This window comes from Pantoea sp. SO10, from assembly GCF_005281435.1.
Classification (GTDB): Bacteria; Pseudomonadota; Gammaproteobacteria; order Enterobacterales; family Enterobacteriaceae; genus Pantoea; species Pantoea leporis.
Genome location: NZ_CP040095.1, coordinates 2,354,870 through 2,412,540, shown reverse-complemented (window position 1 = coordinate 2,412,540; position 57,671 = coordinate 2,354,870). Strand labels below are relative to the sequence as shown.

Genomic DNA, 57,671 nt, shown 5'->3' with positions numbered 1-57,671 from the left:
CATCGCGCTGCGGCTTGCTGAGCGTGCCGTAAAAACTCATAAACCCTTTCAGCAGGTCGGTTTTGGTCACCATCACATACACCGGGAAGTGAATGCCGGTGTGCTGATGCAGCTCCGCCATGCGTTCACGTAGCGCGCTGGCCTGCGCATGGCGCGCTTCGGCTGAATCGGTCAGCAGATCGGAGACGCTGATGGTCATGATCACGCCGTTGATCGGCTGACGGGTGCGATAGCGCTTTAGCAGATTGATAAAACTGTGCCACTCCGCGCCATCGCGCGCGCGTTGGCTCTCCTGCAACGCGTAACGTCCGGCGGTATCGATCAGCACTGCGCTGTCAGTGAACCACCAATCGCAGTGGCGCGTGCCGCCCACGCCGCGAATTGCCGCTTTGCCGAGGCTGTCAGTGAGCGGGAATTGCAGGCCAGCGTTGAGTAGTGCGGTAGTTTTACCGGCGCCCGGCGCGCCAATCATCACGTACCACGGCAGCTGATAAAGGTAGTGACTTTGAAAACGTGCCAGCCAGCTCTGCTGATGACGACGACCAAACTGGGTGCGCTTTAAACGCAGCGCTGCTTCACTGAAGCGCTGCGCCAGCAGGGTTTCGGTGGCCTGGCGATCGGATAACTCTTCCTGGCTCATCTGCTGCAGACGGTTGAGCAACTTGCTATTAAACCAGCCGCGCCACAGTGCAGGAATAAACTGGAACAGCAGCCAGAGCAGATACAGCAGACCCACCGCTAACTGGCGCGGCAATACCGGCTCGAGCGGGCGCGTATCGCCCCAGCTCCACAGCGGTCCGAGCATCCACAGCACGCAGCTCAATGCCGTGACGCCAATCAGGCTCCACAGCAGGCGATGGGTTAACAGATGTTGCAGTGATGCGCGCATCATTGGCCTCCCTGATGATTGCCGAGGGTTTCCGGTGTCACAAACAGGGTGATTTCCACCCGACGATTGCGGGCGCGGTTTTCATTACTGTCGTTCGGCAGCAGCGGATTGCTGTCGCCGCGACCTTCCGCTTTCACGCTGTGACCTTCCGCGAGCTGCGGATTAAGCAGCTGCATGATGGCGCGTGCGCGCGCAGAGGAGAATTCGTAGCTGGAGGCGAAACGGCCATCGACCGGGCTGTTATCGGTATACACCGACACCAAAACCGTGCCTTTAACGGTTTTCATTGCACTGGCGACATGCGCCAGCAGCGCCCGTCCCACCTGATTCACCACCGTGCCGTCGCTGGAGAACAGTTTGTCAGCGGGGATGATCACTTTGCTGCCGAACGCGCCGTCGCTCACTTCCAGCTGTCCGGCGGCAATCACATCATTCAGACGTTGATGCAGATCGAGCAGCGCTTGAGGGGAAGTCGGGCGACGTCCTGGCGTGATTTGTGGCAGCGGGGTTTGATAGATGGTGCGCAGCAGCGGTTCGGCGGCGTTGCCGAGTCGCCAGTTCAGCCCGCTGTAAATCAGGCTCGCCACCAGAGTGGCCAGGGTAACGCAGGCCCAAAGCGGCACCATCGGACGCGTCAGGGTGCTGACCAGCGGATGCACTTCCACCAGCGGCACCGCCGGATTGGCGCTTGCCGGGCGATGTTCCGTAATGAGTTGTGCCAGGCGTTTGCGGATGGCTTCACACTGCGCGCGGCCGCTGTCACTGCCGCGATAACGGCCTTCATAACCAAGCAGCAGGCAATAGTGGATCAGTTCCAGCAGCCACAGATGCTGCTGCGGGCTTTGCGATACGCGCGACAACAGCTGGAAAACTTTCTCTCCGCCCCAGCTTTCATTGTGAAAGGTGACCAGCATGCCGTTGCCGGACCACACGCCGCGCGTGCCCCACGGCGTTTGCGCTGCGGCTTCATCCAGTACGCTGCACAGGCAGTAGCGCGCGCCGATAATCATCTCAAAAGGTAAGCCCGCTTGTTTACAGCGTTGTTCGAATTGGCGGATCTCTTCGATCAGTAACTGGCGCAATCCGGCAGGATCGTCATGTGTCGCGGCCTGCCGTATACGTACCACGGCATTCAGGATGGGTGCTGCGGCATTAAGCAAAAGGTTATCATTGCCCGCGACAATGCCATCGCGAGCAAGGGAATCCTGAGTCATTAAATCTTGGTTATCCAGGCAAGGGCGAAAATCACAGCCCGCAGAGCAAACGCTTCTGCGGGCATTGTGCGCCGGATTGCATTATCAGTCTAAAATCCAGGTCGCGGTATCGTTAGTGCGACAAGCCTTGCTGGCGCCGCCAACGGCCACACAAACCTGTTTGCTGTTGCGGCGGGGGCGCGGACGATCGCTTCGAATGGTCGCGTCGTAACGGCTGCTCTCCACGCCCGCTTTCGGCGGAATATAGCCAATTAACTGGCCGTTAGGCTCATCAGCCACTGCCAGCCAGCTGTGTTCAACACGGCCGAGCACTTCAAACGGTTTGGCGTTATCAAGATAGCGCACTACTTTGCCACCATAATCAGGCGTGGTCATTACCGAGGCAGCATACAGCGCGCGATAACTCTCATTGACCGGCGTGAATTCGCCAGGTGCTGCCACCGCATGACGATGGACCAGTTGGACGCCATTCACTTCACTGGTTACCAGCGTGTCATCTGTAACGGGTGGCGGTGGCGCTTTGCAAGCAGCCAGACTTAATACCGCCAGCAACACAAGCACGAGACTCTTATTCACCATGATCCTCAAATTCCATCAGATTAGCTGCAGAGTAATCTGCGGCACGGGCCGTTAAGGCAGGCAGATTAAGCAGCGAGAAAGCCATCAAAAAAACAGACAGATTACAGAAAGATAGTGCTGAACTAAGTCTACCTAAGACTTTTGAGAATTCAAACCATTGCACCATGAGAAATCCCGTGCTAGCGGGCGAAAAAGCAGCGCAGGCCGATGATATAAAACACATAGTCACGGTGATAGATAAGCTTAGTTAATTTATTCGCTGCAGTTAACGATGCGAGGCAGCGCAACGGCATTTGGTCGCTGTTAGTACCAAACGAAAATGGTAAATAAGATTAATCTATTTGTATGAAGCAAAAAAGATTGCCTTGCGAAACAATTTTCTCAATTTCGGAATTTCCGGGCCCAATTCTGCCACGTTTAAACGCAGCACGGCATGGCTTTTGCTTGACCCTCTGTTTACACCGCTAAACCGCTGGAGAAAGCAATGAATCGGGCTTTGAACTATCTACGTGCTAGCCGCGCCAGCGAGATTGCGAGCCTGCAACGGTTGCTGCGGACCGGCGAACAGATTACCGCCATCAGTGAATTGATCCATGTGCTGCAGCGTGAACGTGGAGCCAGCAATATCTGGCTGTGCTCGGCTGGTCGACTGTTTGGTGAAGAGCTAGCACAGCGCGCTGCGGAGGTAGAACTGCGCGAACAGCGTGCAATGGCGGTGCTGCCGGAAGCAGAGGCGCAGCCCGGCTATAGCCGATTTTGCATGCTGATCGCGACTGCGCTTCAGGCGCTGGACAGTCTGCCGGCGCTGCGTCAGCAAGTACACAGCCGCACCGTGACGCAGGCGCAGGCGATGGATGCGTTTAATCACATCATCTGCACCTTACTCAATCTGGTATTTGAAGCGGCGGATACCGCCAGTGAGCCGGACATCTCGCGTGCGTTAATCGCGCTATTTAGCTTTATGCAAGGCAAAGAGCTGGCCGGACAGGAGCGCGCCACCGGTTCGGCGGGATTCGCTGCCGGTGAATTTACCGAGACGCAACGGCAGCGCATTCAGGTGTTGATCGCTGCGCAGGAGCAAAGCTTTGCGACTTTCAGCCAATTTTCTGATGCGGAAAATCTACAACGCTGGCAGGCGATAGCCGATGCCTGCAGCCAAATTGAGCGGCTAAGACGCATCGCCTGCACCGGCGCACAGTGCGGTGAAAATGGCGTGTTGCAGTGGTTTAGTCTGCTCAGTTCGCGTCTCGATCAGATGAAACAGATTGAAGATACGCTGTGCGCCACGCTGATGAATCGCTGTCAGTGTGCGATTGCGGCTGCCCAGCACAGTGAATCTCCGCCGATAGCCATCGGAGAAGAGGCCAGTTTCTCGCTTTATATCGCGGGTGCCAGCTGGCTGTCAGGCGTTGAAACCACGCTGGACAGCAATGGCCTCGCGCCCCAGCTCGGGCGTTCGGTGCTGGCGTTGATCCGTGAGCAGTCGCAGCGTCTGCAGACGCAGGCCGATGAACTCGCCTCGATGCGCGCGTCACTGGATGAACGCAAAATTATCGATCAGGCGAAAAGCTGGTTGATGCAGCAGCACGGTTTCAGCGAGCAGGATGCGTGGCAGGCGCTGCGTAAGAGCGCCATGAACCAGAACAAACGGGTGCTGGAAATAGCCCTGGCGGTGCTGGCGGTTGCCGCCACGCTCAAGGCATAACTCGAAGGAGGTAGCTGCACAAACCCTGTGCGTAGAGTGCGTCAGCGCAGTGCAAAAACGACGCATCATCAGCGCATTTATAGCGCCAGCCTTGATAAAACGGCCTGATATTTTTGGCACAGGTTTTGCAATACCTTACAGACATTGCGCATTTGTTTCGCCAACGGCGGTGAAGCGAGTGCTTTGGATAAAGGCGTCCGGCCCCATGTTTTTGCGACATGCGGGAGGACGCCTTTTTTTATTTTTTTTTTCAGGATGCGCATGATGAGCAAAACGCGGTTCACATTGTCACGACGTCAATTTCTCCTGGGTAGCGCGGCGGTCGGTGGCAGCTATCTACTGCCGGGATTACGCAATGCGGTATGGGCTGCCGGTTCCGATGCGCCCGAAAAGAGCAACATTCGCGTCGGCTTTATTCCGCTCACCGACTGCGCGCCGGTGGTGATGGCGTCAGTAAAAGGCTTCGATAAAAAATACGGTCTGACGCTGCAACCGAGTAAAGAAGCCAGCTGGGCGGCGGTGCGCGACAAGCTCACCGCTGGCGAATTGGATGCCGCGCACGCGTTGTACGGCATGATTTATGGTCTGCAGTTGGGCATTGCCGGGCCTCAGCATGAGATGGCTAACCTGATGACGCTCAACAACAACGGGCAGGCCATCACCCTGGCGAATCAGCTTAAAGATCAGAAAGTTACTGATGCGGCCAGCCTGCAAAAATTTATCGCCAGCCAAGCCAAAGGCAGCTTTACCTTCGCGCATACCTTCCCAACCAGTACACACGCCATGTGGCTCTATTACTGGCTGGCCAACGCCGGTATCGACCCGTTTGAGGATGTGCGCACCGTGGTGGTCCCGCCACCGCAAATGGTGATGAACATGAAGATGGGCAACATGAGTGGCTTCTGCGTTGGCGAGCCGTGGAACCAGCGTGCTATCAGCGACAACATCGGTTTTACCGCCACCACCACACAGCAAATTTGGCCGGATCATCCGGAAAAAATTCTCGCCACGCGCGCCGCCTGGGTGCAAGAGAACCCCAATACCGCCCGTGCGCTGACCGCCGCAGTGCTGGAAGCCGCGCGCTGGATCGATGCCTCCGACGCTAACCGCAAAGAGACCGCGCAGGTGCTGGCCGGACGCGCGTGGATCAACACCAAAGTGGAAACGCTGGAAGGGCGCATGCTCGGTCAGTACGAAAATGGCCTCGGTCAGCGCTGGCAGGACGCGCACGGTATGCGCTTCTTCCGCGACGGTGAAGTGAGCTTCCCGTGGATTTCCGACGGCATGTGGTTCCTGACGCAGATGAAGCGCTGGGGCATGGTGCAAACCGCGCCTGATTATGCAGCAGTGGCGCGTCAGATCAACCGTATTGATATCTACAAACAGGCCGCCAGCGCGGTGGGCGGCATTAGCGTCCCAGCCGGCGAGATGCGCAGCAGCACACTGTTCGACGGCAAAGTATGGGACGGCAGCAATCCCGCCGCTTATGCCGACAGTTTTGCCCTTAAACGCCGTTAAGTGAGGTCATGATGAAATCTGAAGCACGCTCGCTCAATACCGCGCCGATCGCCGCGCCACCGGCGCAGGTGATTGCACTCAAGGTAACGCCCGCACCGCGTCGGGGTCAACGCTGGCTCCGTCCCCTGCTGCAGCGGCTAATCCCCGCCAGTTGCGGCCTGATTCTGCTGCTGTTTGTCTGGCAACTGGCTTCAATGTCCAGTAAAGGCTTCCCCACGCCATATGCCACCTGGCAAGCCGCCGTCACGCTGTTTGCCGATCCGTTTTACAACAACGGGCCTAACGATCAGGGCATCGGCTGGAACGTGGTCGCCTCGCTGCAGCGGGTGGCAATCGGCTTTGGTCTGGCGGCGCTGGTGGGCGTTCCCGCCGGATTCCTGATTGGCCGTTTTACCTTTATCGCGCACATGCTCAACCCGATCATCGCGTTGCTGCGTCCGGTCAGTCCACTTGCCTGGTTGCCGATTGGCCTGCTGCTGTTCCAGCGCGCTGAACCGGCATCAAGCTGGACCATTTTCATCTGCTCCATCTGGCCGATGGTGATCAACACCGCCGAAGGCGTACAGCGAATTCCGCAGGATTATCTCAATGTGGCGCGCGTGCTGCGGCTCAATGAGTGGACAGTGATGCGCCGCATTCTGTTCCCGGCGGTGCTGCCTGCAGTGTTAACCGGTATGCGTTTATCGATGGGCATCGCATGGCTGGTGATTGTCGCTGCGGAAATGCTAACCGGTGGGCTCGGTATCGGTTTCTGGATTTGGAACGAGTGGAACAACCTCAATGTGGAAAACATCCTGATTGCCATCGTGGTGATTGGCGTGGTCGGGTTACTGCTCGAACAGGCGCTGATGTTACTGGCACGCCGCTTTAGCTGGGAAAAATAAGGAGCCGATGATGAATCCAATTATTCGCGTACAGCAGGTCAGCCAGCGCTTCAATACCGCAGGCGGCGAGTTCCTCGCCCTCGATAACGTCAGTTTTGATATCCACCAAGGTGAAACCCTCAGCCTGATTGGTCACTCCGGCTGCGGAAAGTCCACGCTTCTCAATTTGATAGCCGGGCTGACGCAGCCGAGTAGCGGCGTGTTGCTGTGTGACAACTGCGAAATCAGCGGTCCCGGTCCGGAGCGTGCGGTGGTGTTCCAGAACCATTCGTTGCTGCCGTGGCTGACCGCCTACCAAAACGTGGAGCTGGCGGTGCAGCAAGTGTTCAAAGGAAAAATGAGCAAAAGAGAGATGAGCGAGTGGATCGAACACAACCTCAATCGCGTGCAGATGAGTCACGCGCTGCATAAGCGTCCGTCGGAGATCTCCGGCGGCATGAAGCAGCGTGTCGGGATTGCGCGTGCGCTGGCCATGCAGCCACGTGTGCTGCTGCTGGATGAACCGTTCGGTGCGCTGGATGCGCTAACGCGCGCTCATCTGCAAGACAGCGTGATGCGCATCCAGCAGGAGCTCAATACCACCATTGTGCTGATTACGCACGATGTCGATGAGGCGGTGTTGCTGTCAGATCGCGTGTTGATGATGACCAACGGCCCCGCCGCGCAGGTCGGTGACATTCTCAACATCGACCTGCCGCGTCCACGTTCACGGGTAGCGTTAGCCGACGAGCCGCGCTATCACCAGCTGCGTCAGCGGATTCTGCATTTCCTGTATGAAAAGCAAACGGCTGTGGCGTAAGGGGACAACCATGGTGCAGCGACTGGTAGTGATCGGAAACGGCATGGCGGCGATGCGCATGGTGGAAACCTTGCTGCAACGTGCGCCGGGTCGCTACGCCATCACGGTGATTGGCCGTGAGCCGCACGGCAATTACAACCGGGTGCTGCTGTCGCCGGTGCTGGCGGGCGAAAAAGCCTTCGCTGACACGGTGATCCACGAACCCGCATGGTATGCGGCACATCAGGTGCAGTTGCTGATGGGGGAAGAGGCGCTGCAGGTAGATATCCCTACGCGCACAGTACAAACCGACCAGCGCACACTGCACTGGGACAAGCTGGTGTTCGCCTGCGGTTCGAGGCCGCGCATGCCGGATCTGCCCGGCATCCATCGCCCACAGGTGCAGGGTTTCCGCACGGTACGAGACGTGGAGGCCATGCTCGCGCAGCAAGGTCCGGTGGTGCTGCTGGGCGGCGGATTGATTGGCGTGGAAGCCGCAGCGGCGCTGCGTCAGCGTGGACGTGACGTCACGCTGCTGCATCATCGTCCGTGGCTGCTTGATCGCCAGCTGGATGCCAAAGCGGGTGCGCTGTTGCAGCAGCATCTGGCACAGCGCGGTATTCGCTGTCGGCTCGGCGTCACTTTGCAGGCCATTGACGCCGAAAGCGTCACGCTCGGCGATGGGGCGGTTATCGCAGCGGAACAGGTGGTGATCGCCATCGGCGTGCTGCCGGAGATCGCGCTGGCGCAGGCGGCGGGCGTGCCTTGCCAGCGCGGCATTCTGGTTAACCGTCAACTGCAAACCGCGCTTCCGCATGTGTATGCGCTGGGTGAGTGCTGCGAAATCAGCGGCGAAACCTTTGGCTTGATTGCGCCTTGTCTGGCGCAGGCCGCCGTGCTGGCAGCACAACTGGCGGGTGAACCCGTGGCCGACTTTCACTATCAGGAAAACGGTACGCGGCTGAAAGTCAGCGGCATTGAGATGTTCAGTGCGGGCGATATCAGCGAAGGCGACGCCATCAGCAGCTTTGACCCGCTGCACCAGCACTATCGCCGACTGTTTTTGCGCAATGGCGCACTGCGCGGCGTGCTGCTGTTTGGCGACAGCCAGGCGGCAGGCACGCTGCTACCACAACTTCAACAGGCCGCGCAGGTGGGCATTAACGCGCTGTTCGGTCTTGACGACAACACAACGCAGCCAAGCGCTGCAGGAAGCCAGATGATGAGCAAACCTCTTCTCGCCGTGGTTGGACATGGCATGGTCAGCCACCATTTTCTCGAACAGCTGGTGAGTCGTGAACTGCATCAGCACTATCACATCGTGGTATACGGCGACGAGCCGCAGATGGCCTACGATCGCGTGCACCTTACCGAATACTTCAACGGCAAAAGCGCGGACGATTTGTCACTGGTCAGCGATAACTTCTTTCAGCAACACGGCGTCGAACTGCGCAGCGGTTGTGAAGTGGTGGCGATTGACAGTGCAAAACGCAGCCTGCGTGATGCCAGCGGCGCGGAATTGACCTGGGATAAACTGGTGCTGGCGACCGGCTCGGTGCCGTTTGTACCGCCGGTTCCCGGCCACGATCACGCGCGTTGTTTTGTATACCGCACACTGGCCGATCTGGATGCGATTGCTGACTGTGCCCGTAATGCGACGCGCGGGGTGGTGATTGGAGGCGGGCTGCTCGGACTGGAAGCCGCCAACGCATTGAAACAGCTCGGTCTGGAAACCCATGTGGTGGAGTTCGCGCCGCGTCTGATGGCGGTGCAATTGGATGACGGCGGCGCGCAGATGCTGCGCGGCAAAATCAGCGCGCTGGGCGTTCAAGTTCATACCAGCAAGCAAACTGAAGCGATTGAGAGTCTGCCGGATGGCAGCCTGCAGCTGCGTTTTGCCGATGGCAGCCTGCTGGCAACGGACCTGCTGGTATTTTCAGCGGGTATTCGTCCGCGTGATGCACTGGCGCGCGCCGCCGGTCTGCAACTGGGTGAACGCGGCGGCATTCTGATCAACGACGCTTGCGCCACCAGCGCCGCAGATGTCTATGCGATTGGTGAATGCGCGCTGTGGCAAGGGCAAATTTTCGGTTTGGTTGCGCCGGGATATCAAATGGCGCGCGTACTGGCGGCGCAGCTGGCGCAGGAAGAACTGGCGTTCAGCGGTGCCGACATGAGCACGAAACTGAAACTGCTCGGCGTGGAAGTGGCGTCATTTGGCGATGCGCACGGGCGCACCGCTGACAGCCAAAGTTATCAGTGGATCGATAATCCAAAGGGCATCTACAAAAAACTGGTGGTGTGCAAAGATCGCAAAACGCTGCTTGGCGGCGTGCTGGTGGGCGACAGCGCAGATTACGCCAGCCTGCTGCAGATGATGCTGAATCAGTTACCGTTACCAGAAGAGCCGGAAAGCCTGATTTTGCCCCAGTTAGCGGGTGCGCCGGCTAAAGCGCTGGGTGTCGCGGCGTTGCCAGACAGCGCGCAAATCTGCTCGTGCCATAACGTCAGCAAGGCGGACATTTGCGGGGCAGTGCAGGGCGGCTGCGGTGACATGGCGGCGATCAAAAGCTGCACCAAAGCGGCAACCGGCTGCGGTGGGTGTAGCGCATTAGTCAAACAGGTGATGGAGTTCCAGCTCGCCAGTCAGGGCGTGGAAGTGAAGAAGGATATCTGTGAACACTTTGCCTACTCGCGTCAAGAGCTGTATCACCTGATCCGCGTCGGCAACATCACCACCTTTGAGCAGCTATTGCAGCTCAACGGACGCGGACAGGGCTGTGAAGTGTGCAAGCCGCTGGTGGGATCATTGCTGGCATCATGCTGGAATGACTACTTACTGAAGCCCGAACATCTGCCGCTGCAGGATACCAACGATCGCTACTTCGCCAATATCCAGAAAGATGGCACCTATTCGGTGGTACCGCGTGTGCCAGCCGGTGAAATTACGCCGCAAGGGCTAATTGCGATTGGTGAAGTAGCCGCTCGTTACGATCTCTACACCAAAATCACCGGCGGTCAGCGCATCGATCTGTTCGGTGCGCGGCTCGATCAGTTACCGGATATCTGGGAACACTTAATCGCGGCGGGTTTTGAAACCGGTCACGCTTATGGCAAATCGCTGCGCACGGTAAAATCCTGCGTGGGGTCAACCTGGTGCCGTTACGGCGTGCAGGATTCTACCGCCTTCGCCATCGCATTAGAGAATCGCTACAAAGGGCTGCGCGCCCCGCACAAAATTAAAATGGCGGTTTCCGGCTGCACGCGTGAATGCGCTGAAGCGCAGAGCAAGGACATTGGCGTAATCGCCACGGAAAAAGGCTGGAACCTGTATGTCTGCGGCAACGGCGGGATGAAACCGCGTCATGCCGATTTGTTCGCCAGCGATCTCGATGATGAAACGCTGCTGCGCTACGTTGACCGCATCTTGATGTTCTATGTGCGCACCGCCGATCGTCTGCAGCGCACCAGCGTGTGGATGGATAACATGGAAGGCGGACTCGACTACCTGCGTCAGGTGGTGATCGAAGATTCACTCGGTATAGCCGTGCAACTGGAGCAGGAGATGCAGCGCGTGGTGGAGCGCTATCAGTGCGAATGGCACAGCACGCTGCAGGATCCTTCGCGTCGCGCCTTGTTTACCGCCACCGTCAACAGCGAGCAGCCTGACGAGACGCTCAACTATGTGCAGGTGCGCGGTCAGCGTCAGCCCGCGACGGCGGACAGCATTCCCGTTACCACGTTGCCGGCAGAACCCTGGAGTGCCATTTGCCTTGTCGACGCTATCCCGCCGTCTGCGGGCATGGGTGCGCGGTTAGGCGGTCAGCGTGTGGCCTTGTTCCGCTTGGGCGAGGCGATTTATGCGCTGGAAGATATTGAGCCCGGCACGCAAGCCAGCGTGCTGTCGCGTGGCATTCTCGGCGACGTAGCGGGCGAGCCGGTGGTGATATCACCGCTCTACAAGCAGCGCGTGCGGCTGCGCGACGGACAAAGTCTCGATAACGCCGAGCATCAGCTGCGCTGCTGGCCGGTGCGCGTGGAGGGCGGCAAAGTGTGGCTCGGGCATCAGCCGATTATTGCGCTGGCGGCGGCCTCATGAAAACCACCTGTCCGTACTGCGGCGTGGGCTGTGGCGTGGAGGTGAAAGCCCTCGATGCGCCGGTGAGCGGCGACCGCCAGCATCCGGCTAATTTCGGTCGGCTGTGCGTCAAAGGTTCAGCGCTGGGCGAGACCCTGATGCATGACGGTCGTTTGCTCTGGCCGCAGATTGATGGTCAGCGCGTCAGTATCGATGCCGCACTGGACCATGTGGCGGCGGGTTTCCGGCGCATCATCGATCAACATGGCCCGCAGGCGGTGGCCTTTTACGGCTCCGGTCAACTGCTAACGGAGGATTATTACACCGCCAATAAGCTGATGAAGGGCTTTATTGGCTCTGCCAACATCGATACCAATTCACGGCTGTGTATGGCTTCGGCGGTGGTGGGTTACAAACGCGCTTTCGGTGCCGATGCGGTGCCGTGCTGCTATAACGATCTTGAACAAGCCGATGTTGTGGTGTTAGTCGGCTCCAACGCGGCATGGGCGCATCCAGTGGCGTGGCAGCGGCTGGTGCAGGCCAAAGCCGAACGCCCTGAGATGCAGCTGGTGGTGATCGATCCGCGTCGTACTGCCAGCTGTGACCTTGCTGATGTTCATCTGGCGCTGCAACCGGGATCTGATAGCGCGCTGTTTGCCGGGCTGCTGAACTGGCTGGCGCACCATGCGGGTATCGATGCCAGTATGTTGCCGCATCTGGCCAATGTGGAAGCGACCTTAGCCGCCTGTGAGGCGTGGGATGTGGCGACGGTCGCCGCTGCCTGCCAGCTGAGTGAGCATGACATTGTGGCATTTTGGCAGCTGTTCGCAGCGCAGCCGCGCGTGCTGACGCTGTGGTGCATGGGCATCAATCAGTCACAAACCGGCAGCGATAACAACAACGCCATCCTCAATGCGCATCTGCTCAGCGGCAAAATCGGCCGTGCGGGCTGCGGACCGTTTTCGCTGACCGGACAGCCCAACGCCATGGGCGGCCGTGAAGTGGGCGGCTTAGCCAATCAGCTGGCGGCGCACATGGGCTTTAGCGCAGCAGAGGTTGATCGTGTTGCGCGCTTTTGGGGGAGCGATCGTGTTGCGGAGCAGCCGGGACTGACGGCAGTTTATCTGTTCAATGCCATCGAACGCGGCGACGTCAAGGCAGTGTGGATCATGGGTACCAATCCTGCCGTTTCGATGCCGGAAGGTAACCGCGTGGCACACGCGCTGGCGAAATGCGAGCTGGTGGTGGTGTCGGAAGTCAGCGCCCACAGCGACACGGCACAATTTGCTGATGTGCTACTGCCGGCGCAGGCATGGGGCGAGAAAAACGGCACCGTGACCAATTCGGAGCGGCGTATCTCACGCCAGCGCAGTTTTATTGCGCCAGCCGGTGAGGCCAAAGCGGATTGGTGGCTGCTGGCGCAGGTGGCGCAGCGACTCGGTTTTGGCGCGGCCTTTGCCTGGCAGCATCCAGGCGAGATTTTCGCCGAGCATGCCGCGCTGTCTGGTTTTGAGAATCGCGGCACGCGCGCCTTTGATATCAGCGCGCTGGCAACCATCACGCGTGAGCAATATGACCAGTTAGCCCCGGTGCAGTGGCCGATCACTGCCGCGTCACCCAACGGCACCGCGCGGCTGTTTGCCGATCGCCGCTTTTACCATGCCGATGGAAAAGCGTGTCTGCTGCCGCCCGCGATACCGGTTAAAACCCTCATGACCACTGATTATCCGCTGCTGATGAATACCGGCCGCATCCGCGATCAGTGGCACACCATGACGCGCACCGGCAACGTGCCGCGACTGATGCAGCATTACGATGAACCCTTTGTCGCGCTAAATCCGCTGGATGCGGCGGCGTACGGCTTGAGCCACGGCGATGTGACGCGCGTGCAGTCGGCGCTGGGCTGGTGCAGTGGACGCGTCACCCTCGACAGCGGCCTGCAGCGTGGGCAAATCTTTGTGCCGATGCACTGGACAAGACAGTTCAGCGGGCAGGCCAACGTCGATGGATTAGTCGCGGCCAGCTGTTGTCCCGATTCCGCTCAGCCAGCGTTAAAACAAACGGCGGTGCGCTTGCAACTACTGCGTCCAGCGTGGCAAGGCTGGCTGTGGCTGCCGGACATCATCACGCCGCCTGCACTACTCTACTGGTCGCGAGCCCCACAGCCCGGCGTGCAGCGCTATGTGCTGGCGGGCAGCGCTCATGCTGGCGAATGGCTGATGCAACTGCCGGGCATGTCCGCATTGCAATGGCAGCAGGCGCAGGCGGGACAGCAATTGCACTGGCTTGGCTGGCGCGAGGGCAAGTTGGCATGCGCCTTTTATGCCGCGCCCTGGCTACCAGACATCGATCACCCATTTATCGCGCGGGCCTTCAGCCAGCCGCCCGATTTGCCGCAGCAGCGACATGCGCTGTTGGGCGGGCGACCGGCGCAGGGCGGCAGCCACGGACGTACCCTTTGCAGCTGCTTTGGCGTCGGTGAAGTGGCGATTCGCCGGGCCATCGCTGAGGGCTGTGATTCCCCGGCAGCGCTCGGCGCGGTGTTGAAATGCGGCACCAACTGTGGCTCCTGTATCCCGGAGCTCAAACAACTGCTCTCATCTCTGCGCGTGGCGCAGTAACGGAAAACATCATGACGCAAGCCAGTGAATCCCTCGACAAGCTGTTTAATCCGCGTGACGGCGAACACGCGCAAGGTGGCGTCTGGCTAGTTGGGGCTGGGCCGGGAGACGTAGAACTGCTCACCTTAAAAGCATGGAGGCTGATCAACAGCGCCGACGTTGTGGTGTATGACCGGTTGGTGAGCGAGGCGATCATGGCGGAAGTGCCGCCGGAGACGCTGGCGATTGATGTCGGCAAGAAGCCCGGCAGCCACGGGTTAAAGCAGGCGCAAACTAATCAGCTGCTGGTGGATTTAGCCCGCAGCGGGCGGCAAGTGGTGCGGCTCAAAGGCGGCGATCCCTTTATTTTCGGGCGCGGCGGTGAAGAGATGCTCTATCTGCAACAGGCGGGAATAGCCTGCCAGATCGTGCCGGGTATTACCGCCGCCGCCGGATGCGCGGCAGCCAGCGGCATTCCGCTAACGCACCGTGATTGCGCACAGTCGCTGCGGTTAATTACCGGTCACGGCAAAAGCGGTGAACCGCAGCTGGATGATGCCAGCCTCGCCGCCAATAACCAGACGCTGGTGTTTTATATGGGGCTGAAGTGGAGCGCCAGCATCAGCGCACAGCTGCAGGCGCAGGGCCGCAACGCGCAGACGCCGGTGGCAATCATTGAGAATGGCACGCGTGCCGATCAGCGGGTGATGATCACTACGCTGGCTGAGTTGGCACACACTGTTGAGGTGCAACAAGCCCAATCGCCGGCGTTATTGTTGGTGGGTGACGTGGTGCACTTTTATCGCCAACCGGTCAGGATTAATGCACATTCGAGCAATGTAGCGGCGCCATTTATGGCGACCAATCAGCCCGCAATTTCACTTATGGCTAAATAAGCTCACATTTCCCCCCTTTAATCCGCGCTTTAGCCTGTCAGGGTTTTGGCATTCTATGCTCAGAATTCCTGCCAGCTGAGGTAAGTCGTGGCTGAAGAGAGTAACGAGGACAAAACAGAATCGCCCACGCCCCACCGACTTGAAAAAGCGCGTGAGGAGGGGCAGATTCCGCGTTCGCGCGAGCTGACTTCAGTGATGATGCTGTTGATTGGATTGCTGATCCTGTGGGTCGGCGGCAACAGCATGGCGGAGCGTCTGGCCAGCATGGTCGCCACCGGATTTCGTTTTGATCACGGCATGGTAAACGATGACAAAGTGATCATTGGTCATATCGGCAGCCTGATTAAGCAGGCGGTGATCGCGCTGCTGCCGCTGATGGGCGGCTTAGTAGTGGTGGCGATTGCCGGGCCGATGGCGCTGGGCGGCCTTAACTTCAGCGGCAAATCCATTAAGTTCGATCTCAAAAAGCTCAACCCGCTTACCGGTATTGGCCGCATGTTCTCCGGCCAAACCGCTGCAGAGCTGGTGAAATCGATCATGAAAGCGGTGCTGGTTGGGCTGGTGGCTGGCTGGTACATCTGGAGCCATTGGGAAGAGATGCTGCGTTTGATGAGCGAATCGCCGATCAACGCGCTACATCATGGTTTGTCGATGATCGCCGCCTGCTGTGGGCTGATCATGCTGGGCCTGTTCCCGATGGTGGGTTTTGATGTGTTCTGGCAGCTCTACAGCTACTTCAAAAAGCTGAAGATGACGCGCCAGGAGATCCGCGACGAACACAAACAAAACGAAGGCGACCCGCACGTTAAAGGGCGTATTCGCCAGGCGATGCGCGCGGCGGCTCGCCGTCGCATGATGGCTGATGTACCGAAAGCCGACGTTATCGTCACTAACCCGACGCACTACTCGGTGGCGCTGAAGTATCAGGAAGGCAAGATGAGTGCGCCCAAAGTGGTGGCCAAAGGCGCGGGCGATATCGCCCTGAAGATTCGTGAGCTCGCCAAAGAGCACCGCATCCCGATTCTCGAAGCACCGCCGCTGGCGCGTGCGTTGTATCGACACACCGAAATTGGTCAGTTCATCCCCGGCGCGCTGTATGGCGCGGTAGCGGAAGTGCTGGCCTGGGTTTGGCAGCTGCGACGCTGGAAGCGCGAAGGCGGCCTGATTCCAAACAAACCAAAAAACCTGCCGGTTCCGGCAGACATGGACTTTGCAGGAGAGAACACTAACGATGGCTAATTTAGCCGAGAAGCTGCGTTTACCGGGCAACTTTAAAGACACGCAATGGCAGGTGCTGGCGGGCCCGGTACTGATCATGTTGATCTTGTCGATGATGGTGCTGCCGTTACCCGCATTCATTCTTGACCTGCTGTTCACCTTTAACATTGCGCTGTCGATCATGGTGCTGCTGGTGGCGATGTTCACCCAGCGCACGCTAGAGTTCGCCGCCTTCCCGACCATTCTGCTGTTCTCGACGCTGCTGCGTCTGGCGCTGAACGTTGCGTCAACCCGTATCATTCTGTTGGAGGGCCATACCGGCGCCGATGCGGCCGGACGCGTGGTGGAAGCCTTCGGTCACTTCCTCGTTGGCGGTAACTTCGCCATCGGTATCGTGGTGTTCATCATCCTCGTTATCATCAACTTCATGGTTATCACCAAGGGTGCGGGACGTATTGCCGAAGTCGGCGCGCGTTTTGTGCTGGATGGGATGCCCGGTAAGCAGATGGCGATTGATGCTGACCTCAACGCCGGCTTGATTGGCGAACAGGAAGCCAAGCAACGCCGTACGGAAGTGACGCAGGAAGCCGATTTCTACGGCTCAATGGACGGTGCGAGTAAGTTCGTTCGTGGTGACGCCATCGCCGGCATCCTGATCATGGTGATCAACATCATCGGCGGCCTGTTGGTCGGCGTGGTGCAGCACGGCATGGATCTCGGTCACGCCGGTGAAACCTACACGCTGTTGACCATCGGTGACGGCCTGGTAGCACAGATTCCAGCGCTGGTGATCTCCACCGCCGCAGGTGTCATCGTAACGCGCGTGGGCACCGATCAGGACGTCGGCGAGCAGATGGTAACGCAGCTATTCAAGAACCCGCGCGTGCTGATGCTGAGCGGCGGCGTGATTGGTTTGCTCGGCCTGGTGCCGGGCATGCCAAACCTGGTGTTCCTGCTGTTTACCGCTGCGCTATTAGGACTTGCCTGGTGGTTACGCGGTCGCGAAATGCAGCCGAAGAAACCGGCAGAAGCCTCCAGTCTGGTGAAAACCCAGGAAACGCCGGCCACGGTGGAAGCGTCGTGGACCGATGTGCAGCTGGAAGATTCGCTCGGTATGGAAGTGGGTTATCGCCTGATTCCGATGGTCGATCACCTGCAAAACGGCGAACTTTTGGGGCGTATCCGCAGTATTCGTAAGAAGGTGGCACAAGAGGTGGGCTTCCTGCCGCCGGTGGTGCATATCCGTGACAACATGGAACTGCCACCCGCGCGTTACCGCATCCTGATGAAAGGCGTAGAAATTGGCAGCGGCGATGCTTACCCGGGCCGCTGGATGGCGATCAACCCCGGCACCGCCGCTGGTTCGCTGCCGGGCGAGCCAACCGTCGATCCGGCCTTTGGTCTGGCGGCGATCTGGATCGACAGCGCCCTGAAAGAGCAGGCGCAGATTCAGGGCTTTACCGTGGTGGAAGCCAGCACCGTGGTGGCGACGCACCTCAATCACCTGATTGGCCAATACGCCAGCGAGCTGTTTGGCCGTCAGGAAGCGCAGCAGCTGTTGGATCGCGTCACGCAAGAGATGCCGAAGCTGACCGAAGATCTGGTGCCGGGCGTCATCACGCTGACTACGCTGCACAAAGTGCTGCAAAACCTGCTGACCGAGCGCGTCTCGATTCGCGATATGCGCACCATTATTGAAACGCTGGCGGAACATGCGCCAGTGCAGAACGATCCGCAAGAGCTCACCAGCGTTGTGCGTGTGGCGCTGGGACGGGCGATTACCCAACAGTGGTTCCCGGGCAACGGCGAAGTGCAGGTGATCGGCCTGGATGCCACGCTGGAACGCCTGTTGCTGCAGGCGCTGCAAGGCGGCGGTGGACTCGAGCCAGGTCTGGCAGATCGCTTACTGGTGCAGGCGCAAGGCGCACTGCAGCAGCAAGAGATGGCAGGCGCGCCGCCGGTGCTGCTGGTCAATCATCCGCTGCGTGCGTTGCTGGCACGCTTCCTGCGGCGCAATCTGCCGCAGCTGATTGTGCTGTCGAATATGGAGCTGACCGACAACCGTCAAATCCGCATGACCGCCACCATTGGAGGCAAGTAATGCGTCGCTGGTGCTGGGCATTAATGCTGATGCCGTTGATGGCGCTGCCGCTGGCTGTTGATGCGTCCAGCGGTGCCTGGACAGCCAACGCCAGCGGCCCAAGCCTTGGCGTGCGCGGTAACTGGCTGATGACGCCTGCGCTGCGTGCGCCTTCCAGCGCGCCGGGCAATATTTCGCTGGTGTACTGGCGTTATCAGCTCAGCCGTCCTGCGCCCTCGGGTTTGGTGGTGCGCTTATGTGCGGGCGATCGTTGTGTCGAGATTGAAGGCGCCAGCGGCAGTACCCGCGGCTTAGCCAACGTGGCGGCGGAAGAGACGCTGCATCTGGCATTTGGCTTTAAGGGGAAGGGCGCCTTGCCGCCCGGCTTACGCGTGGTGAGCAGTGAAGTGACGGTGAATTATCAGTAACGCGTGTTACCTCGGCGACGCGCCCTGCGCCGCCGAGTGCATGGATTAAGGCTTATCTACCTGACCGTAAATCGGGGGTGAAGCCAGTTTTGCATCCTCTCTTAACCCTTTCACCTGCTTCGCATTTACTTTGGCCGCCGCCGGATTACCAAACTGCTGGGTAACAAAGTTACTGACATCCGCCACCTGCTGGTCACTCAGCTCAGGCGCAAAAGGCGGCATAAAGACTTCTCCCTCGCGCATATGGCGATGCACACCGTTTAGGACCACCGATACCACGTTCAGCGCATCTGCCGCGCCGGTGCTGGTGTGGTGGAACAGCGATGGATAGGCATGGAAACCGCTGCCCGATCCCGCACCTTCCGCGCCGTGACAGCTGGCACAGTTACCGGCAAACACCACCGCGCCGGGCTGAGCATTGCGGGTCGCCTCATCGGCGCCGCGCAGTGCAATCAGCGCGGTGGAAGGTTGTCCCCAGCTGTCGCGCGCGCGGGTTTGCTGGGCGTCCGGCTGCGGCTTAACGCTGCGCAGATAGGTGGCGATGTCCTGCAGATCACTCTCGGGGAGATATTGCAGGCTGTGCTCAATCGCTTCGGCCATCGGCCCGGAGGCGCTGGCTTTGTTGGCGACAAAGCCGGTTTTCAGGTAGGTCACCAGCTGCTGCTGGCTCCAGTCACCGATGCCTGCCTGCTTATCGGGTGTGATGTTGTACGCCATCCAGCCGCCGAGATCGCCGCCGGCCAATGCTTTATCGTTGTCCATGCCCATGGTCAGATTACGCGGCGTATGGCAGGTGCCGCAGTGCGCCAGCGCTTCAACCAGATAGCGGCCGTTATTCCACTGCGCGCTCTGCTGCGTATCGTTCTGCAATTCGCCTTTATCGAAGTTAAACCACTTCCAGAAGCGCATGCCCCAGCGTTGGTTGAACGGGAACGGCAGGTCGGTTTGCGGTGAAGCCTGATGCACCGGCGGCATCGACATGAGATAGGCTTTGATTGCCAGCACATCGTCACGCTTCATTTTGGTAAAGGAGTCATATGGCATCGCCGGATAGAGTTGCTCGCCGTTTTTGCCAATGCCGTCGCGCACCGCAGCAACGAACTGATCGTCACTCCAGCTGCCGATACCGTACTGCTTATCAGAGGAGATATTGCTGCCCCAGATCTGGCCGAAAGGCGTACTGACCGCAAAGCCGCCGCCAAACAGCGGGCCGTTGGTGGCGGTATGACAGGCGGTACAGTCACCAGCGCGCGCCAGATATTCGCCGCGCTTAATTTGAGCGGCATTGTCTGCCGCCTGCGCCACGGCGCACTGCATCAGGACCACCGCGATAGCGGCCTGAATCAATACAGGTTTCATCGGGTGCTCCTTACAAGCTTGCCAGAACGCTATCGGCCATACGCAGCGCCAGCGCGGTTCCGGTCAGCGTTGAGTTGACCGTCGAGGCCGACGGCATAATACCGGTACCGGCGATAAACAGGTTCGGGTGATCGTGGGTGCGACAGTGACCATCCACCACCGAATCCTGCGGATTGCTGCCCATGATCATGGTACCGGTGATATGTTGGTTGTTGTCGTAGACGCCGCGTTTGCTGTAGACCGCCTCGGTGCCGCCCATCTCTTTCACCATGCGCTGGAAGTCGATCATCGACTGGTCATAGCCGCGATGCACGTAGTCCGGGAAGCGGTAGTAAACCTCGAGGCGGGGAATGCCCCAGGCATCCTTCTCGGTTTTGCTCAGCGTGACGCGGTTCTGCGGCTCCGGCAGCATCTCCAGCAGACACTTGAGCTGAACAAAACGCTCGGCCTGGAAGGCCAGCTTGTCGTTGAGCGCCTTGCCGTAATAGCCCTGACGCACCAGACGTTCGGTGAGATAACGCACCGGCGAGGTGTTGGCGAGGTCGATACGCAGCGCCGAGCGCTCACCACGGAAATCGCCGTCGCGCATATTGTTGATGCTGCCAGGACGCATCGGCCCACGGCCAAACCACACCGGCTCATCGGCGTAGAACTCTACCGACGATCCTGGATGATCCATCAGGTTGCGGCCCACCATGCCGGAACTGTTGGCGATGCCGTTCGGGTAGCGATCGCTGGTGGAGAGCAGCAGGATTTTCGGGCTTTCGATGCCGTTGGCGGTCAGGACAAACTGTTTGCCAGTGACGCGATGGCCCGCTTTGTTCTGATCGAGATAGTGCACCGCCTGAATGGTGCCTTTGTCGTCAGCCTCAATGCGGAACACCACCGCATTGGTGACGATTTTGACACCGGCATCCAGCGCCTTACGCGCGGCGATGCCGCCGTGGTACTGCGCATCGATCGGGCAAACCGGCATGCAGTTGTTGTTGCCGCAGCAGGCCGGGCGACCGTCATAGGCGATACTGTTACGCGCCTGCGGACCAATGCCCACCTCATAACCCAGCGGACCGAGTCGCTGCTTCAGACGATCGAAGCCATACGGCAGCGGAATGCCCGGCAACGGATAAGGGCGCGAACGCGGCGAAGCCAGATCGCTGTCACCGGACACGCCCATCTGGTATTCGGCGTCGCAGTAATAGGGTTCCAGCTCGTCATAGCTGATCGGCCAGTCGCGGCCAATGCCGTACAGCGACTGAATGCGCATATCGTTCGGCAACAGGCGGAACGCTTGTCCAGCCCAGTGCCATGTGGTGCCGCCGGTGCCGCGCAGATATTGGGCGCGATAGGGATCCGGGCCTTTTTGAATCAGGTAATTGTTATCGCTGGGAATGAATTTAGGCTGCGGTGCCCACGGCTGCGGCGGATACGGTTCGGTGAAGTCGCCCTTAAACGGCGAGTTGCGGAAATACTCCACCGCCTGATCGCGCTTAATCTCCGGGCCGGACTCCAGCATCAATACCGAAGCGCCTGCTTTGGCCATCTTCAGCGCCGCCAGTGAACCGGCAATGCCGGCGCCAATCACCACCACATCGGCGCTTAATGAATCAGACATGTGCTCTCCTTGCAGGCGGCTGCGTCCAGAAGTTAGGTTGCCCCGACGCGTAGCTCGGTGGTAACAGGGAATCACGCACCAGCTGATAGCTGACGATATTCTCAAAAGCGATACATTGCGGGCGCGGCAGCGGGCCGACAATGCCGAGATACCAGCCGGAAACCAGCGCCTGATAAAGATCGTCGAGTGCTTTGGGTTGGGTACTCAGCAGCGCCAGCAGGCTGCTGCCGTTGGCGGCAGGTTGTTGCTGCAGCAGCGCGCTGAGCGTATCGAGCTGGCTGTCCAGCTGCGGGAAATTTGCGTGCAGCCAGCTGTAGAGGCGCTGCGCCAGCAAGGCATCCGGCTGGTCCAGTCCGGTTAATCGGACGGAAATCGCAGTAAAACTGGCGGACGGAGCCACTGCGGCGGCCAGCGGTGGCGAGGCGAAAGCCAGGCTGCCGGGGAGCGCCTGCGTCAGGACGCCAGCCACCAACAGGCCCGCCGTGCCGGTCAGCAACCGGCGGCGTGAAAGAGTCATCATGGAAATCCCCGAAAGTTATTTCAGCGCCTGAGCGGCAGCCTCTGAAGCCTGATTATCCAGATCCTGTTTGGGGGTGCTGACGCCAACCGCGCCGACCACTTCATTCTGCAGCGTGAGCGGGAAACCGCCGCCGAGCGCCACCGCGTGCGGGATGGCGAGAACCGTGGTTTCGCCGCTCTGCAGACGCTGCATAAATTTCAGGGAAGGGGCGTGATACAGCGCCGAGGTGCGCGCTTTACCAATGGCGGCATCGACGCAGCCCGGCGATGCGCCGTCAAGGCGCTGGAAGGCCAGCAGCGTACCGCTGGCATCAACCACCGCTACACAGCCGGTGCTGTGCTGCGCGCTGATGCTATTTTTGACGCTGGTCATTACCTGGTTGGTGTGGCTGGCGTCCAGCGCGGCGGCGCTGGCCTGGCCAATACCCGCTGCCAGCAGCAGGGAAAGGGCGACAGATGCTCTAATCTTCATGTTTTGCTTCCGATAGTTATTGTTTTAAAACCTGCTTCTCGTCTCGCTTACGCTACGCTGTAGCAAAAATGTAAACAATTGCCGATAAACAAAACGCATACCTCTATGCGTATAACTCATTGAGGTGGATAGATCTTATCCAGCGTCTGTTGCCAGACGAACGGCGTGAGTTGTTGATAGCGCAGGGAGCGGGCGTTTAACGCATCAATCAGCCCTTGCTGCGTGGCAACAATCGCTGCGCTCATGGCGGCCGGTACCTTGACGTCCTGCAGCGTTTTCACCACTTCCTGCATCTCTTCGGCGCGTCGCTGGCCGTGCTCCGCCACGCGGCTAATCAGGTAGTGCGGCAGCTGATCGTTCCAGCCCAGCGACGGGAAACTGGCGTGCAGCGAGTCGAGCACCGCTTGCTCTACGCCATACTGGCGCGCCGCGCTCAGGCATTCGGTGGTCAGCGCTTCGAGGCCTTTGATCATCACGCTGCGGCACATCTTAATCGCTGAAGCTTCACCCACTTCGCCACCCAGCAGGCGGCTGTTGAGGCCCAGCTGTTGCAGCAGCGGCTGCACCTGTGCAGCCTGAGCGCCACCAATCAGCAGCGGCGTGGCCAGCCGCTTAGGCGGCACCGGCGCCATCACCGCTACGTCGATATAGCCGGCACCCGCAGCGTGAATCACTTCAGCCGCGGCGCGTTTGGTGTGCGGTGCCACCGAGTTGAGATCGAGAAAGTGCTGCCCGTCCTGTAACAGCGCTGCCGCCTGCTGCGCCACGTTGAGGGCCTGCGACGCGGTAACGGTGGAGAACACCAGCGCGGCGTCCTGCAATGCATCCGCCAGCGAAGCGGCCAGCCGCACGCCGCTCTGCTGCGCTTTTTGCTGCAGCGCGGGCAGGGTTTCTGCCGCGAGGGCTTTGCGATCCCACACCGTCACCGCATTGCCCTGCGCTTTTAAATCATGGGCAAGAATGCCGCCCGCTTCGCCAAAACCGATAAAGGTGATGTTCATCAATTACTCCTTGTTGAAGGCCAGACCGCCGCCGGAATCATGACTTCACCGGCGAAAATGGCACGCGCGGTGCGCAACAGACCGCAGCCCGCCAGCGGGTTATCGCCTTCGCGCTGCAGCAGCACGCTAAATTCACCGCTGGGATGTTCCACGCTCAGCCGCTGTTGAGGTTGCTGGCTGGTGCGTGCCAGTCCGTCTGCGACGCTGCCGGGGATCAGGCAGGCGCTGGCAACGCTGACCGCGCCAAGCACGCCAATCGAGGCGTGGCAGCGTTGTGGAATAAAGGTGCGTGAGCTGATGGCGCCGCCGTGACGCGCTTCGGCCAGCAGCGTGACTTTGGGCACCGTACGCTGGCTGACATCCCCTAAATTCATCCGCGGCCCAGCCTGCAGGCGGATCGACTCCAGCCGCTGCTTGAGCTCGCTGTCGTTATCCAGCGTTTCGCGGCTTTCATAGCCGCTGCGATTGACATCCGCTGCACGCACCAGGATCACCGGCATGCCGTTGTCGATGCAGGTGACATCGATGCCATCAAAACGATCGCGCGGCTGACCGGTTGGCAGTAGCGCGCCACAGCTCGAACCGGCAATGTCTTTGAAGGTGAGGGCGATTTCGCCTGCGCTGCCCGGTACGCCATCAATGCGTAAGTCGCCGTCATAGTCGACTTCACCGTCGGGCGTGGCGAACACCGCCTCGGCAATCTGCCCGGTGTTCTGCATGAAAATGCGCACACGGGTGCGTTGATTGCCTGCTTTTACCAGCCCGCGTTCCACGGCGAAAGGCCCGACGGCGGCGAGGATATTGCCGCAGTTTTGCCCGTAATCGACGCGGGCTTGATCGACGTTGACCTGGGCAAACAGGTAATCGACATCGGCATCGTCACGGTGTGAAGCGCTGACGATCGCCACTTTGCTGGTGAGCGGATCGGCCCCGCCGAGGCCGTCAATTTGACGGATATCGGGCGAACCCATCACCGCCAGCAGTACCGGATCGCGGGCCGCCGGTTCGGCTGGCAGATCCTGTGCCAGAAAGCAGGCGGCTTTGGAGGTGCCGCCGCGCATCAGTAAGCAGGGAATGCGACGCTGGCGCATGGTTTACTCCTCCAGTTGATCGAGCGTGTCGAGATAGCGCAGTCCTTTTTCTGCCAGACGCGGACGCATCTGATAGATATCCAGTCCCAGCTCACCGGCCGCTAAACGCAGGCGTTTGCTCTCTTCCAGCTCTTCACGCTGACGCGCGTTGGCCGCCACGCTGGCGGCTTCACCGCGTGCCACCACCACCACGCCGTCGTCATCGGCGACGATAACGTCACCCGGCCAGATCAACTGCCCGGCACACACCAGCGGCACATTCACCGAGCCGAGCGTCTCTTTCACCGTGCCCTGCGCATATACCGCACGCGACCAGACGGCAAAACCCATTTCGCGTAACGTGCGGCTATCGCGCACACCGACATCCGCCACCAGCCCGCGCACGCCGCGCGCCTGCAGCGAGGTCGCCAGCAGATCGCCGAAGAAGCCGTCGCTGCACGGCGAGGTTGGCGCAACCACCAGCACATCGCCCGGCTGACAGAGCTCCACCGCGACGTGAAACATCCAGTTATCGCCGGGTGCGACCAGCACGGTGACCGCGCTGCCCGCAATAGCACAATCCTGCTGAATCGGGCGAAGGGCAGGATCGAGCAAACCTTTACGCCCCTGCGCTTCATGCACGGTGGCGACGCCAAAGCGCGCCAGCGCGTCGATATCGGTGGCTGCCGCGCGCGGGATGTGGCGCACCGCGACGCCTTTTTTCGCGATGATGCTCATGCCAGATCCTCCGTCACGCGCGGGAAGATGCTCTGATAACCTTCGCCATAAATGATCTCGCGGCTGGTGGTAATGCCGACGTTACGCTTGGCCTGCACGCCGCGCTGCTGCGCTACGCGCGTGTAGTATTCCCACAGATGTTCCTGCCCGGCCATGCACTGAATCGCCTGATATTTTTTGTCCCACACCGAGGTGATATCCAGCAGCACATCCGGCTTCCAGTTGCACTGCTCAGGCTGGTGCGGTTCGAAGCAGTACACCGGCGGCGCACCGACGATTTTTTCGCCCGGGCGGTAGCCTTCGGCCTGGGCGATAATGCGCGCCTCCTGCGCCAGATGCGTGGCCATTGGGTGATCGTAGTTGTAGGGATCCTGCAAGGAATGGGTCAGAACAAAGTGCGGTTGCACCCGGCGATAGACGTCCGCGAGGCGGAACAGGGTTTCTTTATCGGCACGCAGCGGATAATCGCCGAGATCAAAAAATTCAATGCTGGCACCGAGGATCTCGGCGGCGGCCTGCGCCTCGCTGCGGCGGGCGGCTTTGACTTTCGCCTCGCTCATCTCCCCCTTGCGCCACAGCTTGGCCGACTCGCCGCGCTCGCCAAATGAGAGGCAGACAACGTGAACGTCATAGCCCTGCGCATGGTGCAGCGCGATGGCACCGCCAGCGCGCCAGACGAAATCTGCTGAGTGAGCGCTGACCACCAGCGCGGTTTTTTTTGGGGTGTTGTTAGTCATGGCATACTCCTCCGCTGTTTTTTCCATGCTGTCACTGCCCACCTGGCGGCGATAATTCATTTCATTGCAGCGGGTATGCGTTTTATTTATATTGCGACATCGATCGGTGGTGAAAACAGGCAGGGAAAGATGGCGGAAAAGGGCACGCAGGAGCTGACAAATCTGATGCAAATCAGGGCATTTAGTCAGGTGGTGGCACAAGGCAGTGTCTCACGGGCGGCAGATGAATTATTTCGCACCCAGTCGGCCATTACCCGCGCTATTCGCGACCTGGAACTGACGTTAGGCGTCACACTATTTGAACGTCACGCCGGCGGCATGATGCTGACTGACTTCGGTAAATGTGTGCTGCCGCGTGCGCTGCGGGCGATTGAGGAACTGCATCAGGTACCGCAGCGGCTGGCTAAATTGCAGGGACGCGGTGCGCAGCGTAGCGATGCGGAACCGCTGTGGCTGTTTAACGTGCGTCGGCTGCAAATTTTTATCACGCTGTGCCAGACGCGGCATATGCAGACGGTAGCAGCGCGTCTTGGACTGAGCCAGCCGGCGGTGAGCGCCGCGCTGCGCGTGCTGGAAAACGGCGCGGGCATCGCGCTGCTGGAGCGCACGCCGCACGGCATGATGCCTTCGCTGGCCGGACGTGAAATCGAAGCCAACGTGCGGCGTGCGCTGAATGAATTGCGCCACATTCCGGCCGATATCGCTGCCCGCAGCGGGATACTCGAGGGAACGGTGCGCGTGGGCGCATTGCCGCTGGGACGCACGCGTATCCTGCCGCAGGCGATCGTGATGCTGACGGCGCGCTATCCGGGCGTGCGCGTGGTCACCAGTGAAAGCGCCTTTGGCGTGCTGGCCTCGGAAATGCGCTCGGGCGATATCGATTTTATTTTTGGCGCGCTGCGCCGCGATGAAGATGCGCTGGACGTCACGCGCGAGACGCTGTTCTCCGAACGTATGGTGCTGCTGGCGCGTCACGATCATCCGCTGGTGGGACGTGAGCTCTCTACCGATGATCTGCGCGCGGCGCGTTGGGTGCTGCCGCGTTCGGCCACGCCGGCACGTTATCTATTGAATAACAGTTTTCAGGCGATGGGCATTCCGGCACCCGATCCGGTGGTGGAGACCGGCGATCTGGCGTTGGTGCGCGGCTTGCTGATGCAGTCGGATATGCTGGCGGCGGTCTCTGCTCACCAGCTGGAAGTGGAACTGGCGTCCGGCGCGCTGGTGGCGTTGCCGGTGCCTTTGCCGGATACCGATCGCGCTATCGGGCTGACGGTGCGGGCGGGCTGTCTGCACTCACCGGCAGCGGATGCGTTGATCCGCTGCCTGCGTGAAGTGTGCGGGCAGGACCAATAATCAACCTGCGCGCGCCGCTTCCATCAACGCATAGCGGTAACCGCGAATGCCGTAGCCGCAGATCACGCCTTGTGCGACGTCGGAAAGATAGGAGTGATGACGGAACGGCTCACGCTTGTGCACGTTGGTGATGTGCACTTCCCACAGCGGCAACCCCACGCCGGTGACCGCATCGCGGATCGCCACCGAGGTGTGCGTCCACGCCGCCGGGTTGATCACCAGCGCCTGCGCTTCGAGACGCGCCTGCTGAATCCACTCAATCATTTCCCCTTCGTGGTTGGTCTGGCGAAACTCAATCGCCACGCCCAGCTCTTCCGCCGTTGCGCGGCACAGCGCTTCCACGCTTTGCAGCGTGTCGGAACCGTAGGTTTCTGGCTCGCGGGTGCCCAGCAGATTGAGGTTCGGGCCGTTCAGTACATAGATGGTTCTCATCGTGACTCCTGTAATTCAGTAAAACCAAACAGCCGCTGTGGCGTGTGCCAAAGCACCTGACGGCGGCTCTTTTCATCGGGGATCAGCTGTTCGATCAGCAGCAGTTGCGTGCCCATATCCATGCGTTCACTGGCGCGCAGGAAAGGCCAGTCCGATCCCCACATGCAGTTTTCCGCGCCGAAAGCGTCCAGCAATGCCAGCAAATAGGGATGTCCATCGCTGAAGGGATAGGGCTGCCGGGAGAATTTCGCCAGCCCGGAGAGCTTGACGCTGGTGCGCTGCTGGCCGGCCAGCGACAGCAGCGCCTGAAAGGCTGGTTGTGCTACGCCCGCGCTGACGTCAGGCCGACCGGAGTGATCGATCAGCAAACGCGTGCGGGTGCGTGACAGCAGCGGCATCAGCGCCAGTAGCTGATCGTTTTGCACCTGAATCTGGGCAAAGAGATCCAACTCCGCCAGCCTGCCCATCAGGGCATCAAGCTGGAGAAACGGCTCGGTGCCCAGCATCGCCACGTTAAGCGCAATGCCGACGATGCCTTGATCTTTCAGGCTGGCGAGCGTGTCGCTCTCCACGTCACGCGGCGTGACGGCAATGCCCTTGAAACGGCCCTCACCGCGCTTGATGGTATCCAGCAGGCAGCGGTTATCGGTGTTATATCCCGACGTCGGGCCGACAATCAGCGAGTGGCGGATGTTGTACGCCTGCATCACAGCACGATAGTAATCCGGCGTCGCCAGCTCGTGTCCGTCCGGGTTATAGGCGCTCTCGGGCGCCCAGGGAAAGTTTACTGGATCAAAAACGTGGTGATGGCAGTCGATGACCGGTTGCGTAAACATCAGTCTGCTTTCCCCGCCACCGAGTAGAGCACCTGCTGATTGCGCGTCTGCTGGAACTGTTCCAGCGTTTCACCGCGCATCGCTGAGTAGATATGCAGGTTAGAGACGCCCACCACCGCACCCAGTTTTTCCAGCAGGAAGAAGCTGACGCCGTAATGGATCATGCCGCGCCAGTCGAGCTGGGTAATCAGCGTTTGCTCTTCAGCGCTCAGCCCGGCTTCCTGATACAGCGCCTGCGGAGCTTCGCGGAATCGCTTGCGCCACTCTGGCTGAATCATGCGGTGCAGGAAGCGGTTTATGCGCAGCGCTTTCAGGCTGCGCGCCTGGGTGAACGGATAGGTGCCGGGCAGTTTTTCCACGCCGCTGAGCTGCAGGTTGATCTTATCGCGCTGACGCTGGTGCACATCGACCGGCGCTTCGCGTGACTGATTTTCGAGGATCAGCGTGGCGATCCCGGTCATCGAAGGCAGATAGTAATCCTGATGCAGTTTCTCGACGTTGGCCGACAGCGCACCGCGCATGATCAGCCACATAATCACTTCCGCACCTTCCAGGCCGCCGAGCGTGGCGTATTCAGCCAGCGTTATTTCGGTCAGGCGCTCGGGATCGTTGATCAACAGATCGATAAACTGCGCATCCCATTCGGGATTGTTGAAGCCGCAGCGCTCGCCGTGTACCTGATGTGAAACGCCGCCGGTCGCGACCACCGCGACTTTCAGATCCTCCGGGAAACTTTCTACCGCGCGCTTCAGCGCCTGGCCGAGTTTATAGCAGCGACGCGCCGTCGGGATTGGGAACTGCAACACGCCGACCGCCAGCGGAACCACCTGCATCGGCCAGCCGCCTTGCCACGGTGCCAGCGCCGACAGCGGCGAAAACAGGCCGTGATCCAGCGCTTTGTCCTGGAAGAATGACATATCGAACTCATCCGCCATCAGGCTGGCACCAATATGCTGTGACAGCGCCGCATGGCCTTTTACCGGCGGCAGATCGCGCGGGCCGCCGCCTTCATCCGCAACGGCATATTCGTCATCAATGCCCAGCACAAACGCCGAGTAGTGATCAAAAAAGAAGGAGGTGACGTGATCGTTAAACACATACAGCAGCACGTCCGGTTTTTTCTCCTCCAGCCAGCGCTGCATCGGGGCAAAGCCATCGAAAATCGGGGCCCATGCGCCTTCCTGCTGCTTGTTGTGATCAACCGCAAAGCCAATGGTGGGAGTATGGGAAACCGCTAAACCGCCTATGATTTTAGCCATAATTTTTTGACCTCTACTTCATCGATTATTGAGGGTACGCGACAGGGACGGCAGGTCGTTAAGGTCGATGCCTTTAACCTGACGGGCCACCTGTGCAGGGTGATGTCGGGTGATGGAAAGTGCCGCCAAAACTGCCGGGAGCGACAAAACGATAAAAATGGCTGTTTGCCCAGGGAACACGCCGAGCAGCACGCCGCCCAGCGACGAGCTGATAATGGCGCCGCTGCGACCAATGCCGTGCATCCAGCACACGCCAGTGGCGCGCATTTCGGTGGGATAAAAGGCCGGGGAGAAGGCCTGCAATCCGGTTTGTGCACCGTTGATGCAGACGCCGGCGAAGAACACCAGCAGCGCCAGTACATTCGGGCCAAAGCTCCAGATGCCCTGCGACACCAGGCAGAAGCTGCCCAGCAGATAGAACAGGGCGATAACATATTTCGCTTTGAAACGGTCCATCAGCCCACCAACCATTAAGCCGCCAAAGGTGCCGCCCAGCTGGAATAAGCCCGCCACAATCGCCGCACGCTCCAGCGTCACGCCGCCAGAACGCAGGATGGTTGGCAGCCAGCCGTTAAGCAGGTAGATGACGAATAGCCCCATGAAGTAGGTGAGCCATAACACCACCGTGCCGCCTGCATAGCCGCGGCTGAACAGCTGCAGCACCTGCGCCTTTTTCGGGATGATTGGCGCATTGAGCACAAAGGCGGTGCCAGCGGAGAACTCGCCGCCCAGACGTTTGAGCACGGCGGCAATCTTGTCGCGACTGACTTTGCGCACCACCATATACATCGCCGATTCCGGCAGCAGCCACAGCAGCAGCGGCAACATCAGTAGCGGCAGCAAGCCCCCTAAACCCAGCACCGCTTGCCAGCCAAAGTGTGGCAGCATGCCGGCGGCAATGAATCCGCCCAATCCGGAACCGATATTGAACCCGCTGTACATCACGGTGATCATCAGGCTGCGACGGCGTTCCGGCATATATTCCGACACCAGCGTGACGCAGTTGGGCATCACCGCACCGAGACCGAGACCGGTGAGAAAACGTAACACACCCATTTCCAGCGGCGTGCGCGCGAAGGCGCTCATCAGGCTGAAGCAGGCGAAGACGGCAATCGACAGCAGCAGCACGCGTTTGCGGCCAAATTTGTCGGACCACGGACCGGCAATTAGCGCGCCAATCGCCACGCCAAACATCGCGGCACCGAGAATCGGCCCCATTTCTGCATGGCTGATGCCCCAGTCTTCAATCAACGCGGGCGCAATGAAACCCATCGCTGCCGCATCGTAGCCATCAAACATGATGATGATGAAACACAGGCTGAGGGTCAGCCACTGGTATCCGGTGATCGGGCGGGCGTCGATCCAGCCTTTTACATCGATAATGTCGTGATTGCTCATAGGATACGCTCTGATTTTTTTATTAATAACGTTATCGGGTTGAGATTTTTTTCTGCCCTGACATTGGCCGGGGGCATCACTTTAACCCGATTGCAGGGGGGTGAGTTTTATAGTTTTTAGCTTTTAAAACAGCTTGTTGCATGTTTTTGTGTTCTTGCTTCCATAACCAAATTAGGGATGGCGTGCGAGTTTGTCTGCCATAAAATGGTTATGAAGGTATGAGTTTTGTTTATTTGGTGAGCTGTGTCGGAAAAATGAGAAGGCGTATCGAGGCTGAGGAATGGCGGGTATTGGGCACGGCAGAAGCGCTATTCAGAGCGGGCTGAAGAGCAGAATTTTGTCAGAGGGGGAAAAAGGGGGAAAGCAAGCGGAGAGCCGTTTGCGGCGCTCTCCGCCAGAGGTATTACATGCGTTCGACGGTTTTAATGCCCAGCGTATCCAGACCTTGCTTCAGCGTTTTCGCGGTTAACGCGGCCAGCTGCAGGCGGCTCTGACGGATGTTCTCGTCCTCGGCTGAGAGAATAGGGCAGTGTTCGTAGAAGCCAGAGAACTGACCGGCCAGATCGTACAGATAAGCACACATCACATGTGGCGTACCGTCGCGCGCGACCTGCGTTATCACTTCTTCGAACTGCAGCAGACGCGAAGCCAACTGCGCTTCACGCTCTTCAGTCAGCACGATGTCACCGCTCAGGCTATCGGCATCAATGCCGGCTTTACGGAACACCGACAGCACGCGCGTGTAGGCGTATTGCATATAAGGCGCCGTGTTGCCTTCGAAGGCCAGCATGTTGTCCCAGTCAAAGATGTAATCGGTGGTGCGGCTTTTTGACAGGTCAGCGTATTTCACTGCGCCGATGCCGACCACTTCCGACAGATCCTTCAACTCTTGCGCTGACATCTCTGGATTCTTTTCGCTGACCAACGCATGCGCGCGTTCAACCGCTTCATCCAGCAAATCGGCGAGGCGAATAGTGCCGCCGCTGCGGGTTTTAAATGGACGACCATCTTTACCTAGCATCATGCCGAAGGCGTGATGCTCAAGCGGTACCGATTCCGGCACGTAACCGGCTTTACGCACGATGGTCCACGCCTGCTGCAGATGCTGGTGCTGACGGGAATCGATGTAATAGAGCACGCGATCGGCATGCAGGGTTTCGAAACGGTATTTGGCGCAGGCGATGTCGGTGGTGGTGTAGAGATAGCCGCCATCTTTCTTCTGAATGATCACGCCCATCGGTTCGCCTTCCTTGTTTTTGAACTCATCAAGGAAAACTACCGTGGCGCCTTCGCTGGTCACCGCCAGGCCTTTTTCGCGCAGATCGGCGACGATGCCTGGCAGCATGTCGTTGTACAGGCTTTCACCCATTACATCTTTGCGCGTCAGCGTCACGTTCAGGCGGTCATACACCTGCTGATTCTGGCTCATTGTGATATCAACCAGCTTCTTCCACATGCTGCGGCAATATTCGTCGCCACCCTGCAGCTTCACCACGTAATTACGCGCGCGCTCGGCGAAGGCTTCGTCGGCATCGTAGGTCACTTTGGCTTCGCGGTAGAAAGCTTCCAGGTCAGCCAGTGCGATCTCTTCGTGATGTTCGTTCTGCTGCTTTTCCAGATAGGCAATCAGCATACCGAACTGCGTGCCCCAGTCGCCGACGTGGTTGGCGCGGATCACGTTATGGCCAAGGAACTCCAGCGTACGCACTGCGGCATCACCAATGATGGTGGAACGGACGTGACCGACGTGCATCTGCTTCGCTACGTTAGGCGCGGAGTAATCCACCACGACAGTTTGTGGCGCAACCGCACTCACGCCAAGACGCGGCAGCTGCAGCGCCTGCGCGGTTTGCGCCGCCAGCCATGCACGATCGAGGAAGATATTGATAAAACCGGGACCGGCGATTTCGACTTTGCTGGCGATGCCGTTAAGATCCAGATGCTGAATCACCTGCTCAGCCAGTTGTCGCGGTGCCTGACCGAGCTTTTTCGCTACGGCCATCATACCGTTTGCCTGGTAATCACCGAACTGTACCTTCGCAGACTGGCGAACCTGAGGTTCGCAATCGGCAGGCGCACCCGCCGCAATCATTGCCTGACTGACTTTGTCGGAAAGAAGAGCCTGAATATTCACCGCGTTACCTTCATATGCTGAAAAGGCCCGCCTGTAGGCGGCGAGCCGATGTCGTCATCCCGCAACTGCGCGGCGGGACGGAAAAATAAGAGGGGAAGTATACGTGAAATGTTAAAGTGAGTCAGCTATTCGGTATCTGATGACAGGCAACATCGGGCCCTCAGCGCCGATTAACGGCGCCGCGGGTGACGACGAGGATTTTTAACGCTTTTGTCTTCACGCACCTTCCAATGGCGGGAAATTGCAAATCCCATTAATGCAATCAGGACCGCGACAACAATGAGCATAGACATAAGGCCGTTCCTTGTAGTTGTGAAACCCAAATTTATAAGAAAGGGTATCAAGCTGCAATTGTTTGCAGCCTAAATAAGAGTTATCTCATTGTATTAACTATTGTTATTAATAACAGATAGTTAGGTCACTTTCATAAAGTTACTGCTGGACCTGATTTAGCGATAAATCCGAAATGAATGGTCTATTTATGCGGTTTTACGCCTTTTTGGCGCCTAAATCGGATGAATCCGACAATTTTGTCAAGCGGAATCAACGGTTAGCAAATTTCATATTGATTAGTAAACCTGAACTGAATTAGAGGTAAGGCATGATGCAGACCCACTTTCCTGTGGAATTGGATGATTTAAAACAAGACATGGCGCGTTTTGAACAATCGCTGATGAATTTTTCTGAGCGTTTAGGCATTAACCTGGCTGAACATGAAGCCGATCACGTCGCGGTGCGCTGCCACCAGTTTGCAACGGCAGAACGCTGGAAATCTGGCTTATTGCAGATCGGCACACAGTTTTCCGAGGCAATGATCAATGGTCGCCCGATTTGTCTGTTCAAACTGCATCAGCCACTGAACCTGGCGGGCTGGCAAATTGATGTGATTGAACTGCCGTGGCCAGGCGAAAAGCTGTATCGCCACGAAGGGTGGGAACATGTAGAGATTGTACTGCGTGGAGAACCGGAAACGCTGGGCATGCGGGCGATGGCGCTACTTTCTGATGATGCGCTGACACAGCCGGGCATCTCGTTTAAAACCAGCGCGCCCAAAGGCGAGAACGAGCGATTGCCCAATCCGACGCTGGCGGTGACGGACGGGCAAACCACCATTAAGTTTCATCCATGGCGACTGGAAGAGATTGTCACCAGTGAGCAGGCTTAACGCCGCGCTGCGACCGCTTTTTGCAAACGCGTGACCGCCTGTTCCAGCGTGGCGCGCGTACAGCCAAAGTTGAAGCGCACGAAATTATCATCGCCAAAATCGTGGCCCGGTGAAAAACCGAGGCCGTGCTGCTCGAAATACGCCATCGGATTGGCAACATCCAGTCTGCTGGCGTCGATCCACCCCAAATAGGTCGCTTCCGGCGCGGCCATCTGCAATTCTGGCAGTGCATTCACCTGCGCCACCAGCCAGTCGCGATTGGCGCGCAGATAATCCAGCTGCGCTGCCAGCCATGCATCGCCATCGCGCCACGCCGCTTCGGCTGCCACCAGCGCCAGAATATCCACGCCAGGCACGATACCTTCACGCACGCGTTTGAACCGCGCACGCAACTCCGGATTGGGAATAATCGCCAGCGACGCGCCCAATCCGGCAATATTGAAGGTTTTCGACGGCGACAGCAGCGTGATGCTCCGCTGTGCGGCATCTTCACTTAACGCCGCAAAGGGAATGTGCTGTGCGCCGGGTGACAGCAATAAATCGCAGTGGATTTCATCGGAGCAGACGATCAAATCATGCTGCTGCGCAAACGCCAGCTGCGCTTCCAGCTCGTCACGACGATAAACCGTGCCGCCCGGATTCTGCGGATTACACAGCATCAGCAGGCGTTCATTGCCCTGCATCGCGCTATTATCCAGATTCATCACCCAGCGATCGTCTTGTAAACGCAGCGGTAAATTTACCTGTGCGCGGTCGGCCAGCTTTGCTGCACCGCGAAACGGCGGATAGATCGGCGTCGGGGAAACGGTGGATTCGCCAGACTCCGTGAATGCGCGGACCGAAAGATTCAAACCGCACACTACGCCGGGCAATAACACAATCCAGTCCGGCTCAATCTGCCAGTTGTAGCGCTGCGCTAAACGCGAAAGTATGATATCAATCAATCCGGTTGGCGTTGCGCCATAGCCAAATACACCGTGCTCAGCGCGCTGTTTAATGGCCTCAATCACACTCGGCGGCGAACGAAAATCGCTGTCTGCGACCCAGAGCGGCAGCACATCGCGATCACCATATTTGTGCCATTTCAAACTATCGCTGTGACGACGGTCTATCCATTGATTAAAATCGAATGCCATAGTGCGAGTTCCACGTAAACTGTCCAATTAAGTAGACTAACTGAAGCATTCATCCCGAGCCAGAAGTCATGAGAAGGAGCATGGTATGACGAAACTGGAAATTTGTTGCTACGGCATCGACTGCGCAATGACTGCGCAGCTGTCCGGTGCCGATCGCGTGGAGCTGTGCAGTGCACCGCGCGAAGGTGGGTTGACGCCTTCAGCCGGCGTGCTGGAAGCGGCACGACGTGAAATTTCGATCCCGGTACATCCTATCGTACGTCCGCGCGGCGGCGATTTTTGCTACACCCACTTTGAGTTTGAGTCGATGAAATCGGACGTTGCGCTAATGCGTGAACTCGGTTTTCCCGGCTTAGTGATTGGCATGCTGGATGAAGATGCGCATGTCGATATTGCTCGTATGCAGCAGATTATGAAGCTGTGTGACGGCATGGACGTCACCTTCCATCGCGCCTTTGATTTATGCCACAGCCCGAAACGCTCACTTGAGGTGCTGGCTGATTTAGGCATCGCGCGGATCCTGACGTCTGGTCAGCAGCAGAGTGCCGAAGCAGGAATTGCATTATTAAGGGAACTAAATGAACACAGCACAGGTCCAATTATTATGGCCGGTGCGGGCGTACGTTTGAGCAACATCCAGAAATTCATCGACAGTGGATTGCAGGAAGTCCACAGCTCCGCCAGCCGTTTAGTCGCTTCGCCGATGCGCTACCGTAAAGCCGGTGTTTCCATGTGCTCCGAAGCGGAAACCGATGAATTCAGTCGCTATTGCGTTGATGGTGATGTGGTTGAAGCCATGAAAAGCATGACGCAGTTGAGCGCCGTCCGGGTAGCCTGAATTCCCCCCGATTTTGCCGCGCAGCACGCCAGCTCAAATGACGTGATGTTTGCAAGTACCAACCCCAGTTCTTCTAACTGGGGTTCTTTTTATCTGCAATTCCCGTGGAGATAGCGTGATCGCGTAAATGATGCTTTGATTACTCTATGGCTTCGTACGGATAACCTTCATGAAATCCATCCCTTATACCGTTTTAATGCTGCTACTCCCGTACTGCGGCGTCGCGCTGGCGGTCAGCACCGCGTGTCCGCCGATGAGCAAAAACATCACCAGCAGCAACAACTGGATCATGCTGGGTGGCGATGCCAAAGGCGCGGTGCGTCAGGTGGTGGCAGGCGAATTTGGCAAAGATGTGAACTCGCAAAAGCGCGTACTCGGCCAGTTTGATCAGTGCGGCGATTTGATGGTGGCCGATATCTCCTACGACAAAAATGAAGGCAATGTTCTATTGACGATGGAACAGCATATCGCCCGCGTTCAACGCGGCTGGGTGGCGGAATATGCCTACATGGTTAAAGTGATCAAAGCAGGGCAAGAGGAAGTGGTCGACAACCGCCAGGGCACCATCAGCTGGCAAATCGGCCAGCATGGCAACATCATCAGCTCATCCGATAAATTCACCAGCATGGGCAAAGATGGCCTTACCGATACCACTTATCGCTATGACAAACAGTTCAGAGTGGAAAAAAGCGTGGCGCGCGGCAGCGATAATATGACCAACGGCGAAAGCAGCTGGCGCTGGAATCCACAAGGATTGGTAACCTTATCCACCAGCGCGCGCAGCAAAGATACTTATAGCTATGATAACCAGTGGCGGGAACTGCGTTTGAACAGCACCGCGACCACGCCAGTCAGCACGCTGCGCTCGGTGGATGAGTGTCAGCTGTGGGATGAAGTGGGCAACTGCACGCTCAGTTATCTGCATGAAACCGAAGTGTTCGCCAAAGGCACCATTGAACGCCATCTCAGCTCCGCTTATAAATACCAATACTGGAACGCACCCAACGAAACCGCCGCACAAGATTAAAGCAAAACGAACAAAACCCACAAAACCCACATAAAGGCTGGAAACAAGGGCCGCGAAGTAAAGCTTCCGCCGCATGGACAAAACGCCGGGAGCGTTTTTGAACAACGCAAAGCGTTGGCCCACGAAGTGGGCGAGCCTCATGGATGAGGCGAGTAACCGGCGGCAGAGTCCACAGGGAAGTGTCCACGACGCCTTTACGCAGCGGCCCTTGTTTTCAGCCTGAAACGCACCGGAGCAATTGAGAACATCGCATGACACTAATTTTATCTTTCCTTTTCGCCATCACCATCCTCACACTCACGCCCGGTTTTGATACTGCATTAGTGCTGCGTTCTGCCGCCGCGCAAGGCTGGAAACGTGCCTGGGCTACAGCATTAGGCGTTACGCTGGGTTGTCTGGTGTGGGGCGTTGCGGTGGGTTTAGGCTTGGGCGCGCTGCTGCTGGCCTCGGAAATGGCGTATAACCTGCTGAAATGGATCGGTGCGGCCTATCTGCTCTATCTCGGTGTCAAATTACTCATCAACCCACGCACCCAAGCGGAAGAAGGGCAGCTCGCGCAGAGTAAAGAGCAAAGTTATGTTGCCTGCTTCACGCGCGGACTCTTTGGTAACCTGTTAAACCCCAAAGTCGGCGTATTCTACGTAACCTTTCTGCCGCAGTTTATTCCGGCGGGCGCGTCGGTGCCGCTGTGGTGTACGCTGATGGCGCTCACGCACATGGTGATTGGTTTGGTGTGGAATGCGGTGCTAATTGGCAGCAGCCAATACTTTGCGGCGCATCTGCGTCGCCCAGCGGTGCTGAAAGTGATGGATCGCCTGACGGGCTGCGTGTTTATTGGCTTCGCCGCGAAGCTGGCGCTATCGCGGCGTTAAACATTACGGCTTGCGCGCGACTAGCACGGCGCGCAGCGGGGCGGGATAACCTTCCACGGTTTTGGTGCTGTCGTTAGGATCAAGAAACTCGGCCAGCGACTCGCTGGTCATCCAGCTGGTGCGACGCTGCTCTTCCACGGACGTCACCGCGTAATCCGCGATGTGCACATCGACAAATCCGCACTTCTCCAGCCAGCTCTTCAGCGCCGCCGCAGAAGGGATAAAGTAGACGTTACGCATCTGCGCATAACGCTCACCCGGCACCAACACCGCGTTTTCATCACCTTCAATCACCAGCGTCTCCAGCACCAGCTCGCCGTCACTGACTAACTGATTTTTCAGCTGCATCAAGTGGTCGAGCGGCGAACGGCGGTGATAAAGCACGCCCATGGAAAACACGGTATCAAACGCTTGTAACGCCGGCAGTTGCTCAATGCCCAGCGGCAGCAAATGCGCCCGACGATCGTCACCCAACAGCTTACGCACCGCTTCGAACTGACACAAAAACAGCTGCATTGGATCGATGCCGACCACCAGTTTGGCGCCCGCGCCTATCATGCGCCACATGTGATAGCCGCTACCGCAGCCAACATCCAGCACCGTACGATGCTGCAACGGCGAAATGTGCGGCAACACGCGATCCCATTTCCAGTCGGAGCGCCATTCGGTATCGATCTCGGTACCGTAAAGCGAATAAGGACCTTTGCGCCACGGCATCAAATTGCGTAGCAGATTCTCAATGCCAAGACGCTGACGATCGGTCAGATCCTCAACATCGGCGCTCACGCTATGCAACAAATCCAGCTTCTGCGGCGTCAGCAGCGGCAGATAATCAACTGACTTCTCCCAGTCGCGGAATTTACCGTGCAAATTTTCACGCTGCCATGCGGCGACTTGCGCCGGTAACACTTCCAGCCAACTGGCGAGCGGGCCGGTGGCGATCTGCTGATAAAAACGGCCAAACTCAATCATTTCAACGCCACCAACGAACCAAAGTTAAAGCACTGGAACCACAACTCCGCATGTTTGAACCCGGCGGTTTTCAGGCGCGCTTTGTGCGCTTCAACGCTATCGGTCAGCATCACGTTCTCCAGCATGCTGCGTTTCTGGCTAATCTCCAGTTCGCTGTAACCGTTAGCACGTTTGAAATCGTGATGCATGTTAAACAGCAACTCGCCGACATCGGCATCTTCAAAACTGAACTTCTCCGACAACACCAGCGCGCCGCCCGGATTTAATCCGTCAACAATCTTCTTTAGCAGCTCGAGGCGTGCCGGTGGCTCAAGGAATTGCAGGGTAAAGTTCAGCACCACCAATGAGGCGTTCTCAATGTGGATGTCCTGAATATCTGCTTCGATCACCTGCACCGGCGTATCCGCGCGGAAGGCGTCGATATGGCGACGGCAGCGCTCCACCATCGCCGGTGAATTATCCACGGCAATAATCTGGCAGCCCGGCACATGAATATTGCGGCGCACCGACAGCGTGGCGGCACCGAGTGAACAGCCGAGATCGTAAACCTGGCTATTCGGCTGAACGAAGCGTTCTGCCAGCATGCCAATCATCGAAATGATGTTGGAATAACCCGGCACCGAGCGCTGAATCATATCGGGAAAAACTTCAGCTACGCGCTCGTCAAAGGTCCAGTCGCCCAGCTTATCGATGGGCGCGGAAAATAGCGTATCGCGATCAGACATAATGAAAAGGTCCGGAGAGAAAACGGAAAGGGCGCTATTTTGGCAGAAACGCGGGCAGGCTGCACCCTTTGCGTTGCGTCTAGAACAGGCTCGATTGCTGCGGCCAGTCGGGCAGATTGTGTAAGGTTGGTTCCAGCTGCTGCAACTGTGGCCACAATGCCTGAAGCAGCGGAAACACCTCGCCCATATCCGGCGTATGGATAAACAGCAGCGGATCGCTATCCCGCTGCCACGCTTGCAGCTTGCTGTGCCACGGCTGAAACAGCGGCACGCTCTCCGCCACGCTATCACTGCCAATGAAACGCACCATCGGTTGCGCACCGGTACGCACCACATGCAGCGGCACGCGCGGCTTTTGCGATCGAGCGTGCACCGCTGCGGCCGACGGTGAGGTGGAGGCATGCACCGGACGACTATCCAGCATCACCCGATTAATTTGACGCTCCAGCAAACCGCGATTCAGCGCGCGTTCAGCATCACCTTTGGCGAAAAATGCCTGATGCCGCACCTCGACGCCATAGCAGAAATTGCGCGGCAAACTATCGAGAAAAGACCACAAATCGCCGAGCTGAGCCGGTGAAAACGCCGCCGGCAGCTGCAGCCAGTATTGACCGATGCGCGTGCTGAGCGGATCGAGCAGGCGGAAAAACTCATTCAGCAACTCATCACAGTCGCGCAGCGCCGCTTTATGGCTGATGCTTTCGGGAAACTTGAAGCAGAAAAGGAAATCGTCGTGCGTCATGTCGCGCCAGCGCAGCACCACTTCCGGCTTTGGCAGCGCATACAACGTGGTATTACCTTCCACACAACCAAACAGCTGCGCGTAATCGGCTAAGGTCTCAATACCGAACTGTTTCCATTGCGGGTGCTGCCATTGCGGTAATCCAATACGAAGTGTCAACGCGAACTCCTGAATCCTTTAGGGCGGGAAAGGGCGGCTTAATGTAACCTGTTTTGATGTCGGCAGGAAAAACAGCGCGATAAAGCATAATGTTTTGTCCGCTTTGATCGGGCTCCACTTATCCTGCCTGGGTTTTTCCATTATAATAGCCGCCTTTTTTGCGACAGCATCTCAGAAGGTTACGCGGCCTGATGCTGTTTGGCAGCAGCGGCGAAGTTAAAAGGATACGTTATGCGTACAGAATATTGCGGACAGCTCAATCTGTCTCACGTGGGTCAGCAAGTCACTCTCTGCGGCTGGGTAAATCGCCGTCGCGATCTGGGTAGCCTGATTTTTATCGATATGCGTGACCGTGAAGGTATCGCGCAGGTGTTCTTTGATGCCGATCGTCAGGACGCTTTCCAGCTGGCATCTGAGCTGCGTAACGAATTCTGTATCCAGATCACCGGCACCGTGCGTGCACGTGACGAAAAGAACAAAAACAGCGATATGGCGACCGGCGAAGTGGAAGTGTTTGCCCACGAGCTGAATATCATCAACCGCGCTGAACCGCTCCCGCTGGACTCTAACCAGGTCAACAGCGAAGAAGCGCGCCTGACCTATCGTTACCTGGACCTGCGTCGTCCGGAAATGGCGCAGCGTTTGAAAACCCGCGCTAAAATTACCAGCTTCGTGCGTCGCTTTATGGACGACCAGGGTTTCCTCGATATCGAAACGCCGATGCTGACCAAAGCCACGCCTGAAGGCGCGCGTGACTATCTGGTGCCAAGCCGCGTGCATAAAGGCAAGTTCTACGCGCTGCCGCAGTCGCCACAGCTGTTCAAACAGCTGCTGATGATGTCGGGTTTTGACCGCTACTATCAGATCGTTAAGTGTTTCCGTGACGAAGATCTGCGTGCCGATCGTCAGCCAGAATTCACCCAGATCGACGTGGAGACCTCTTTCATGACCGCAGAGCAGGTGCGTGAAGAGATGGAACGTCTGATTCGTGAACTGTGGATCGATATCAAAGGCGTGGATCTCGGTGACTTCCCGCAGATGACTTTTGCGGAAGCGATGAACCGTTACGGCTCAGATAAGCCAGACCTGCGTAACCCAATGGAGCTGGTCGACGTTGCCGATCTGCTGAAAAACGTTGAATTCCAGGTGTTTGCCGGTCCAGCCAACGATGCCAAAGGCCGCGTGGCGGCTCTGCGCGTACCGGGCGGCGCTGCGCTGACGCGTAAGCAAATTGATGAATATGGCGAATTTGTCAAAATCTATGGCGCCAAAGGTTTGGCGTGGATGAAAATCAACGAACGCGCGAAAGGCTTCGAAGGCGTACAAAGCCCGGTTGCCAAGTTCCTCAGCGCAGAAATCGTTGAAGACATTCTCAACCGCACTGGCGCCCAAGATGGCGACCTGATCTTCTTCGGTGCGGACCGCGCCAAAGTGGTGGCGGATGCGCTGGGCGCGCTGCGTCTGAAAGTGGGCCGCGATCTGCAGATTACAGATGACAAAGCCTGGGCGCCGCTGTGGGTGATCGACTTCCCAATGTTTGAGGAAGATGATGAGGGCGGCCTGGCAGCGATGCACCATCCGTTCACGTCGCCGAAAGACCTGAGCGCAGAACAGCTGGCAACCGATCCGGTACAAGCGGTAGCCAATGCTTACGATATGGTGATTAACGGCTACGAAGTGGGTGGCGGTTCCGTACGTATTCATAATGGTAAAATGCAGCAGACGGTATTCAGCATCCTCGGTATTACTGAAGAAGAGCAGCGTGAGAAGTTTGGCTTCCTGCTCGACGCACTGAAATACGGTACGCCGCCGCACGCGGGCCTGGCGTTCGGCCTGGATCGTCTGACCATGCTGTTGACCGGCACCGATAACATCCGTGATGTGATCGCGTTCCCGAAAACGACTGCCGCCGCGTGCATGATGACCGAAGCCCCAAGCGAAGCGAATCCCGCTGCGTTGCTGGACCTCGGCATTCTGGTGGCGCCGAAAAAAGAAAAAACAGAGAACAAATAATGGGCTTTAAACATCCGGTTTCGGTGCTGGTGGTGATTTTTGCCCGCGATACCGGCCGGGTGTTAATGCTGCAGCGACGTGATGACGACAGCTTCTGGCAATCGGTCACTGGCAGCCTGGAAGCGGGCGAAACCCCGCGCCAGGCAGCTCAGCGCGAAGTGTTAGAAGAACTCGCCATCGATATTGCGCACGAAAAGCTAGTGCTGGACGATTGCCACAAGCAAATCGAGTTTGAGATCTTCCCGCACTATCGTCATCGTTACGCACCGGGCACCACGCACAATCGCGAACACTGGTTCAGGTTGGCTATACCCGCAGAACGCGACCTGCTGCTCACCGAGCATCTCGCCGCGCGCTGGCTCGAACCCGCCGCTGCCGCAGCCCTCACCAAGTCCTGGAGTAACCGCCAGGCGATTGAAGAATTTATCTGAATGCTCGCCGCCGCGCGTTTTTCCGGTGGCGAATGCATTAAGTTTTATGAATCTGGTGAGTTTTCAATGAACGCACCGAACAATATCGAACAGTCAGGCGTAATCGGCGCCGCGAGGTTGTTCACCGCCAGCGCACAGCAACCGGAGCGTACTTATGTACGTGAGGATTGCGAGCACTGCCGGGGGACAAGATCGCAAGTAAGATAGCCTGCACCCAGTAAAAGATCGGAGATAAAGTAAGATGGCTGGACACAGTAAATGGGCGAACACCAAGCATCGTAAAGCTGCTCAGGACGCTAAGCGCGGTAAAATCTTCACCAAAATCATTCGTGAGCTGGTCACCGCCGCGAAACTGGGCGGTGGCGATGCGGGTTCTAATCCACGTCTGCGCGCAGCGATGGACAAAGCGCTGTCTAACAACATGACGCGCGACACCATGAACCGTGCCATCGCACGCGGCGTGGGCGGTGAAGATGATTCCAACATGGAAACCATCATTTATGAAGGTTACGGCCCGGGCGGCTCAGCAGTGATGATTGAGTGCCTGAGCGACAACCGCAACCGTACCGTGGGCGAAGTGCGTCATGCCTTCACCAAAACCGGCGGCAACCTCGGTACCGACGGTTCGGTTTCTTACCTGTTCAGCAAGAAGGGCGTAATCTCCTTCGCGCCAGGTCAGGACGAAGATGCGGTGATGGAAGCGGCGCTGGAAGCCGGTGCAGAAGACGTTGTGGCCTATGACGACGGCGCGATTGATGTCTTTACCGCGTGGGAAGAGATGGGTGCGGTGCGTGATGCGCTGGAAGCGGGCGGTCTGAAAGCCGACTCGGCTGAAGTCTCGATGATCCCTTCCACTAAAGCCGAAATGGATGCCGAAACCGCGCCGAAACTGCTGCGCCTGATCGACATGCTGGAAGACTGTGACGACGTGCAGGAAGTTTACCATAACGGTGAAATCTCTGATGAGATCGCAGAAACGCTGTAATGGCGTTGCTTAAAACCCCACTCACCGGAGACGCGCCGTGGCGATAATTCTCGGGATCGATCCCGGCTCGCGCGTCACCGGCTACGGTGTTATTCGCCAAACCGGCCGCCAGCTTACCTATCTGGGCAGCGGCTGTATCCGCACCAGCGTCACCGATCTGCCGACGCGCCTCAAACTGATCTACGCGGGCGTCAGCGAAATTATCACCCAGTTCTCACCCGACTATTTCGCCATCGAGCAGGTGTTTATGGCCAAGAACGCTGACTCAGCGCTGAAGCTGGGCCAGGCGCGCGGTGCGGCGATTGTCGCGGCGGTGAATCATGATTTACCGGTGTTTGAATATGCGGCGCGCCAGGTGAAGCAAACCGTTACCGGCACCGGCGGCGCAGAGAAAAGTCAGGTGCAGCATATGGTTCGGACCTTGCTAAAACTGCCGGCCAATCCGCAGGCGGATGCCGCCGATGCGCTGGCCATCGCCATTACGCATTGCCATATGAGCCAAAACGCGGCGCGTATCAGCGATACGAAACTGGTGATGACGCGCGGACGTATGCGATCCGGTTAGCGGAAACGAAACGCGGTATGAGGCTGGATATTCATCCAGCCTTTTTTATGGTATATAAACAGGCTTACTTATCAGATTAAGGAATTGCTCAGGTGATTGGTCGTTTACGAGGCAACATTCTGGAAAAACAGCCGCCGCTGGTGTTGATTGAGGCGCACGGTGTCGGTTATGAAGTGCACATGCCAATGACCTGCTTTTACGAGCTGCCGGAGATCAATCAGGAAGCGATTATCTTTACGCAGTTTGTGGTACGCGAAGATGCGCAGCTGCTGTTCGGTTTCAATAACAAGCAGGAACGCACGCTGTTCCGCGAGCTGGTGAAGGTGAATGGCGTTGGGCCAAAACTGGCGCTGGCAATTCTGTCTGGCATGTCGGCCCAGCAGTTCGTGACCGCCGTTGAGCGACAAGAGATTGCCTCGCTGATCAAACTGCCGGGTGTGGGTAAAAAAACCGCCGAGCGTTTGATTGTGGAGATGAAAGACCGCTTTATCGGCATGCACTGCGATCTGTTTGGTGGTGATTCAACCTTTACGTTGACCACGCCATCCGCTGCACAAGACAATAACGACGCTGAAGCCGAAGCGGTTTCAGCGCTGGTGGCTCTGGGCTATAAACCGCAGGAAGCCAGCCGTATGATCAGTAAAGTCGGTAAACCGGATGCGGATTGCGAAACCCTGATTCGTGAAGCCCTGCGCGCAGCTATTTGAGGTAAAGCATGATTGAAGCCGATCGTCTGGTCTCGGGCAGTTCCTTTAATGAAGAAGAAACGCTCGACCGTGCCATTCGTCCCAAGCTGCTCACGGAATATGTTGGCCAGCCGCAGGTGCGCGAGCAAATGGAGATTTTCATCCAGGCTGCGAAACTGCGTGGCGATGCACTCGATCATCTGCTGATTTTCGGCCCGCCGGGATTGGGTAAAACCACGCTGGCTAACATCGTCGCTAACGAAATGGGCGTCAATCTGCGCACCACGTCCGGCCCGGTGCTGGAAAAAGCCGGCGATCTGGCGGCGATGCTCACTAACCTCGAACCGCATGATGTGCTGTTTATTGATGAGATCCATCGACTGTCGCCAGTGGTGGAAGAAGTGCTGTATCCAGCGATGGAAGATTATCAGCTGGATATCATGATTGGTGAAGGTCCGGCAGCGCGTTCGATTAAGCTCGATCTGCCGCCGTTTACCCTGATTGGTGCCACGACGCGCGCCGGTTCTTTAACTTCGCCGCTGCGCGACCGTTTCGGCATCGTGCAGCGCCTTGAGTTCTATAACGTGCCCGATCTGCAGCATATTGTGGGTCGTAGCGCGGCCTGTCTTGGCCTGGCGCTGAGCGAAGAGGGCGCGCTGGAGATAGCGCGTCGTGCACGCGGAACGCCGCGTATCGCTAACCGTCTGCTGCGCCGCGTGCGTGACTTTGCGGAAGTGCGCGCCAACGGCAATCTGAGCGGCGAAGTATCAGCCAGCGCGCTGGATATGCTTAACGTCGACAGCCAAGGTTTCGATTACATGGATCGCAAACTGCTGCTGGCGATTATCGATAAGTTCTCGGGTGGTCCGGTTGGCTTAGATAACCTGGCAGCGGCGATTGGCGAAGAGCGGGAAACTATTGAGGATGTGATTGAACCCTTCCTGATCCAGCAAGGATTCATTCAACGCACGCCGCGTGGCCGGATGGCCACGCAGCATGCTTACAAACACTTTGGTATCAGTCGCGAAGAGTAAACCGGCGTTATGCCGCCGGTTTTTTTGCCATGCTAATGATGAACAATAATGCCGCGCATAACACCACTGAAGGACCGGCTGGCGTATCGTAGCTGGCGGAGAAGGTCAGTCCACCGGTCACTGCGATAATACCTGCAATTACCGCAAAACCGGCCATCTGTTCTGGCGAGCGCGAAAAGCGACGTGCCGTCGCCGCCGGGATAATCAGTAACGACGTAATAATCAAAGCACCGACAAACTTCATCGCTACGCCGATGGTTAATGCGGTGACCAGCATCAACATCAAACGCGTGCGCTGAATGTTAACGCCATCCACCTGCGCCAGCTCCGGGCTAATGGTCATCGACAACAGCGAATTCCACTGCCACGCCATCACCGCCAGTACAATCGCCACGCCGCCGCCCATCATCCACAAATCATCGGGCGTCACCGCCAGCAGATCGCCAAACAGGTAAGCCATCAGATCGACACGCACGCCTTGCATCAGACTGACGACCACTAAACCCAGCGACAGCGCACTGTGCGCCATAATGCCGAGCAGCGTATCAATAGCCAGATGCGGGCGTCGCTCCAGCCACACCAATCCCAACGCCAGACACACGGTCACCAAAATCACCGCATAGTAAGGATTCACGTTGAGCAGCAAACCAAACGCCACGCCCAGTAAGGACGCATGCGCGAGCGTATCGCCGAAGTAAGACATGCGGCGCCAAACCACAAACGAGCCAAGTGGACCGGCCGCCAGCGCCAGCAACACGCCGCCCAGCCAGCCAGGTAATAACAGTTCAATCATGACGGGCCATTTCCCTTGCGCAGAACAATGCGTCCCTGTAAATCGTGACGGTGATTATGATGATGACGATAAATCGCCAGCTGCTGCGCGCCGCGTGGGCCAAACATCGCAATAAACTCGGGATGTTGTGACACCGCTTCCGGCGTGCCTGAACAGCAGATGTGATGGTTGAGACACAGCACTTCGTCGGTTTTCGCCATCACCAGATGCAGGTCGTGTGAAACCATCAGCACACCGCAGTTCAGTTCGCGGCGCAGCTGATCGATCAAATCGTACAGCGCGACCTGGCCGTTGACATCAACGCCTTGTGTCGGCTCATCCAGTACCAAAAGCTGCGGTTCATTGAGTAATGCACGCGCCAGCAAAACACGTTGTGTCTCACCGCCAGAGAGTTTTTGCAGCGTTGCATGCAGCAGATGCCCGGCCTGTACGCGCTTGAGCGCCGGCAAAATGGCATCGCGTTTGGTGCCGCGCGACAGGCGCATAAAGCGTTCCACGGTGATCGGCAACGTTGGGTCGATGTGCAGTTTTTGCGGCACGTAGCCGATACGCAAATCAGCGGCGCGCTTGACGCTGCCGCTGGTGGGTTTCAGTAGCCCCAACACCGCGCGAACCAGCGTGGATTTACCGGCGCCGTTCGGGCCGAGCAGGGTGAGAATTTTCCCCGGCTCAAGTGCGAGGCTTATACCTGCAAGCACCGGACGCTGGGAGAACTTCACAGAAATGTTTTCAAGGGTAACAAGTGGCGACATGTTATTTACGGGTTGCATTGAATTTCGAATGTTATAATATCACATTCCATCAACGGGTCACGATGGAATGACGTATTATGTTACACAATAAAAAGCGCCTGATTTTCACCCTTACTGCTGCGGCAATTGGCGCGGCAAGCGCATTACCCGCGCACTCCGCAGTTGTCGCTTCAATCAAACCTATCGGATTTATCGCAGCGGCTATCGCAGAGGGTATTACGCCGGTTGAAGTATTGCTGCCTGATGGCGCCTCAGAGCATGATTATGCCTTGCGTCCCTCTGATGTAAAACGTATTAAAAACGCAGACTTAGTGGTGTGGACAGGCCCAGAGATGGAAGCCTTTCTTACTAAGTCAGCGGCCGAATTACCCGCCAGTAAAAACCTCGAAATTGCCGCATTGCCGGGCATAAAACCGCTATTGATTAGCGGCGATGATGAAGATGAGGAACATGAGCATGGTCACGATCACGATCATGACTCAGAAAATTCCGAAGACCAGGACGGGTCTCATGCGCATCACCACCACGGACAGTTTAATATGCACCTGTGGATGTCCCCTGACATGGCCTTACAATCTGCGGTTGCAATCCATGGAAAATTATTGGAACTTATGCCGCAAAGCAAAGCCAAACTTGACGCTAATCTGCAGGAATTTAAGGCAGAATTAGCCGATGCAGACAAACACATCGGCGCGCAACTCGCGCCTGTGCGGAACAAGGGTTATTTCGTTTTTCACGATGCTTACAGCTACTTTGAAAAACATTACGGTTTGTCACCTTTAGGTCATTTTACCGTCAATCCTGAAATCCAGCCGGGCGCCCAGCGTTTACATCAAATACGAACACAGTTGGTTGAGCAGAAAGCCGTTTGCGTTTTCGCTGAACCACAATTCAGACCGGCCGTCATCGATGCCGTGTCCCGTGGAACTTCCGTACGTAAAGGCACGTTAGATCCGTTGGGTATGGACATCAGCTTATCCAAAGACAGCTACGTGAAATTTCTTTCACAGCTGTCGAGCCAGTATGCGAGCTGCCTGAATGGAGCATGAGGAATAGGTAAAAGTGCAGCAGATAGCCCGCTCTGTCGCCCTCGCATTTAACAATTTGCCGCGCCCCCACCGCGTTATGCTGGGTTCATTAACCGTTGTCACGTTGGCCGTCGCAGTATGGCGGCCTTACGTTTACCATCCGCGTGATGTTGCCCCCATCGTGAAAACCATTACGTTGGATAAAGACGAACTGCGCACGCTGTTGCCCGAAGCCAGCGAGCCGATTGACCAGACAACGGAAGAACCGTCCGACGATATTCCTGCTGACGACATTGATAATGACGTTCCGGACAATCCCAACGTACATGAGTACACCGTCTCTTCAGGTGATACGCTGAGCAGCGCGTTAAATCAGTACGGTATTGAGATGGGCGATATCAACGCATTAGTCAGTAGCGATAAAGATCTGCGCAACATGCGCGTTGGTCAGCAACTGAGCTGGACGCTGGATGCTGATGGACAACTGCAAACCTTCAGCTGGGAAATTGATCGTCGTGAAACCCGTACTTATCAGCGCGCCGACAACGGCAGCTTTAAGATGCAGCAGGAGCTGCAAAAGGGTGAGTGGCAAAACAACGTACTGAAAGGTGAAGTGCGCGGCAGTTTTGCTGCCAGTGCCCAGCGTGCGGGTTTAACCAGCGCAGAAACCAGCAACGTCATCAAAGCGATGCAGTGGCAGATGGATTTCCGCAAACTACGCGCCGGTGATGACTTCAGTGTGCTGATGTCTCGTGAAATGCTCGATGGCAAAAGTGCCCAAAGCCAATTGCTTGGCGTGCGTTTACGCACCGGCGGTAAAGACTATTACGCGTTCCGTGCGGAAGACGGCAAGTTCTACGATCGCAACGCGTCTGGTTTAGCGCGTGGCTTTATGCGTTTCCCTACGGTTAAGCAGTATCGTGTCTCTTCCAACTTCAATCCGCGTCGCCTTAATCCGGTAACCGGCCGCATTGCACCGCATAAAGGTGTCGATTTCGCGCTGCCTATTGGTACGCCTGTGTTAGCCGTGGGCGATGGTGAAGTGGTGATGGCGAAAAACGGCGGTGCTGCCGGGAATTACGTGGCAATTCGTCACGGTCGTCAGTACATGACGCGTTATATGCACCTGAGTAAAGCGTTGGTGAAACCGGGGCAAAAAGTGAAACGCGGCGATCGTATTGCGTTGTCGGGTAACACCGGACGTTCGACCGGTCCGCATTTGCATTATGAAGTATGGATCAACAATCAGGCGGTGAATCCATTGACGGCAAAACTGCCGCGCATGGAGGGTCTGACGGGTAAAGATCGCAGCACTTACATGGCGCAAGTCAAAACCTGGTTGCCGCAGTTGACGCTGAAATAGCGCATTATTGCGCGTAACACTTAAAAACCGACGGATTCTTCGTCGGTTTTTTGCTATCTGGCGCATGAAGATTGCAAAATTAACCACCGTCACTATTATTGACCGGTCATTGTCAGAGGCGAGTGCATGGAAACCCGAAAGAAAAATAACAGCGAGTTTATTCCCGTTTTTCAACGTTCTTTTTTAAAGCCGAAATACTGGGGAAGTTGGTTGGCGGTGGGCGCGCTGGCCGGCATGGCATTACTTCCCGCTAAAGTGCGCGATCCGATTCTGGGCGGATTGGGCAAGTTCGCCGGTAAGCTGGCGAAAAGTGCGCGCCGCCGTGCGCTGATCAATCTCTATTATTGCCTGCCGGAATTGAGTGAAGCGCAGCGCGAAGAGATTGCTGATCGTATGTTTGCCACCGCACCGCAGGCGATGGCGATGATGGCCGAATTGGGCATGCGTAATCCTGAGCATGTGCGTAAGCGTGTTGACTGGTACGGCCGGGAAATCATTGAGCAACTGCAGGCCAACAAAGAAAACGTCATTTTCCTGGTGCCGCATGGCTGGGGCGTGGATATTCCAGCGATGCTGCTGGCGTCTGAAGGCCAGATGATGGCGGCGATGTTCCACAATCAAAGCGATCCGTTAATGGATTATCTGTGGAATACCGTGCGACGCCGTTTTGGTGGCCGTATGCATGCGCGGAATGACGGCATTAAGCCGTTTATCGCGTCGGTGCGTCAGGGTTATTACGGCTATTATCTGCCGGACCAGGATCACGGTCCGGAACACAGCGAATTTGTGGATTTCTTTGCTACTTACAAAGCCACATTGCCTGCAGTGGGCCGCCTGATGAAAGTATGCCGCGCACGCGTTGTGCCGCTGTTCCCGGTGTACAACAGTGAAACCCATCGTCTGGAAATCTATGTGCGTCCGCCAATGGATGACTTGCTGGATGCCGATGACAATACGCTTGCGCGTCGCATGAATGAAGAAGTTGAAGTGTTCGTGCGCCCGCATCCGGAACAGTACACCTGGATTCTGAAGCTGCTGAAAACGCGTAAGGAAGGGGATATCGAACCTTATGCGCGCAAAGATCTTTATCCTCGTAGGAAATAAACATGGGGCCGTCTGGCCCCTTTATCATTCTATTGCCGCCACGTGACTGCGACGTTTACGTTCGCGCAGGAACAGGGTCACCAGACCAAACCACAGCACGCCAGCGGCGAAGTTAATCCCGCTAAACCACGGTGTGCCGCCGCTGAAGTAGCCACTTTTCGCCAGCTCAATGCCTACCGCTAAGGTCAGAATACTGATCATCCCGAGCATCGCCGCCACGCTGCCTTTGCCTTCGTTGCTGGAGTAAAGCGTCAAACGGTACAGACCGGCATTCACCATGCCTGCGCCGAAAGCGTACAAGCTTAACCCGGCGGTCAGCAGCAGATAGGTGTGACTATCGAGCAAATTAGCCAGCAGCGAAATACTCAAACCAATCAGAATCGGCCAGGCGGCAAACTTCACCGGCTGCTCAATCGGCACGCGTCCAGCCAGTTTGCCGAGCGTGATGTTGCCGGCAATCATCGCCAGAAACACCGGCAGCTGCAGCAGCGCATACTGCATGCGTGACAATCCTTCATCGTGCATCAGAATCACTGGCGAGAGCGCTACCCACGTCAGGATCGGAATAAACACTAAACCAATGGCAAAAGATCCGTACATCACCTGACGATCGCGCGCCAAACGCGCATAACCGCGCGCCAGCGTTGGCAGGGCGATAGAATGACTGCGATCGCCAGCGGTTTCTGGCATGACGCGCCACAGCAGGGCAAACGCAATCACGCTGCAGATGGCAAACAGCCAGAACATGCTGCGCCACTCGCCAACGGTGAGCCACGCGGCTCCGGCCAGCGGACCAGCGAGCGGTGCCAGCAGCGCGACGTTGGCCATCAGCGCCATCATGCGTACTGCCAGCGCTTCGTCAATGGCTTCCTGCACCGCTGCGTAGCTGACGGCGCCAATAAAGCACAGGCTAATACCCTGCACAAAGCGCAGCGCGACAAACTCCTCAATGCTGCTCACCCACGTTGTCAGAATACAGGCGGCGGCAAAGAACAGGATGCCAAACAGCAGCACCGGCCGGCGGCCATATTTGTCAGAGAGCGGACCGAGCAGCCATTGCAGCACCACGCCGCCCATCAGATATGCGGTCAGCGAGGTCGAAACCCATTCCGGGCCGACGCTGAATTCAGACGTCACCAGCAGCATGCCGGGCTGAATCATGTCATGCGCGATATAGGTGGCGAACTCAAACAGTACCAGCGCGAGCGGGAACAGCAGCACGCGCCCGGTGAGTTGAGTGATAGGTTGATAGCGGGCCATCTGGCCTCCTTGTCAAAAAAATAAAAACGCGACTGCCAGGCAGTCGCGTTTGTCCATGTTGTTACAGCCGCTGTGGGTGGTGCGTATTAGTCTACGCGCAAAACACGGCTGGTATTGGTGGTACCAGTGGTCGACATCACGTCGCCCTGGGTGACAATCACCAGGTCGCCTGAAACCAGGAAACCTTTTTCGCGCAGCAAATTCACTGCATCGTGCGCGGCAGCAACACCATCGTTGTTGCTGTCGAAGAACACTGGCGTAACACCACGGTACAGCGCCGTCAGGTTCAGCGTACGTTCGTGACGTGACATGGCGAAGATCGGCAAACCGGACGTGATACGTGAGGTCATCAGCGCGGTACGGCCCGATTCGGTCATGGTGATAATCGCTGAAACCCCTTGCAGATGGTTGGCAGCATACATCGCCGACATGGCAATCGCTTCTTCGACGTTATCGAACTGTACTTCCAGGCGGTGCTTAGAAACGTTAACGCTCGGGATTTTCTCTGCGCCGAGGCACACTTTCGCCATCGCTGAGACGGTTTCAGCCGGATACTGGCCAGCAGCGGTTTCCGCCGACAGCATCACCGCATCGGTACCATCCAGCACGGCGTTCGCCACGTCCATGACTTCGGCACGCGTTGGCATTGGATTGGTAATCATCGACTCCATCATCTGCGTGGCGGTGATGATGGTGCGGTTCAGCTGGCGCGCACGACGGATCAACGCTTTCTGAATACCCACCAGCTCAGGATCGCCAATCTCCACACCCAAATCGCCACGCGCAACCATCACCACGTCAGAGGCGAGGATGATGTCATCCATCGCTTCCTGTGAGGCAACGGCTTCAGCACGTTCCACTTTCGCCACCAGTTTGGCGTCGCAGCCGGCGTCGCGCGCCAGACGGCGGGCATAATTCATATCTTCGCCGTTACGCGGGAAGGAGACCGCCAGATAATCCACGCCGATTTTCGCGGCGGTAACGATATCAACTTTGTCTTTTTCGGTCAGCGCATCGGCAGAGAGACCGCCGCCGAGTTTGTTGATGCCTTTATTGTTGGAGAGCGGGCCGCCGACGGTGACTTCGGTGAACACTTTTACGCCCTGAACTTCCAGCACTTTCAGCTGCACGCGACCATCGTCCAGCAGCAGGATATCGCCGGGCACCACATCTTCTGGCAGGCCTTTATAGTCGATACCGACTTTTTCTTTATCGCCTTCGCCTTTAGTTAAATCAGCATCCAGCAGGAAACGATCGCCGACGTTGAGGAACACTTTGCCTTCTTTGAAGGTCGATACGCGAATTTTTGGGCCTTGCAGGTCGCCAAGGATCGCTACGTGACGACCCAGTTTCGCCGCGATTTCACGGACTTTATTGGCGCGCTGCTGATGATCTTCCGGTGTGCCGTGGGAGAAGTTGAGTCGTACAACATTAGCACCCGCCGCGATGATTTTTTCGAGGTTGTTGTCGCGATCGGTGGCTGGACCGAGGGTTGTAACGATCTTGGTTCTTCTGAGACGTCTGGACATGAAGGACTCCGTTAGCAAAGTATCGTGTCGCTCTCAAGTGACACGTAGTGTTCATCTATTCTATATGATCGATGGGCTGTGATTCGACTCACATTGTGAATGTGATGTTAATTATTTTCCTGCGCCTGTTTCTCCAGGCGTGAATCTTTCAGCGCTTCTTTCACCCGTTTTAAATTTTCACGGAAAGCAGCGCCGCGCTCAAGGGTAAACCCTGTCGCAAGAACATCAATCACGGTTAATTGTGCGAGGCGGGAAACCATTGGCAGGTAGATATCGGTATCTTCGGGTACGTCGAGCGTCAAAGCCAGCGTGGCTTCCGCCGCCAGCGGGGAACCCGGAGAAGTGATAGCCAGCACAGTGGAAGCGTTTACACGCGCCAGGCGAGCCAGTTCTACCATATTTTTGGTGCGACCAGTATGTGAGATGAGAACAAACACATCGTTTGGACCACTATTTATGCAACTCATGCGCTGGATCACAATATCCTCTGACCAGATGACCGGCAGATTAAATCGCAAAAATTTATTGGTGGCGTCATGTGCCACCACGGCGGAGGCACCAAGGCCAAAAAAGGCAATTTTATGCGCCTTTGACAGCGCCTGAACCGCCTGACGAATCACCTGAGAGTCGAGTTGCTGGCGGACGCGGCTGAGGCCCGCTAACGCGGAATCAAATATTTTGTGGCTATAGCTTTCCACACTGTCATTTTCTTCTACATCGCGACTCACCCAGTTCGGGCTTTTGACCAGGCTCTGCGCGAGCTGCAATTTGAAGTCAGGGAAGCCGCGCGTGCCCATACGATGGCAGAAGCGATTCACCGTCGGTTCGCTGACGTCAGCGGCGCGTGCCAGCGTGGCGATGCTGGAGTGCATCGCCTGTTGCGGCGCGGCAAGAATCTGCTCTGCGACTTTACGTTCTGATTTGCTTAACGCATCGAGTTGCGCCTGAATCTGTTCCAGCATGGTTTAACCTAATGAGCGTCAATCACTTTTCCGCGTTCATCAATCAATGAAATCGCTGCCAATTCACAAGAATATACCGTGTAATAGCCCCTCGCACGCAGCGGAGGACAAATGTAAACGCGATTTTTTTGCGATACTTTGATCGCTGACGTGTTTTGCCACGACAAATATCGAAACAGAAAATGTGCTCAAATGGCACGCTACAACACACTTAACACCTTTATTACGTTCACAGTTAACGCCAGCAAAACACTGCGTTCGGGTTGTCCTAAACCCGCTAAAAACGTACATTGTGCTGTAAGAAAATTACAATAAGGACCTGGCGTGATGAGAACGCTCAAGCCGGGTATATCCTGCAACGAGGAGAGGAAAATGGCGGTTACACAAACAGCCCAGGCATGCGATCTGGTGATTTTCGGTGCCAAAGGCGATCTCGCGCGCCGTAAACTGTTGCCATCACTGTATCAGCTGGAAAAAGCCGGTCAGATTCATGAAACCACTCGCATTATTGGCGTGGGTCGCGCGGATTGGGATAAAGCCGCGTATACCAAAGTGGTACGTGAAGCGCTGGAAACCTTCATGAAAGAGAAGATCGATGAAGCGCTGTGGGACACCCTCAGCAGCCGTCTCGACTTCTGTAACCTCGACGTAAATGACACCTCGCATTTCACCAAACTGGGCAAAATGCTTGACCAGAAAAACCGCGTCACCATTAACTACTTCGCCATGCCGCCAAGCACCTTTGGCGCGATTTGCGACGGTCTGGGCGCCGCCAAGCTGAACGCCAAACCGGCACGCGTAGTAATGGAAAAGCCGCTCGGCACCTCATTGGAAACCTCACAAGAGATCAATGACAGCGTCGGCAAATACTTCGAAGAAGGCCAGGTTTTCCGTATTGACCACTATCTCGGTAAAGAGACGGTGCTCAACCTGCTGGCGCTGCGTTTTGCCAACTCCATCTTCGTCAACAACTGGGATAACCGCACTATCGATCACGTGCAGATCACCGTGGCAGAAGAGGTGGGCATCGAAGGCCGTTGGGGTTACTTCGACAAAGCCGGCCAGATGCGTGACATGATTCAGAACCACCTGTTGCAGATCCTCACCATGATTGCCATGTCGCCGCCGTCCGATCTGAGCGCGGATGCGATTCGTGATGAGAAAGTGAAAGTGCTGCGCTCACTGCGTCGTATCGATCAAACCAACGTGCGCGAGAAAACCGTACGCGGTCAGTACACCGCCGGCTTTGTGCAGGGCAAGAAAGTGCCAGGTTATCTGGAAGAAGAGGGCGCTAACAAGCAGAGCGCCACGGAAAGCTTTGTTGCTATTCGCGTGGATATCGATAACTGGCGTTGGGCTGGTGTGCCGTTCTATCTGCGTACCGGCAAGCGCTTACCAACCAAATGCTCTGAAGTGGTGGTGTATTTCAAGAATCCTGAGATGAACCTGTTTAAGGATTCGTACGCTGAACTGCCGCAGAATAAGCTGACCATTCGTCTGCAGCCGGACGAAGGCGTGGATATCGAAATCCTGAACAAAGTGCCGGGACTCGACCACAAGCATAAACTGCAGACCACCAAGCTGGATCTGAGCTATTCCGAAACCTTCAACCAGTCGCATCTGGCCGATGCTTACGAGCGTCTGCTGCTGGAAACCATGCGCGGTATTCAGGCGCTGTTTGTGCGTCGTGATGAAGTTGAAGCAGCGTGGGGCTGGGTGGATTCGATCATTGATGCCTGG

At 57.3% G+C, this 57,671-nt stretch carries 51 protein-coding genes (2 of these 51 running past the window's edge); 25 read left to right on the top strand and 26 right to left on the bottom strand.

Translation table 11 applies throughout. The annotated features are described in order from the left end of the window. The 3 genes from tssM to FCN45_RS11230 all read right to left on the bottom strand — a co-directional run. On the bottom strand, nucleotides 1–889 hold the start of the coding sequence (gene tssM, locus FCN45_RS11240; RefSeq protein WP_137386884.1) for a type VI secretion system membrane subunit TssM. Its footprint begins 1,226 nt before the window's first position; 889 of the gene's 2,115 nt are visible here — the first part of the coding sequence; its start codon is at nucleotides 887–889; its stop codon lies beyond the left edge, outside the window. After that, a complete protein-coding gene (icmH, locus tag FCN45_RS11235) occupies nucleotides 889–2,103 on the bottom strand; it encodes a type IVB secretion system protein IcmH/DotU (RefSeq protein ID WP_101764124.1) in 1,215 nt (404 codons plus the stop codon). Before icmH ends, tssM begins: the two co-directional genes overlap by 1 nt. An 84-nt stretch (nucleotides 2,104–2,187) precedes the next feature. Beyond that, complete coding sequence (locus tag FCN45_RS11230; RefSeq protein WP_192234148.1) at nucleotides 2,188–2,682, bottom strand: SH3 domain-containing protein; 495 nt, start codon at nucleotides 2,680–2,682, stop codon at nucleotides 2,188–2,190. A gap of 484 nt (nucleotides 2,683–3,166) precedes the next feature. Here FCN45_RS11230 and FCN45_RS11225 point away from each other — a divergent pair, with 484 nt between their 5' ends. The 10 genes from FCN45_RS11225 (at nucleotide 3,167) to FCN45_RS11180 (ending at nucleotide 18,867) form a co-directional block, all read left to right on the top strand. Further along, nucleotides 3,167–4,387, top strand: a complete 1,221-nt coding sequence (locus tag FCN45_RS11225; protein WP_137385966.1) for a nitrate regulatory protein — start codon at nucleotides 3,167–3,169, stop codon at nucleotides 4,385–4,387. A 264-nt stretch (nucleotides 4,388–4,651) separates the two neighbouring features. After that, a complete protein-coding gene (locus FCN45_RS11220) occupies nucleotides 4,652–5,905 on the top strand; it encodes a CmpA/NrtA family ABC transporter substrate-binding protein (protein WP_137386883.1) in 1,254 nt (417 codons plus the stop codon). Nucleotides 5,906–5,916: 11 nt separating this feature from the next. After that, the gene (ntrB, locus tag FCN45_RS11215; protein WP_101764127.1) at nucleotides 5,917–6,789 is read left to right on the top strand and encodes a nitrate ABC transporter permease; all 873 of its coding nucleotides are present in this window, start codon (nucleotides 5,917–5,919) and stop codon (nucleotides 6,787–6,789) included. 10 nt (nucleotides 6,790–6,799) lie between these two features. After that, the gene (locus FCN45_RS11210; protein WP_137386882.1) at nucleotides 6,800–7,588 is read left to right on the top strand and encodes an ABC transporter ATP-binding protein; all 789 of its coding nucleotides are present in this window, start codon (nucleotides 6,800–6,802) and stop codon (nucleotides 7,586–7,588) included. Between the two features lie 10 nt (nucleotides 7,589–7,598). Next, nucleotides 7,599–11,666, top strand: a complete 4,068-nt coding sequence (gene nirB / locus FCN45_RS11205) for a nitrite reductase large subunit NirB (RefSeq protein ID WP_137385965.1) — start codon at nucleotides 7,599–7,601, stop codon at nucleotides 11,664–11,666. Beyond that, nucleotides 11,663–14,266 carry a nitrate reductase gene (locus FCN45_RS11200; protein ID WP_137385964.1) on the top strand — a complete coding sequence of 868 codons (2,604 nt, stop codon included), beginning with the start codon at nucleotides 11,663–11,665 and terminating at the stop codon, nucleotides 14,264–14,266. The genes nirB and FCN45_RS11200 overlap by 4 nt, the downstream gene beginning before the upstream one ends. An 11-nt stretch (nucleotides 14,267–14,277) precedes the next feature. Next, complete coding sequence (gene cobA / locus FCN45_RS11195; protein WP_137385963.1) at nucleotides 14,278–15,141, top strand: uroporphyrinogen-III C-methyltransferase; 864 nt, start codon at nucleotides 14,278–14,280, stop codon at nucleotides 15,139–15,141. Between the two features lie 87 nt (nucleotides 15,142–15,228). Then, nucleotides 15,229–16,380: a flagellar biosynthesis protein FlhB gene (gene flhB, locus FCN45_RS11190; RefSeq protein ID WP_101764132.1), complete on the top strand. Its 1,152-nt coding sequence runs from the start codon at nucleotides 15,229–15,231 to the stop codon at nucleotides 16,378–16,380. Continuing rightward, entirely contained in the window at nucleotides 16,373–18,460 is a 2,088-nt protein-coding gene (flhA, locus tag FCN45_RS11185) for a flagellar biosynthesis protein FlhA (RefSeq protein WP_101764133.1), read from the top strand. The genes flhB and flhA overlap by 8 nt, the downstream gene beginning before the upstream one ends. Beyond that, nucleotides 18,460–18,867 carry a flagellar protein FlhE gene (locus FCN45_RS11180; RefSeq protein WP_137385962.1) on the top strand — a complete coding sequence of 136 codons (408 nt, stop codon included), beginning with the start codon at nucleotides 18,460–18,462 and terminating at the stop codon, nucleotides 18,865–18,867. Before flhA ends, FCN45_RS11180 begins: the two co-directional genes overlap by 1 nt. 45 nt (nucleotides 18,868–18,912) lie before the next feature. Here the strand turns inward: FCN45_RS11180 and FCN45_RS11175 are convergent, their stop codons facing one another. The 8 genes from FCN45_RS11175 to galB form a co-directional block, all read right to left on the bottom strand. Beyond that, the gene (locus tag FCN45_RS11175; RefSeq protein WP_137385961.1) at nucleotides 18,913–20,226 is read right to left on the bottom strand and encodes a cytochrome c; all 1,314 of its coding nucleotides are present in this window, start codon (nucleotides 20,224–20,226) and stop codon (nucleotides 18,913–18,915) included. A 10-nt stretch (nucleotides 20,227–20,236) separates the two neighbouring features. Further along, a complete protein-coding gene (locus tag FCN45_RS11170) occupies nucleotides 20,237–21,838 on the bottom strand; it encodes a GMC family oxidoreductase (RefSeq protein WP_137385960.1) in 1,602 nt (533 codons plus the stop codon). After that, complete coding sequence (locus FCN45_RS11165) at nucleotides 21,831–22,358, bottom strand: sugar dehydrogenase complex small subunit (RefSeq protein ID WP_137385959.1); 528 nt, start codon at nucleotides 22,356–22,358, stop codon at nucleotides 21,831–21,833. The genes FCN45_RS11170 and FCN45_RS11165 overlap by 8 nt, the downstream gene beginning before the upstream one ends. A 15-nt stretch (nucleotides 22,359–22,373) precedes the next feature. After that, entirely contained in the window at nucleotides 22,374–22,829 is a 456-nt protein-coding gene (locus FCN45_RS11160) for a heme-binding protein (RefSeq protein ID WP_101764138.1), read from the bottom strand. 116 nt (nucleotides 22,830–22,945) lie between these two features. Continuing rightward, nucleotides 22,946–23,830, bottom strand: coding sequence for an NAD(P)-dependent oxidoreductase (locus FCN45_RS11155; RefSeq protein WP_137385958.1), 885 nt, complete (start codon nucleotides 23,828–23,830; stop codon nucleotides 22,946–22,948). Next, nucleotides 23,830–24,921, bottom strand: a complete 1,092-nt coding sequence (locus FCN45_RS11150) for a 4-oxalomesaconate tautomerase (RefSeq protein ID WP_137385957.1) — start codon at nucleotides 24,919–24,921, stop codon at nucleotides 23,830–23,832. The genes FCN45_RS11155 and FCN45_RS11150 overlap by 1 nt, the downstream gene beginning before the upstream one ends. A gap of 3 nt (nucleotides 24,922–24,924) precedes the next feature. Then, entirely contained in the window at nucleotides 24,925–25,638 is a 714-nt protein-coding gene (locus FCN45_RS11145) for a 4-carboxy-4-hydroxy-2-oxoadipate aldolase/oxaloacetate decarboxylase (RefSeq protein WP_137385956.1), read from the bottom strand. Continuing rightward, on the bottom strand, nucleotides 25,635–26,375 hold the full coding sequence (gene galB / locus FCN45_RS11140) for a 4-oxalmesaconate hydratase (protein WP_137385955.1): 741 nt from the start codon (nucleotides 26,373–26,375) through the stop codon (nucleotides 25,635–25,637). The genes FCN45_RS11145 and galB overlap by 4 nt, the downstream gene beginning before the upstream one ends. 129 nt (nucleotides 26,376–26,504) lie before the next feature. Here galB and FCN45_RS11135 point away from each other — a divergent pair, with 129 nt between their 5' ends. Further along, nucleotides 26,505–27,731: a LysR family transcriptional regulator gene (locus FCN45_RS11135; RefSeq protein WP_137385954.1), complete on the top strand. Its 1,227-nt coding sequence runs from the start codon at nucleotides 26,505–26,507 to the stop codon at nucleotides 27,729–27,731. Here FCN45_RS11135 and aroQ read toward each other — a convergent pair whose 3' ends face one another. The 6 genes from aroQ to FCN45_RS23815 form a co-directional block, all read right to left on the bottom strand. Further along, nucleotides 27,732–28,163: a type II 3-dehydroquinate dehydratase gene (aroQ, locus tag FCN45_RS11130; protein ID WP_137385953.1), complete on the bottom strand. Its 432-nt coding sequence runs from the start codon at nucleotides 28,161–28,163 to the stop codon at nucleotides 27,732–27,734. Then, the gene (locus FCN45_RS11125) at nucleotides 28,160–28,999 is read right to left on the bottom strand and encodes an amidohydrolase (RefSeq protein WP_137385952.1); all 840 of its coding nucleotides are present in this window, start codon (nucleotides 28,997–28,999) and stop codon (nucleotides 28,160–28,162) included. The genes aroQ and FCN45_RS11125 overlap by 4 nt, the downstream gene beginning before the upstream one ends. Further along, nucleotides 28,999–30,258, bottom strand: a complete 1,260-nt coding sequence (locus tag FCN45_RS11120) for a gallate dioxygenase (RefSeq protein WP_137385951.1) — start codon at nucleotides 30,256–30,258, stop codon at nucleotides 28,999–29,001. Before FCN45_RS11120 ends, FCN45_RS11125 begins: the two co-directional genes overlap by 1 nt. A gap of 18 nt (nucleotides 30,259–30,276) precedes the next feature. Then, the gene (locus FCN45_RS11115; protein ID WP_110866319.1) at nucleotides 30,277–31,656 is read right to left on the bottom strand and encodes an aromatic acid/H+ symport family MFS transporter; all 1,380 of its coding nucleotides are present in this window, start codon (nucleotides 31,654–31,656) and stop codon (nucleotides 30,277–30,279) included. Between the two features lie 403 nt (nucleotides 31,657–32,059). Next, nucleotides 32,060–33,790, bottom strand: a complete 1,731-nt coding sequence (argS, locus tag FCN45_RS11110; protein WP_137385950.1) for an arginine--tRNA ligase — start codon at nucleotides 33,788–33,790, stop codon at nucleotides 32,060–32,062. Between the two features lie 170 nt (nucleotides 33,791–33,960). Then, nucleotides 33,961–34,083 carry a hypothetical protein gene (locus FCN45_RS23815; protein WP_007889544.1) on the bottom strand — a complete coding sequence of 41 codons (123 nt, stop codon included), beginning with the start codon at nucleotides 34,081–34,083 and terminating at the stop codon, nucleotides 33,961–33,963. Between the two features lie 311 nt (nucleotides 34,084–34,394). Here FCN45_RS23815 and FCN45_RS11105 point away from each other — a divergent pair, with 311 nt between their 5' ends. Beyond that, nucleotides 34,395–34,955 (top strand): VOC family protein, encoded by a 561-nt coding sequence (locus FCN45_RS11105; RefSeq protein ID WP_137386881.1) that lies wholly within the window; start codon nucleotides 34,395–34,397, stop codon nucleotides 34,953–34,955. On the opposite strand, the gene FCN45_RS11100 is transcribed toward FCN45_RS11105, so the two are convergent. Beyond that, nucleotides 34,952–36,091 (bottom strand): MalY/PatB family protein, encoded by a 1,140-nt coding sequence (locus FCN45_RS11100; protein WP_137385949.1) that lies wholly within the window; start codon nucleotides 36,089–36,091, stop codon nucleotides 34,952–34,954. The two genes, FCN45_RS11105 and FCN45_RS11100, sit on opposite strands and share 4 nt — an antisense overlap. Nucleotides 36,092–36,176: 85 nt before the next feature. On the opposite strand from FCN45_RS11100, the gene cutC reads away from it, so the two are divergent. From cutC to FCN45_RS11085, 3 genes are all read left to right on the top strand, one after another. Further along, the gene (cutC, locus tag FCN45_RS11095) at nucleotides 36,177–36,929 is read left to right on the top strand and encodes a copper homeostasis protein CutC (protein ID WP_101764150.1); all 753 of its coding nucleotides are present in this window, start codon (nucleotides 36,177–36,179) and stop codon (nucleotides 36,927–36,929) included. Nucleotides 36,930–37,098: 169 nt separating this feature from the next. Next, a complete protein-coding gene (locus tag FCN45_RS11090; protein WP_137385948.1) occupies nucleotides 37,099–37,956 on the top strand; it encodes a hypothetical protein in 858 nt (285 codons plus the stop codon). A gap of 251 nt (nucleotides 37,957–38,207) precedes the next feature. Further along, nucleotides 38,208–38,828 (top strand): LysE family translocator, encoded by a 621-nt coding sequence (locus tag FCN45_RS11085; RefSeq protein ID WP_137385947.1) that lies wholly within the window; start codon nucleotides 38,208–38,210, stop codon nucleotides 38,826–38,828. Between the two features lie 3 nt (nucleotides 38,829–38,831). Here FCN45_RS11085 and cmoB read toward each other — a convergent pair whose 3' ends face one another. From cmoB to FCN45_RS11070, 3 genes are all read right to left on the bottom strand, one after another. After that, on the bottom strand, nucleotides 38,832–39,800 hold the full coding sequence (gene cmoB / locus FCN45_RS11080) for a tRNA 5-methoxyuridine(34)/uridine 5-oxyacetic acid(34) synthase CmoB (RefSeq protein ID WP_137385946.1): 969 nt from the start codon (nucleotides 39,798–39,800) through the stop codon (nucleotides 38,832–38,834). Further along, the gene (gene cmoA, locus FCN45_RS11075; protein WP_137385945.1) at nucleotides 39,797–40,525 is read right to left on the bottom strand and encodes a carboxy-S-adenosyl-L-methionine synthase CmoA; all 729 of its coding nucleotides are present in this window, start codon (nucleotides 40,523–40,525) and stop codon (nucleotides 39,797–39,799) included. Before cmoA ends, cmoB begins: the two co-directional genes overlap by 4 nt. Nucleotides 40,526–40,604: 79 nt before the next feature. Continuing rightward, entirely contained in the window at nucleotides 40,605–41,426 is an 822-nt protein-coding gene (locus FCN45_RS11070) for a DUF72 domain-containing protein (RefSeq protein ID WP_137385944.1), read from the bottom strand. Between the two features lie 231 nt (nucleotides 41,427–41,657). Here FCN45_RS11070 and aspS point away from each other — a divergent pair, with 231 nt between their 5' ends. From aspS to ruvB, 6 genes are all read left to right on the top strand, one after another. Continuing rightward, the gene (gene aspS, locus FCN45_RS11065; protein ID WP_137385943.1) at nucleotides 41,658–43,439 is read left to right on the top strand and encodes an aspartate--tRNA ligase; all 1,782 of its coding nucleotides are present in this window, start codon (nucleotides 41,658–41,660) and stop codon (nucleotides 43,437–43,439) included. After that, on the top strand, nucleotides 43,439–43,870 hold the full coding sequence (gene nudB, locus FCN45_RS11060; RefSeq protein ID WP_008110490.1) for a dihydroneopterin triphosphate diphosphatase: 432 nt from the start codon (nucleotides 43,439–43,441) through the stop codon (nucleotides 43,868–43,870). Before aspS ends, nudB begins: the two co-directional genes overlap by 1 nt. Nucleotides 43,871–44,111: 241 nt before the next feature. Next, nucleotides 44,112–44,855 (top strand): YebC/PmpR family DNA-binding transcriptional regulator, encoded by a 744-nt coding sequence (locus tag FCN45_RS11050; protein ID WP_007889557.1) that lies wholly within the window; start codon nucleotides 44,112–44,114, stop codon nucleotides 44,853–44,855. Nucleotides 44,856–44,892: 37 nt separating this feature from the next. Further along, nucleotides 44,893–45,420, top strand: coding sequence for a crossover junction endodeoxyribonuclease RuvC (ruvC, locus tag FCN45_RS11045; RefSeq protein WP_008110486.1), 528 nt, complete (start codon nucleotides 44,893–44,895; stop codon nucleotides 45,418–45,420). Between the two features lie 92 nt (nucleotides 45,421–45,512). After that, nucleotides 45,513–46,127 (top strand): Holliday junction branch migration protein RuvA, encoded by a 615-nt coding sequence (gene ruvA, locus FCN45_RS11040; protein WP_137385941.1) that lies wholly within the window; start codon nucleotides 45,513–45,515, stop codon nucleotides 46,125–46,127. A gap of 8 nt (nucleotides 46,128–46,135) precedes the next feature. Further along, the gene (gene ruvB / locus FCN45_RS11035) at nucleotides 46,136–47,140 is read left to right on the top strand and encodes a Holliday junction branch migration DNA helicase RuvB (protein WP_007889560.1); all 1,005 of its coding nucleotides are present in this window, start codon (nucleotides 46,136–46,138) and stop codon (nucleotides 47,138–47,140) included. A 7-nt stretch (nucleotides 47,141–47,147) separates the two neighbouring features. On the opposite strand, the gene znuB is transcribed toward ruvB, so the two are convergent. Continuing rightward, nucleotides 47,148–47,933, bottom strand: a complete 786-nt coding sequence (gene znuB, locus FCN45_RS11030) for a zinc ABC transporter permease subunit ZnuB (RefSeq protein WP_137385940.1) — start codon at nucleotides 47,931–47,933, stop codon at nucleotides 47,148–47,150. Continuing rightward, nucleotides 47,930–48,685, bottom strand: a complete 756-nt coding sequence (gene znuC, locus FCN45_RS11025) for a zinc ABC transporter ATP-binding protein ZnuC (protein WP_101764609.1) — start codon at nucleotides 48,683–48,685, stop codon at nucleotides 47,930–47,932. The genes znuB and znuC overlap by 4 nt, the downstream gene beginning before the upstream one ends. Nucleotides 48,686–48,762: 77 nt before the next feature. Between znuC and znuA the strand changes: the two genes are divergently transcribed. From znuA to lpxM, 3 genes are all read left to right on the top strand, one after another. Continuing rightward, complete coding sequence (gene znuA, locus FCN45_RS11020) at nucleotides 48,763–49,734, top strand: zinc ABC transporter substrate-binding protein ZnuA (RefSeq protein WP_137385939.1); 972 nt, start codon at nucleotides 48,763–48,765, stop codon at nucleotides 49,732–49,734. 13 nt (nucleotides 49,735–49,747) lie between these two features. Then, nucleotides 49,748–51,076, top strand: coding sequence for a murein DD-endopeptidase MepM (gene mepM / locus FCN45_RS11015; RefSeq protein WP_110866308.1), 1,329 nt, complete (start codon nucleotides 49,748–49,750; stop codon nucleotides 51,074–51,076). 126 nt (nucleotides 51,077–51,202) lie between these two features. After that, on the top strand, nucleotides 51,203–52,180 hold the full coding sequence (gene lpxM / locus FCN45_RS11010) for a lauroyl-Kdo(2)-lipid IV(A) myristoyltransferase (RefSeq protein ID WP_137385938.1): 978 nt from the start codon (nucleotides 51,203–51,205) through the stop codon (nucleotides 52,178–52,180). A gap of 24 nt (nucleotides 52,181–52,204) precedes the next feature. Here the strand turns inward: lpxM and FCN45_RS11005 are convergent, their stop codons facing one another. The 3 genes from FCN45_RS11005 to FCN45_RS10995 form a co-directional block, all read right to left on the bottom strand. Beyond that, a complete protein-coding gene (locus FCN45_RS11005; RefSeq protein WP_137385937.1) occupies nucleotides 52,205–53,440 on the bottom strand; it encodes an MFS transporter in 1,236 nt (411 codons plus the stop codon). An 86-nt stretch (nucleotides 53,441–53,526) separates the two neighbouring features. Then, the gene (pyk, locus tag FCN45_RS11000) at nucleotides 53,527–54,969 is read right to left on the bottom strand and encodes a pyruvate kinase (RefSeq protein WP_101764163.1); all 1,443 of its coding nucleotides are present in this window, start codon (nucleotides 54,967–54,969) and stop codon (nucleotides 53,527–53,529) included. A gap of 107 nt (nucleotides 54,970–55,076) precedes the next feature. Continuing rightward, the gene (locus FCN45_RS10995; protein ID WP_101764164.1) at nucleotides 55,077–55,931 is read right to left on the bottom strand and encodes a MurR/RpiR family transcriptional regulator; all 855 of its coding nucleotides are present in this window, start codon (nucleotides 55,929–55,931) and stop codon (nucleotides 55,077–55,079) included. Nucleotides 55,932–56,303: 372 nt separating this feature from the next. Here FCN45_RS10995 and zwf point away from each other — a divergent pair, with 372 nt between their 5' ends. Further along, a protein-coding gene (zwf, locus tag FCN45_RS10990) for a glucose-6-phosphate dehydrogenase (RefSeq protein ID WP_064738913.1) crosses the window boundary here: on the top strand, nucleotides 56,304–57,671 show its 5' portion. It continues 108 nt past the right edge of the window; only the first 1,368 of its 1,476 coding nucleotides appear in the window; the start codon lies at nucleotides 56,304–56,306; its stop codon lies beyond the right edge, outside the window.

What these genes read in the sequence shown, in the direction of transcription:
- icmH (WP_101764124.1), bottom strand. Translation starts at nt 2,103, where the DNA reads ATGACTCAGGATTCCCTTGCTCGCGATGGCATTGTCGCGGGCAATGAT.
- FCN45_RS11230 (WP_192234148.1), bottom strand. Translation starts at nt 2,682, where the DNA reads ATGGTGAATAAGAGTCTCGTGCTTGTGTTGCTGGCGGTATTAAGTCTG.
- FCN45_RS11225 (WP_137385966.1), top strand. Translation starts at nt 3,167, where the DNA reads ATGAATCGGGCTTTGAACTATCTACGTGCTAGCCGCGCCAGCGAGATT.
- FCN45_RS11220 (WP_137386883.1), top strand. Translation starts at nt 4,652, where the DNA reads ATGAGCAAAACGCGGTTCACATTGTCACGACGTCAATTTCTCCTGGGT.
- ntrB (WP_101764127.1), top strand. Translation starts at nt 5,917, where the DNA reads ATGAAATCTGAAGCACGCTCGCTCAATACCGCGCCGATCGCCGCGCCA.
- FCN45_RS11210 (WP_137386882.1), top strand. Translation starts at nt 6,800, where the DNA reads ATGAATCCAATTATTCGCGTACAGCAGGTCAGCCAGCGCTTCAATACC.
- nirB (WP_137385965.1), top strand. Translation starts at nt 7,599, where the DNA reads ATGGTGCAGCGACTGGTAGTGATCGGAAACGGCATGGCGGCGATGCGC.
- FCN45_RS11200 (WP_137385964.1), top strand. Translation starts at nt 11,663, where the DNA reads ATGAAAACCACCTGTCCGTACTGCGGCGTGGGCTGTGGCGTGGAGGTG.
- cobA (WP_137385963.1), top strand. Translation starts at nt 14,278, where the DNA reads ATGACGCAAGCCAGTGAATCCCTCGACAAGCTGTTTAATCCGCGTGAC.
- flhA (WP_101764133.1), top strand. Translation starts at nt 16,373, where the DNA reads ATGGCTAATTTAGCCGAGAAGCTGCGTTTACCGGGCAACTTTAAAGAC.
- FCN45_RS11180 (WP_137385962.1), top strand. Translation starts at nt 18,460, where the DNA reads ATGCGTCGCTGGTGCTGGGCATTAATGCTGATGCCGTTGATGGCGCTG.
- FCN45_RS11175 (WP_137385961.1), bottom strand. Translation starts at nt 20,226, where the DNA reads ATGAAACCTGTATTGATTCAGGCCGCTATCGCGGTGGTCCTGATGCAG.
- FCN45_RS11170 (WP_137385960.1), bottom strand. Translation starts at nt 21,838, where the DNA reads ATGTCTGATTCATTAAGCGCCGATGTGGTGGTGATTGGCGCCGGCATT.
- FCN45_RS11165 (WP_137385959.1), bottom strand. Translation starts at nt 22,358, where the DNA reads ATGATGACTCTTTCACGCCGCCGGTTGCTGACCGGCACGGCGGGCCTG.
- FCN45_RS11160 (WP_101764138.1), bottom strand. Translation starts at nt 22,829, where the DNA reads ATGAAGATTAGAGCATCTGTCGCCCTTTCCCTGCTGCTGGCAGCGGGT.
- FCN45_RS11155 (WP_137385958.1), bottom strand. Translation starts at nt 23,830, where the DNA reads ATGAACATCACCTTTATCGGTTTTGGCGAAGCGGGCGGCATTCTTGCC.
- FCN45_RS11150 (WP_137385957.1), bottom strand. Translation starts at nt 24,921, where the DNA reads ATGCGCCAGCGTCGCATTCCCTGCTTACTGATGCGCGGCGGCACCTCC.
- FCN45_RS11145 (WP_137385956.1), bottom strand. Translation starts at nt 25,638, where the DNA reads ATGAGCATCATCGCGAAAAAAGGCGTCGCGGTGCGCCACATCCCGCGC.
- galB (WP_137385955.1), bottom strand. Translation starts at nt 26,375, where the DNA reads ATGACTAACAACACCCCAAAAAAAACCGCGCTGGTGGTCAGCGCTCAC.
- FCN45_RS11135 (WP_137385954.1), top strand. Translation starts at nt 26,505, where the DNA reads ATGGCGGAAAAGGGCACGCAGGAGCTGACAAATCTGATGCAAATCAGG.
- aroQ (WP_137385953.1), bottom strand. Translation starts at nt 28,163, where the DNA reads ATGAGAACCATCTATGTACTGAACGGCCCGAACCTCAATCTGCTGGGC.
- FCN45_RS11125 (WP_137385952.1), bottom strand. Translation starts at nt 28,999, where the DNA reads ATGTTTACGCAACCGGTCATCGACTGCCATCACCACGTTTTTGATCCA.
- FCN45_RS11120 (WP_137385951.1), bottom strand. Translation starts at nt 30,258, where the DNA reads ATGGCTAAAATCATAGGCGGTTTAGCGGTTTCCCATACTCCCACCATT.
- FCN45_RS11115 (WP_110866319.1), bottom strand. Translation starts at nt 31,656, where the DNA reads ATGAGCAATCACGACATTATCGATGTAAAAGGCTGGATCGACGCCCGC.
- FCN45_RS23815 (WP_007889544.1), bottom strand. Translation starts at nt 34,083, where the DNA reads ATGTCTATGCTCATTGTTGTCGCGGTCCTGATTGCATTAATGGGATTT.
- FCN45_RS11105 (WP_137386881.1), top strand. Translation starts at nt 34,395, where the DNA reads ATGCAGACCCACTTTCCTGTGGAATTGGATGATTTAAAACAAGACATG.
- FCN45_RS11100 (WP_137385949.1), bottom strand. Translation starts at nt 36,091, where the DNA reads ATGGCATTCGATTTTAATCAATGGATAGACCGTCGTCACAGCGATAGT.
- cutC (WP_101764150.1), top strand. Translation starts at nt 36,177, where the DNA reads ATGACGAAACTGGAAATTTGTTGCTACGGCATCGACTGCGCAATGACT.
- FCN45_RS11090 (WP_137385948.1), top strand. Translation starts at nt 37,099, where the DNA reads ATGAAATCCATCCCTTATACCGTTTTAATGCTGCTACTCCCGTACTGC.
- FCN45_RS11085 (WP_137385947.1), top strand. Translation starts at nt 38,208, where the DNA reads ATGACACTAATTTTATCTTTCCTTTTCGCCATCACCATCCTCACACTC.
- cmoB (WP_137385946.1), bottom strand. Translation starts at nt 39,800, where the DNA reads ATGATTGAGTTTGGCCGTTTTTATCAGCAGATCGCCACCGGCCCGCTC.
- cmoA (WP_137385945.1), bottom strand. Translation starts at nt 40,525, where the DNA reads ATGTCTGATCGCGATACGCTATTTTCCGCGCCCATCGATAAGCTGGGC.
- aspS (WP_137385943.1), top strand. Translation starts at nt 41,658, where the DNA reads ATGCGTACAGAATATTGCGGACAGCTCAATCTGTCTCACGTGGGTCAG.
- nudB (WP_008110490.1), top strand. Translation starts at nt 43,439, where the DNA reads ATGGGCTTTAAACATCCGGTTTCGGTGCTGGTGGTGATTTTTGCCCGC.
- FCN45_RS11050 (WP_007889557.1), top strand. Translation starts at nt 44,112, where the DNA reads ATGGCTGGACACAGTAAATGGGCGAACACCAAGCATCGTAAAGCTGCT.
- ruvB (WP_007889560.1), top strand. Translation starts at nt 46,136, where the DNA reads ATGATTGAAGCCGATCGTCTGGTCTCGGGCAGTTCCTTTAATGAAGAA.
- znuB (WP_137385940.1), bottom strand. Translation starts at nt 47,933, where the DNA reads ATGATTGAACTGTTATTACCTGGCTGGCTGGGCGGCGTGTTGCTGGCG.
- znuC (WP_101764609.1), bottom strand. Translation starts at nt 48,685, where the DNA reads ATGTCGCCACTTGTTACCCTTGAAAACATTTCTGTGAAGTTCTCCCAG.
- znuA (WP_137385939.1), top strand. Translation starts at nt 48,763, where the DNA reads ATGTTACACAATAAAAAGCGCCTGATTTTCACCCTTACTGCTGCGGCA.
- lpxM (WP_137385938.1), top strand. Translation starts at nt 51,203, where the DNA reads ATGGAAACCCGAAAGAAAAATAACAGCGAGTTTATTCCCGTTTTTCAA.
- FCN45_RS11005 (WP_137385937.1), bottom strand. Translation starts at nt 53,440, where the DNA reads ATGGCCCGCTATCAACCTATCACTCAACTCACCGGGCGCGTGCTGCTG.
- pyk (WP_101764163.1), bottom strand. Translation starts at nt 54,969, where the DNA reads ATGTCCAGACGTCTCAGAAGAACCAAGATCGTTACAACCCTCGGTCCA.
- FCN45_RS10995 (WP_101764164.1), bottom strand. Translation starts at nt 55,931, where the DNA reads ATGCTGGAACAGATTCAGGCGCAACTCGATGCGTTAAGCAAATCAGAA.